General features: G+C 67.9%; 55 protein-coding genes (1 of these 55 only partly in view). 46 read left to right on the top strand and 9 right to left on the bottom strand.

The window, feature by feature from the left end; all coding sequences use genetic code 11:
• Nucleotides 1–341: the start of a helix-turn-helix domain-containing protein gene (locus SGR02S_RS06700; protein ID WP_067107059.1), read on the bottom strand. The gene continues 370 nt to the left of window position 1, outside the view; 341 of the gene's 711 nt are visible here — the first part of the coding sequence; it begins with the start codon at nt 339–341; its stop codon lies off the left edge, out of view.
• A gap of 124 nt (nt 342–465) precedes the next feature.
• Here SGR02S_RS06700 and SGR02S_RS06695 point away from each other — a divergent pair, with 124 nt between their 5' ends.
• From SGR02S_RS06695 to SGR02S_RS06680, 4 genes are read left to right on the top strand one after another with little or no spacing between them, the layout of a single operon-like run.
• Entirely contained in the window at nt 466–1,854 is a 1,389-nt protein-coding gene (locus tag SGR02S_RS06695) for a TIGR03013 family XrtA/PEP-CTERM system glycosyltransferase (protein WP_067107056.1), read from the top strand.
• Between the two features lies 1 nt (nt 1,855).
• Nucleotides 1,856–3,970, top strand: a complete 2,115-nt coding sequence (gene prsK, locus SGR02S_RS06690; RefSeq protein WP_067107054.1) for an XrtA/PEP-CTERM system histidine kinase PrsK — start codon at nt 1,856–1,858, stop codon at nt 3,968–3,970.
• Nucleotides 3,967–5,343: a PEP-CTERM-box response regulator transcription factor gene (prsR, locus tag SGR02S_RS06685; protein ID WP_067107048.1), complete on the top strand. Its 1,377-nt coding sequence runs from the start codon at nt 3,967–3,969 to the stop codon at nt 5,341–5,343. The genes prsK and prsR overlap by 4 nt, the downstream gene beginning before the upstream one ends.
• Nucleotides 5,344–7,188: a tetratricopeptide repeat protein gene (locus SGR02S_RS06680; protein WP_067107043.1), complete on the top strand. Its 1,845-nt coding sequence runs from the start codon at nt 5,344–5,346 to the stop codon at nt 7,186–7,188.
• 30 nt (nt 7,189–7,218) lie between these two features.
• Here the strand turns inward: SGR02S_RS06680 and SGR02S_RS06675 are convergent, their stop codons facing one another.
• Together SGR02S_RS06675 and SGR02S_RS06670 are read right to left on the bottom strand one after the other, a co-directional pair.
• Nucleotides 7,219–7,566, bottom strand: coding sequence for a GntR family transcriptional regulator (locus SGR02S_RS06675; RefSeq protein WP_067107040.1), 348 nt, complete (start codon nt 7,564–7,566; stop codon nt 7,219–7,221).
• Between the two features lie 71 nt (nt 7,567–7,637).
• Complete coding sequence (locus SGR02S_RS06670) at nt 7,638–8,219, bottom strand: nitroreductase family protein (protein ID WP_067107037.1); 582 nt, start codon at nt 8,217–8,219, stop codon at nt 7,638–7,640.
• A gap of 167 nt (nt 8,220–8,386) precedes the next feature.
• Between SGR02S_RS06670 and SGR02S_RS06665 the strand changes: the two genes are divergently transcribed.
• Genes SGR02S_RS06665 through SGR02S_RS06645 form a run of 5 tightly spaced genes read left to right on the top strand, consistent with a single transcriptional unit; the run spans nt 8,387 to nt 14,060 of the window.
• Nucleotides 8,387–10,036 (top strand): peptide MFS transporter, encoded by a 1,650-nt coding sequence (locus SGR02S_RS06665; protein WP_067107034.1) that lies wholly within the window; start codon nt 8,387–8,389, stop codon nt 10,034–10,036.
• A 1-nt stretch (nt 10,037) separates the two neighbouring features.
• Nucleotides 10,038–11,450 carry an amidohydrolase gene (locus SGR02S_RS06660; RefSeq protein ID WP_082796998.1) on the top strand — a complete coding sequence of 471 codons (1,413 nt, stop codon included), beginning with the start codon at nt 10,038–10,040 and terminating at the stop codon, nt 11,448–11,450.
• Entirely contained in the window at nt 11,447–12,748 is a 1,302-nt protein-coding gene (locus SGR02S_RS06655) for an amidohydrolase family protein (protein ID WP_067107031.1), read from the top strand. Before SGR02S_RS06660 ends, SGR02S_RS06655 begins: the two co-directional genes overlap by 4 nt.
• Before the next feature lie 39 nt (nt 12,749–12,787).
• The gene (locus SGR02S_RS06650) at nt 12,788–13,489 is read left to right on the top strand and encodes an NnrU family protein (RefSeq protein WP_082796997.1); all 702 of its coding nucleotides are present in this window, start codon (nt 12,788–12,790) and stop codon (nt 13,487–13,489) included.
• Nucleotides 13,490–13,514: 25 nt separating this feature from the next.
• Nucleotides 13,515–14,060 (top strand): DUF1003 domain-containing protein, encoded by a 546-nt coding sequence (locus SGR02S_RS06645; protein ID WP_067107028.1) that lies wholly within the window; start codon nt 13,515–13,517, stop codon nt 14,058–14,060.
• Between the two features lie 432 nt (nt 14,061–14,492).
• Here the strand turns inward: SGR02S_RS06645 and SGR02S_RS06640 are convergent, their stop codons facing one another.
• The gene (locus SGR02S_RS06640) at nt 14,493–15,488 is read right to left on the bottom strand and encodes an aldo/keto reductase (protein ID WP_067107024.1); all 996 of its coding nucleotides are present in this window, start codon (nt 15,486–15,488) and stop codon (nt 14,493–14,495) included.
• Nucleotides 15,485–16,735 (bottom strand): dicarboxylate/amino acid:cation symporter, encoded by a 1,251-nt coding sequence (locus SGR02S_RS06635; protein WP_067107073.1) that lies wholly within the window; start codon nt 16,733–16,735, stop codon nt 15,485–15,487. Before SGR02S_RS06635 ends, SGR02S_RS06640 begins: the two co-directional genes overlap by 4 nt.
• Nucleotides 16,736–16,844: 109 nt before the next feature.
• Between SGR02S_RS06635 and glmM the strand changes: the two genes are divergently transcribed.
• The 8 genes from glmM (at nt 16,845) to folP (ending at nt 24,947) form a co-directional block, all read left to right on the top strand.
• Entirely contained in the window at nt 16,845–18,182 is a 1,338-nt protein-coding gene (gene glmM / locus SGR02S_RS06630) for a phosphoglucosamine mutase (RefSeq protein ID WP_067107020.1), read from the top strand.
• Between the two features lie 123 nt (nt 18,183–18,305).
• Nucleotides 18,306–18,536: a DUF1272 domain-containing protein gene (locus SGR02S_RS06625; protein ID WP_067107017.1), complete on the top strand. Its 231-nt coding sequence runs from the start codon at nt 18,306–18,308 to the stop codon at nt 18,534–18,536.
• A 22-nt stretch (nt 18,537–18,558) separates the two neighbouring features.
• Complete coding sequence (gene thiD, locus SGR02S_RS06620) at nt 18,559–19,704, top strand: bifunctional hydroxymethylpyrimidine kinase/phosphomethylpyrimidine kinase (protein ID WP_067107014.1); 1,146 nt, start codon at nt 18,559–18,561, stop codon at nt 19,702–19,704.
• Nucleotides 19,705–19,840: 136 nt separating this feature from the next.
• Nucleotides 19,841–20,398 carry a ribonuclease HII gene (gene rnhB / locus SGR02S_RS06615; protein WP_067107011.1) on the top strand — a complete coding sequence of 186 codons (558 nt, stop codon included), beginning with the start codon at nt 19,841–19,843 and terminating at the stop codon, nt 20,396–20,398.
• A 15-nt stretch (nt 20,399–20,413) separates the two neighbouring features.
• A complete protein-coding gene (locus SGR02S_RS06610) occupies nt 20,414–21,310 on the top strand; it encodes an oxidoreductase (protein WP_067107008.1) in 897 nt (298 codons plus the stop codon).
• A gap of 1 nt (nt 21,311) precedes the next feature.
• Nucleotides 21,312–22,337, top strand: coding sequence for a DUF2804 domain-containing protein (locus tag SGR02S_RS06605; protein WP_255211406.1), 1,026 nt, complete (start codon nt 21,312–21,314; stop codon nt 22,335–22,337).
• A gap of 220 nt (nt 22,338–22,557) precedes the next feature.
• The gene (locus SGR02S_RS06600) at nt 22,558–23,697 is read left to right on the top strand and encodes a site-specific DNA-methyltransferase (RefSeq protein WP_067107005.1); all 1,140 of its coding nucleotides are present in this window, start codon (nt 22,558–22,560) and stop codon (nt 23,695–23,697) included.
• Nucleotides 23,698–23,816: 119 nt separating this feature from the next.
• Nucleotides 23,817–24,947 carry a dihydropteroate synthase gene (folP, locus tag SGR02S_RS06595; protein ID WP_067107002.1) on the top strand — a complete coding sequence of 377 codons (1,131 nt, stop codon included), beginning with the start codon at nt 23,817–23,819 and terminating at the stop codon, nt 24,945–24,947.
• Here folP and SGR02S_RS06590 read toward each other — a convergent pair.
• Complete coding sequence (locus tag SGR02S_RS06590; RefSeq protein WP_067107000.1) at nt 24,922–25,449, bottom strand: hypothetical protein; 528 nt, start codon at nt 25,447–25,449, stop codon at nt 24,922–24,924. The two genes, folP and SGR02S_RS06590, sit on opposite strands and share 26 nt — an antisense overlap.
• A gap of 10 nt (nt 25,450–25,459) precedes the next feature.
• A complete protein-coding gene (locus tag SGR02S_RS06585; protein WP_067106997.1) occupies nt 25,460–26,890 on the bottom strand; it encodes a sigma-54-dependent transcriptional regulator in 1,431 nt (476 codons plus the stop codon).
• 365 nt (nt 26,891–27,255) lie between these two features.
• Here SGR02S_RS06585 and SGR02S_RS06575 point away from each other — a divergent pair, with 365 nt between their 5' ends.
• From SGR02S_RS06575 to SGR02S_RS06510, 14 genes are all read left to right on the top strand, one after another.
• Nucleotides 27,256–28,377 carry an NAD(P) transhydrogenase subunit alpha gene (locus tag SGR02S_RS06575; RefSeq protein WP_067106992.1) on the top strand — a complete coding sequence of 374 codons (1,122 nt, stop codon included), beginning with the start codon at nt 27,256–27,258 and terminating at the stop codon, nt 28,375–28,377.
• A gap of 24 nt (nt 28,378–28,401) precedes the next feature.
• Complete coding sequence (locus SGR02S_RS06570) at nt 28,402–28,683, top strand: proton-translocating transhydrogenase family protein (protein WP_067106989.1); 282 nt, start codon at nt 28,402–28,404, stop codon at nt 28,681–28,683.
• Nucleotides 28,684–28,745: 62 nt separating this feature from the next.
• Nucleotides 28,746–30,170 carry an NAD(P)(+) transhydrogenase (Re/Si-specific) subunit beta gene (locus SGR02S_RS06565; RefSeq protein WP_067106986.1) on the top strand — a complete coding sequence of 475 codons (1,425 nt, stop codon included), beginning with the start codon at nt 28,746–28,748 and terminating at the stop codon, nt 30,168–30,170.
• A 98-nt stretch (nt 30,171–30,268) separates the two neighbouring features.
• Nucleotides 30,269–30,967: an aspartate/glutamate racemase family protein gene (locus tag SGR02S_RS06560; RefSeq protein ID WP_067106984.1), complete on the top strand. Its 699-nt coding sequence runs from the start codon at nt 30,269–30,271 to the stop codon at nt 30,965–30,967.
• A gap of 190 nt (nt 30,968–31,157) precedes the next feature.
• Entirely contained in the window at nt 31,158–31,856 is a 699-nt protein-coding gene (locus tag SGR02S_RS06555; protein ID WP_067106981.1) for a GDSL-type esterase/lipase family protein, read from the top strand.
• Nucleotides 31,853–32,896, top strand: coding sequence for an acyltransferase family protein (locus tag SGR02S_RS06550; protein WP_067106978.1), 1,044 nt, complete (start codon nt 31,853–31,855; stop codon nt 32,894–32,896). The genes SGR02S_RS06555 and SGR02S_RS06550 overlap by 4 nt, the downstream gene beginning before the upstream one ends.
• 70 nt (nt 32,897–32,966) lie before the next feature.
• Nucleotides 32,967–34,187: a parallel beta-helix domain-containing protein gene (locus tag SGR02S_RS06545; protein ID WP_067106975.1), complete on the top strand. Its 1,221-nt coding sequence runs from the start codon at nt 32,967–32,969 to the stop codon at nt 34,185–34,187.
• Complete coding sequence (locus tag SGR02S_RS06540) at nt 34,184–35,206, top strand: SO2930 family diheme c-type cytochrome (RefSeq protein ID WP_067106973.1); 1,023 nt, start codon at nt 34,184–34,186, stop codon at nt 35,204–35,206. The genes SGR02S_RS06545 and SGR02S_RS06540 overlap by 4 nt, the downstream gene beginning before the upstream one ends.
• 72 nt (nt 35,207–35,278) lie before the next feature.
• Nucleotides 35,279–35,911: a maleylacetoacetate isomerase gene (gene maiA / locus SGR02S_RS06535; RefSeq protein WP_067106970.1), complete on the top strand. Its 633-nt coding sequence runs from the start codon at nt 35,279–35,281 to the stop codon at nt 35,909–35,911.
• Nucleotides 35,908–37,956, top strand: coding sequence for a TonB-dependent receptor (locus SGR02S_RS06530; RefSeq protein WP_067106966.1), 2,049 nt, complete (start codon nt 35,908–35,910; stop codon nt 37,954–37,956). Before maiA ends, SGR02S_RS06530 begins: the two co-directional genes overlap by 4 nt.
• 54 nt (nt 37,957–38,010) lie before the next feature.
• A complete protein-coding gene (locus SGR02S_RS06525; protein WP_067106963.1) occupies nt 38,011–38,457 on the top strand; it encodes a MarR family winged helix-turn-helix transcriptional regulator in 447 nt (148 codons plus the stop codon).
• Nucleotides 38,450–38,731, top strand: coding sequence for an HPr-rel-A system PqqD family peptide chaperone (locus SGR02S_RS06520; protein ID WP_067106960.1), 282 nt, complete (start codon nt 38,450–38,452; stop codon nt 38,729–38,731). Before SGR02S_RS06525 ends, SGR02S_RS06520 begins: the two co-directional genes overlap by 8 nt.
• Entirely contained in the window at nt 38,728–39,594 is an 867-nt protein-coding gene (locus tag SGR02S_RS06515) for an HprK-related kinase A (protein WP_067106957.1), read from the top strand. Before SGR02S_RS06520 ends, SGR02S_RS06515 begins: the two co-directional genes overlap by 4 nt.
• Complete coding sequence (locus tag SGR02S_RS06510; RefSeq protein WP_082796999.1) at nt 39,591–40,607, top strand: nucleotidyltransferase domain-containing protein; 1,017 nt, start codon at nt 39,591–39,593, stop codon at nt 40,605–40,607. The genes SGR02S_RS06515 and SGR02S_RS06510 overlap by 4 nt, the downstream gene beginning before the upstream one ends.
• Before the next feature lie 13 nt (nt 40,608–40,620).
• On the opposite strand, the gene SGR02S_RS06505 is transcribed toward SGR02S_RS06510, so the two are convergent.
• Entirely contained in the window at nt 40,621–41,292 is a 672-nt protein-coding gene (locus SGR02S_RS06505; RefSeq protein WP_067107065.1) for an HAD hydrolase-like protein, read from the bottom strand.
• Between the two features lie 48 nt (nt 41,293–41,340).
• On the opposite strand from SGR02S_RS06505, the gene glmU reads away from it, so the two are divergent.
• The 8 genes from glmU (at nt 41,341) to SGR02S_RS06465 (ending at nt 47,993) form a co-directional block, all read left to right on the top strand.
• Complete coding sequence (glmU, locus tag SGR02S_RS06500) at nt 41,341–42,720, top strand: bifunctional UDP-N-acetylglucosamine diphosphorylase/glucosamine-1-phosphate N-acetyltransferase GlmU (protein WP_067106954.1); 1,380 nt, start codon at nt 41,341–41,343, stop codon at nt 42,718–42,720.
• Nucleotides 42,717–43,040: a hypothetical protein gene (locus SGR02S_RS06495; RefSeq protein ID WP_067106951.1), complete on the top strand. Its 324-nt coding sequence runs from the start codon at nt 42,717–42,719 to the stop codon at nt 43,038–43,040. The genes glmU and SGR02S_RS06495 overlap by 4 nt, the downstream gene beginning before the upstream one ends.
• Nucleotides 43,041–43,070: 30 nt before the next feature.
• Entirely contained in the window at nt 43,071–43,499 is a 429-nt protein-coding gene (locus SGR02S_RS06490; protein ID WP_082796995.1) for a ribbon-helix-helix domain-containing protein, read from the top strand.
• Nucleotides 43,496–43,873: a type II toxin-antitoxin system VapC family toxin gene (locus SGR02S_RS06485; protein ID WP_067106948.1), complete on the top strand. Its 378-nt coding sequence runs from the start codon at nt 43,496–43,498 to the stop codon at nt 43,871–43,873. The genes SGR02S_RS06490 and SGR02S_RS06485 overlap by 4 nt, the downstream gene beginning before the upstream one ends.
• A 14-nt stretch (nt 43,874–43,887) precedes the next feature.
• The gene (glmS, locus tag SGR02S_RS06480) at nt 43,888–45,711 is read left to right on the top strand and encodes a glutamine--fructose-6-phosphate transaminase (isomerizing) (protein WP_067106945.1); all 1,824 of its coding nucleotides are present in this window, start codon (nt 43,888–43,890) and stop codon (nt 45,709–45,711) included.
• Nucleotides 45,708–46,256, top strand: a complete 549-nt coding sequence (locus tag SGR02S_RS06475; RefSeq protein ID WP_067106942.1) for an STM3941 family protein — start codon at nt 45,708–45,710, stop codon at nt 46,254–46,256. Before glmS ends, SGR02S_RS06475 begins: the two co-directional genes overlap by 4 nt.
• Nucleotides 46,249–46,905, top strand: coding sequence for an HAD family hydrolase (locus tag SGR02S_RS06470; protein ID WP_067106939.1), 657 nt, complete (start codon nt 46,249–46,251; stop codon nt 46,903–46,905). The genes SGR02S_RS06475 and SGR02S_RS06470 overlap by 8 nt, the downstream gene beginning before the upstream one ends.
• Before the next feature lie 218 nt (nt 46,906–47,123).
• A complete protein-coding gene (locus SGR02S_RS06465; protein WP_067106936.1) occupies nt 47,124–47,993 on the top strand; it encodes a dienelactone hydrolase family protein in 870 nt (289 codons plus the stop codon).
• Nucleotides 47,994–48,104: 111 nt separating this feature from the next.
• Here the strand turns inward: SGR02S_RS06465 and SGR02S_RS06460 are convergent, their stop codons facing one another.
• Nucleotides 48,105–49,121: an aldo/keto reductase gene (locus tag SGR02S_RS06460; protein ID WP_067106933.1), complete on the bottom strand. Its 1,017-nt coding sequence runs from the start codon at nt 49,119–49,121 to the stop codon at nt 48,105–48,107.
• A 243-nt stretch (nt 49,122–49,364) separates the two neighbouring features.
• Here SGR02S_RS06460 and SGR02S_RS06455 point away from each other — a divergent pair, with 243 nt between their 5' ends.
• The 7 genes from SGR02S_RS06455 to queE all read left to right on the top strand — a co-directional run bounded on the left by SGR02S_RS06455 (nt 49,365) and on the right by queE (nt 55,534).
• Entirely contained in the window at nt 49,365–50,351 is a 987-nt protein-coding gene (locus SGR02S_RS06455; protein ID WP_067106930.1) for an LLM class flavin-dependent oxidoreductase, read from the top strand.
• Between the two features lie 110 nt (nt 50,352–50,461).
• On the top strand, nt 50,462–51,649 hold the full coding sequence (locus SGR02S_RS06450) for an aspartate aminotransferase family protein (RefSeq protein ID WP_067106927.1): 1,188 nt from the start codon (nt 50,462–50,464) through the stop codon (nt 51,647–51,649).
• A complete protein-coding gene (argF, locus tag SGR02S_RS06445; protein ID WP_067106924.1) occupies nt 51,646–52,572 on the top strand; it encodes an ornithine carbamoyltransferase in 927 nt (308 codons plus the stop codon). The genes SGR02S_RS06450 and argF overlap by 4 nt, the downstream gene beginning before the upstream one ends.
• Nucleotides 52,569–53,483 carry an Hsp33 family molecular chaperone HslO gene (gene hslO, locus SGR02S_RS06440; protein WP_067106921.1) on the top strand — a complete coding sequence of 305 codons (915 nt, stop codon included), beginning with the start codon at nt 52,569–52,571 and terminating at the stop codon, nt 53,481–53,483. Before argF ends, hslO begins: the two co-directional genes overlap by 4 nt.
• 139 nt (nt 53,484–53,622) lie before the next feature.
• Nucleotides 53,623–54,030, top strand: coding sequence for a DUF3617 domain-containing protein (locus tag SGR02S_RS06435; protein ID WP_067106919.1), 408 nt, complete (start codon nt 53,623–53,625; stop codon nt 54,028–54,030).
• 176 nt (nt 54,031–54,206) lie between these two features.
• Nucleotides 54,207–54,905 (top strand): 7-cyano-7-deazaguanine synthase QueC, encoded by a 699-nt coding sequence (gene queC, locus SGR02S_RS06430; protein ID WP_067106917.1) that lies wholly within the window; start codon nt 54,207–54,209, stop codon nt 54,903–54,905.
• Nucleotides 54,902–55,534 carry a 7-carboxy-7-deazaguanine synthase gene (gene queE / locus SGR02S_RS06425; RefSeq protein ID WP_067106914.1) on the top strand — a complete coding sequence of 211 codons (633 nt, stop codon included), beginning with the start codon at nt 54,902–54,904 and terminating at the stop codon, nt 55,532–55,534. The genes queC and queE overlap by 4 nt, the downstream gene beginning before the upstream one ends.
• The last annotated feature ends 230 nt before the right edge of the window (nt 55,535–55,764 follow it).

Here is a 55,764-nt window from a genome sequence, read left to right as displayed (position 1 = left end):
GCTGCCGCCGCGGCGTCGCGGCTCGCGAAACGAACCAGCGCGTCGGGATCGCGCACCCGGCCGCGGACGTGCGGCGCGCCAGCGAGCGTGGGCGGCAGGTCGAGGATCAGCACGCGCGCGCCGCGCGCCTCGACCCGGTCCAGATGCGATTCGAAGTCATGGTGGATCAGCGCGTCGCCCGGCCCCACGTCGAAACGACCCTCGTCGCCGGCTTCCTGATAGCCGCCTTCGAGGACGATCGCGACATAGGCCGTGTCGTGACAATGGCGGCCGCGCAGTTCGTTCGGTACGTGGGCGAGCAGGCCCAATGGTGCGGCGGCGAAGGATGGGCGCGCGATCATCGCTGCGGTCTATCGTTTGACGCATCGGCGGTCATCCCCGAATAGCCCGGCGACAAGTGTAAAATTAACCGACAGTTGACGCCTCTCCGCTAGAATCGCGCGACGAAAGGGTTCGCCGCACTCCATGTTCCGTCTGTTCAAGCATTATGTGCCGCATGCGGTCGTCTGGCTGGCGCTGATCGAGTTCCTGGCGCTGCTGGGATCGGCGGAGGCGGCGTGGCATCTCTATGCCCATTTCGCCGATTTTGACGCCGGGAGGCTGGCCGGACGGTGGCTGCCGCTGACGACCTTCGCGCTCGCCAACGCGCTCGCGCTGATGGCGACCGGGATGTACGGGTCGGAGGCGCTGCGATCGATGCGGTTCGCGACCGCGCGGCTGCTCGCGGCGATCTCGCTGGGGGTCATCTTCCTCTCGGTCGTCGGCTTCCTGCTGCCGACCGCGACGCTGTGGCGGGTGAACAGCCTGTATGCGATGGCGCTGGCGATCGCGGCGCTGTTCCTGATCCGCCTGGGCATGACGCGGGTGGCGGGCGCGGAGACCTTCAAGCGGCGCATCCTGGTGCTCGGCGCCGGCACTCGCGCGGCGCGGCTGCAGGCGCTGGCCGATGCGCCCGGCAGCGGCATCGCGATCGTCGGCTTCGTCGCCATGTCGGACATCGAGCGCAAGGTGAAGGACGCGGTGCCGCGCGAGGCGATCGACAATCTGTCGGAGCATGTCGTCGCGCTCGGCGCCGGAGAGGTCGTGCTGGCGATGGAGGAACGGCGCGGCGCGCTGCCGCTTGCCGACCTGCTGCGCGTCAAGACCGCGGGGGTCCATGTCAACGACATCGCGAGCTTCATCGAGCGCGAGACGGGGCGCGTCGATCTGGCGACGACCAACCCCAGCGCGCTGATCTTTTCCGACGGTTTTTCGGCGGGGCAGCGAATCTCGCGCGTCGGCAAGCGGATATTCGATATCATCGCTAGCATCGCGGTGCTGGTGGTCGGCCTGCCGCTGATCCTGATCGCGGCGATCGCGGTGAAGATCGACAGCCGCGGACCCGCCTTCTATGGCCAGTCGCGCGTCGGCCTGTTCGGCGAGCCGTACCGGATCTGGAAGATCCGGTCGATGCGCACCGATGCCGAGGCGGCGGGGCAGGCGGTCTGGGCGAGCGAGAACGACCCGCGCGTCACCCGCGTCGGGCATGTCATCCGCAAGCTGCGCATCGACGAACTGCCGCAGCTCTGGTGCGTGCTCAAGGGCGAGATGAGCATCGTCGGCCCGCGCCCCGAACGGCCGGGCTTCGTCGCCGAACTCGAACGCGAGCTGTCCTATTATGCCGAGCGGCACATGGTGAAGCCGGGGCTCACCGGCTGGGCGCAGATCAATTATCCCTATGGCGCGTCGGTCGAGGATGCGCGGGTGAAGCTCGAATACGACCTTTACTATGCCAAGAATTATTCGCCCTTCCTCGACCTGCTGATCCTGCTCCAGACGGTGCGCGTCGTGCTGTGGCCGGAGGGGGCCCGCTGACATGGGGGCGCTGTCGGCCCTGTCGGACCTGCTGGCGGGTCTGGCGCTGCTCGGCTTCGTCGGCGCGCTGATCTGGCTGCTGACGCGTCCGCGCGCGCGCATGGCGGTGCTGATGCCGGCGCCGGGGCGGCTGACGATCGCGGCGGCGGCGATGGCGCTCTGGTGCGCCGCGCTATATCTGTCGGGCGCGGGGTCGCCGCCGACGCTCGCGGCACAGGCGCTGCGCGACCTGGCGATCCTTGGCTGGCTCGCCGGGACGTTTCGGACCGCGGCGGCGCCGACCTCGCAAGCGCTGCGGCTGATCCAGCGGCTGCTTGCGGCGCTCTGTCTCGCGATGCTGGCGGGCGGCGCGGCCGCATGGCTCCACGACGGCCGCACCGCGGCGGCGTGGCTGAAGCCGACGCTGACGATCGTCGCGATGGTCGTGGCGTCGGGCGGGCTGCTGCTGATCGACGGCGGCGCCCGCCACGCCGGCGGCCGGATGCGGATGCCGACCCTTGCCGTCGCGGGGGGCTTCGCGATGCTGTGGGCCTATGAGCTCAATATCCAGTTGATCGGCACGCTGACTGGGCAACGTGCCTCGACGCTGATCGCGCTCGTCCCGGCGGTCGCCTTGCTGATCCTGCCCACCTTCGTCATCGCCGCGATGGATATCGGGCGCGAGCGGATGCGGCTGTCGCGGCCCGCCGCGATGCGCGCCGTCCTGCTCGTCGGCGGCGCCGCCTATCTGATCCTGATCGCGCTGGCGGGCGCGGTGGCGCGGCTGGTCGGCGGGGATTATGGCGAGCTTGCGCAAAGCCTTTTCCTGCTCGTCGCGCTCGGCGCGGGCGGGCTGCTGTTCGCATCGGCGCGCGCGCGCGCGTGGCTGTCGGTCACGATCAGCAAGCATTTCTTCGAGCATCGCTACGACTATCGGTCCGAGTGGATGCGCTTCACCGCGACGCTGGCGCAGGTCGAGGAGGGGGGCACCAGCCTGCATCGGCGCGTGGCCAAGGCGCTGGCCGAACTGACGGGAAGCCCCGCGGCGCTGCTGATGCTGCCCGACGCGCAGGGCGGCTTTCACGTCGCCGAGCATTGGGGCTGGCCCGTCGCGATCGACGAGGATGCACGGCTGCCGCTGCGCACCGCCTTCATGTTGCAGGAAACGCAGCATATCGTCGACCTCGAAGCGGTGCGCCACGGGCGCGCCGACGATGCCGAGGCGCTGGCGATGCCCGACTGGCTGATCGCCGATGCGCGTGCCTGGGTCGTCGTCCCGCTGCTGCATTTCCAGCGCATGATCGCGGTCGCCGTGCTGCACCGCCCGCCCGCGCTGCGCGCGCTCGACTGGGAGGATTTCGACGTGCTGCGGATCGCGGGGCAGCAGGCGGCGAGCTATCTGGCCGAATCGCAGAGCCAGCAGGCGCTTTCCGAAGCGCGCCGCTTCGACGAGTTCAACCGCCGTTTCGCCTTCATCATGCACGACATCAAGAATCTGGCGAGCCAGCTTTCGCTGCTCGCGCGCAATGCCGAGCGCCACGCCGACAAGCCCGCGTTCCGCGCCGACATGGTCGAGACGCTGACAATCTCCGCGGGGCGGCTCAGCGATCTTCTGACCCGGCTGGCGCCGCGCGAGCGCGCGCGGGCGGCGAGCGTCGAGCGCGTGCTGGTCGAGCCGATCCTGACCGATGTGGCGGCCGGGCTGCGGCCGCGCGGCGACCTGTTCGTGGGCTGCGATGCCGGGCTCGCCGCGCGCGGCGACGGCGCGGCGATCGCCCAGATCGTCGAGCAGCTCGCCGCCAATGCGCTCGACGCCTCGCCCCAGGGCGCCACCGTGCAGCTTGTCGCGGCGAGCGAGCAGGGGCGGGTGCGGATCGACGTGATCGACCGCGGCGCGGGGATGAGCCGTGCCTTCATCCGCGACGAACTGTTCAAGCCCTTCGTATCGACCAAGAAGGGCGGCTTCGGCCTCGGCGCGTTCGAGGCATTGCAGATCGCGCAGGCGATGGGGGGCATGATCGACGTTTCGAGCGAGCCGGGAGAGGGAAGCCGGTTCACGCTGTGGCTGCCGCTTGCCGGCGGCGCGGCGGCGGATGAAGCGACCGGAACGATGATGACGAAGGTGGCGACGCGATGAGCGACAGGGGGGGGGAGCCGCGTGCGCTGCTGGTGGTCGAGGACGATCCCGGCCTGCAGGCGCAGCTCAAATGGGCCTATGACGATTATCGCGTGCTGATCGCGGGCGATCATGACGCCGCGATCGACCTGCTGCGCGCCGAGGAGCCGGCGGTGGTCACGCTCGACCTGGGCCTGCCGCCCGACGCCGACGGCACGCGCGAGGGGTTTCGCCTGCTGAAGGCGATCCTCGAAATGAAACCCGATACGAAGGTGATCGTCGTGTCGGGGCACGGCGAACGCGCGAGCGCGCTGGCGGCGATTGCGAGCGGCGCCTGGGATTTCTATCAGAAGCCGATCGCCATAGAGGAACTGGGCCTTATCGTTCGCCGCGCCTTTCATGTCCACGATCTGGAGGCCGAGAATGCCCGGCTCGCGGGCGAGGGCGCGAACGACAACCGCGTCCTCGGCGGCATGATCACCGGCGCGCCCGAAATGCTGAAGGTCGCGCGCACGATCGAGCGCGTCGCCGGGCTCGACGTTTCGGTCATGCTGCTCGGCGCGAGCGGCACCGGCAAGGAGTTGCTGGCGCGCGGCCTGCACGAGGCGAGTCCGCGCCGCGACGGCGCCTTCGTCGCCATCAACTGCGCCGCGATCCCCGAGAATCTGCTCGAAAGCGAGCTGTTCGGGCATGAGAAGGGGGCCTTCACCGGCGCCGTCAAGACGACCGAGGGCAAGATCGAACTGGCGCACGGCGGCACCCTGTTCCTCGACGAGGTCGGCGACATCCCGCTGCCGTTGCAGGTCAAGCTGCTGCGCTTTCTGCAGGAGCGGACGATCGAGCGCATCGGCGGGCGCAAGCCGATCGCGGTCGACACGCGTATCGTCTGCGCGACGCACCGCGACCTCGACGCGATGATCGCCGCAGGCAGCTTTCGCGACGATCTCTATTACCGGCTGGCCGAGATGGTGGTGCGAATTCCCGCGCTCGCCGAACGTCCGGGCGACGCGGTGCTGCTCGCGCGGCATTTCCTCCACCAATATGCGCCGGCGATGAACTCGGGCGCCCGCGGCTTCGCGCCCGACGCGCTGCAGGCGATCGACGAGGGGCGGTGGCCGGGCAATGTCCGCGAGCTCGAAAACCGGATCAAGCGCGCCGTCATCATGGCCGACGGCAAGCTTGTCACCCGCGACGACCTCGACATGGCGGCGGCGGGCGACGAGGGCGAGGAGGCCTATCTGAACCTGCGCAGCGCGCGCGAGGCGGCGGACCGGGTCGCGATCCGCCGCGCGATGACGCAGAGCGAAGGCAATATTTCGCTGGCGGCGAAGCTGCTCGGGATCAGCCGTCCGACGCTCTACGACCTCCTCAAGCAATATCAGATGCAGGGGTGAATGCGCGTCCGGGGGGCCTGGATCGGCGCGCTGAGCGGGGCGGCGCTGCTCGCGGGGTGCGGGGGTCCGCGTCCGCAGGACCCGCGCGCGACGCTCGAGGAACGCCGCGCCGAGCTGCGCGATGCCATCGCCGATGATCCCGCCGCGCTCGACGCGCGGACCGAACTGGCGCGCGTCGCGATCGCGCTGCACGACGGCGTCGCCGCCGAAGCCGCGGTCAAGGCCGCGCTCGCGGCGGGAGGCAATGCCGAGGTGCTGCGCCCGCTGCTCGCGCGCGCCTATGCGATGCAGGGCGACGGGCGGCGGGCGCTGCAGACGCTCGACGCCGGCCCGATCGCGCCCGAGGCGATCGGTGAGGCGGCGTGGGTGGCGGGCGACGTCCATCTCGACAATGGCGACCTGGGCGCGGCGCGCGATGCCTTCGACCGCGCGGTGCGCGAACTGCCGCGCGAATCGGCGCTGTGGGTCGACGTCGCGCGCTTTCGCGACGCCAATGCCGACACGCTCGGCGCGCGCGACGCGGTCGACTATGCGATCGAACTCGATCCGCAGAACAGCGGGGCGCTGGCGCTGAAGGCCAATCTGGTGCGCACGCAGCAGGGCCTGGTCGCCGCGCTGTCCTGGTACGACAAGGCGCTGGCGATCGACCCCGACAATGCCGGGGCGCTGATCGACCAGGCCGCGACCTTCGGCGATCTCGGGCGCTACCGCGACATGCTCGCGGCGCTGCGCCGCGCCGCGGCGGTGACGCCGGGCGATCCGCGCCTCTATTATCTGCAGGCGGTGCTGGCGGCGCGCGCCGACGATTATCAGCTGGCGCGCAGCCTGTTGCAGCGCACGCGCGGCGAGATGGACGATCAGCCCGGCTTCATGCTGCTGAGCGCGGTCGTCGAGTTGCAGCTCGGCGGCGAGGCGGTGGCGGCGAGCTGGGCCGAGCGCCTGCTGATGGTGCAGCCCGACAACGGGACGGCGCGGCGTATCCTGGCGGCGGCCAACTGGGCCGATGGCGATGCTGACGGCGCCGGCGAGGCGCTGGCGCCGCTGGTGGCGCGCGCCGATGCCGACAGCTGGTCGCTGCTGCTCGCGGCGCGCGTCGCCGCAGAGCAGGGCGCGCGCGCGGCATCGGCGGGCTATATGGCGCGCGCGGCCGCGCTGACGCGCGGTGATGCGGCGCCCTTTGCGGTCGACGACGACTATGGGCTCGTCGCGATGCGCGCCGACGCCGCGCCGCTCGACCCGGCGAAGGTGATCCCCGCCATCGCCGCGGACATCGAACGCGGGCGCGGCGGCGCGGCGATCAATCGCGCGCGGGCGCTCCGCGATGCGAATCGGGGGGTCGCCGATGCGCATATCCTGCTGGGCGATGCCGCGATGGCGGGCGGGCAATATGAGCTGGCGATCGAAGCCTATCGCAAGGCGCGCGACCTCGACGCGAGCGAGCGGACGACGCTGCGCCTCGCCAATGCGCTGTACCGCGCGAACGATCCCGCGGGGTCGGGCGCCGCGATCCTCGCGCTGCGCGACAGCCAGCCGTCGAGCATCGCCGCCGACCGGCTGGCCGGGCACCTTGCGATGGACCTCGAGCATTGGGACCAGGCGATCGCGCATTTCGAACGCGTCCGCCGGCGCATCGGCAACCGCGACGTCGTGATCCTGCGCGAACTCGCGCGCGCCTGGGCCGCGAAGGATCGCGACGACCGCGCGCTGCCGCTGATCGCGCTCGCCTACCGGCTCCAGCCGCTGAACGGCGACATCATGCTGATCTATGCCGACCTGCTCGAACGGCAGGGCGACCGGCAGGCGGCGGAGGACCTGCGCGACAAGGCCGACCAGATCGGACGTTGAGCATCGCGCCGCGAACGGCGAGCCGGCGAATCAGGCGTCGGTCAGGTCGAGCAGCGCGCGCGCGTTGAGGCCGATGCGGCGAATCTGCTGCGCGACCGGCGGCCAGATGTTGGTCAGGAAATCCTCGCGCATCAGGGTGCGCAGCCGGTCGGTCGCCCCCTCGGCAACGAACATGCCGACGCCGCGCTTCACCGTGACCAGCCCCTCGTCCTGAAATGTCTGATAGGCCTTGGCGACGGTCAGCGGGTTGGCGCCTTCCTCCGCCGCGAGCGAGCGGACCGACGGCAGCATGTCGCCGTCGCGATAGGTGCCGTCGAGGATCGCGTTGGCGATGACATCGCGCAGCCGCTGGTAGACCGGTTTCGATTGATCGAGCATGCCGACTTAATGCCATAAGACAGCATCACAGTCAAATTGCGATCCTTGCGCGATGCTTTTCGATAGCGAAACTATATGTCCCACTCGCGGACGATATCGCCATATTCCGGTCGCGGCCGTTCATCGAGCGGCTTGGCCGGCGTACCCAGGAAGAAATAGCCGACGATCGTATCGCCCTCGCGCGCGCCGAACGCCGCCGCGACCGGCGGGGAATAGGCGGCCCAGCCGGTCAGCCAGCTTCCGACGAAGCCATGGGCATGCGCCGCGTGGAGCAGGTTCATGCCGACCGCGCCCGCCGACATCTGTTGCTCCCAGCGCGGAATCTTGCTGTCGGCGACCGGGGTCGAGAGCAGCACCAGCAACGTCGGCGCCTGATGCGCGAACTGGTCGAGCGCGGACAGGTCCATCCCCTCGGCGCCCGGACGCTCGTCGATCCACGCCCGCTTCAGCAGCGCCGCAAAGGCGTCGCGCTGGCTGTCCGCCACGGTGACGATGCGCCACGGGGCGAGCTTGCCATGATCGGGCGTGCGCAGGGCGAGCGACAGGATCGCGCGCAGTTGCGCGGCGTCGGGACCGGGCGCGACCATATCGCGCGCCTTGCCCGAACGGCGTGTCGAAAGATGGGCGAGCAGCGAGGAGGTGTCGTTGAACATGCCCGCGCATGTGGGCTTTTTGCGAAGCTTTCGCAAGAGCGCGCCGCGGCCCGGACTGGTTACGCGCGCAATTAGATTCTTTCCATACGCAATTTTCGCGCTAGGTTGTCGCATTCGCGCGGCGGAGGGGCCGCGATATACGAAACAGGGAAAAGGGACGCGCGCGCATGAAAGACATGGCTTTGTGGGACGAGGGGGACTGGATCGCGGTCATAGCGCTGGTCATCCTCGGCGTCTTCCTGAGCATCGGCGCGCTCATCGCGGGCAGCAGAAAGCCCGAGTTCGCCGGGCACCCGAAGGGCCTCTACATGCTCTTCTTCGCCGAGATGTGGGAGCGTTTCTCCTACTATGGCATGCGCGCGCTGCTGATCTTCTACCTGACGCAGCACTGGTTGTTCTCCGACGGCAAGTCGAACCTGATCTATGGCGCCTATACCGCGCTCGTCTATATCACCCCGGTGCTCGGCGGCTATCTCGCCGACCGCTATCTGGGGCAGCGCAAGGCGGTGCTGTTCGGCGGCGTTCTGCTCGCGCTCGGCCATCTCTTCATGGCGTTCGAGGGCGATCACGGCATCACCGACGCCGCGACGAAGCAGGCCGATTCCGCGATCAACATCTTCTGGCTCGCGCTCGCGCTGATCATCGTCGGCTCGGGTTTCCTGAAGGCCAATATCTCGGTGATGGTCGGCCAGCTCTATCGCCTGACCGACCTGCGCCGCGACGCGGCCTACACCATCTTCTACATGGGGATTAACGTCGGCGCCGCGCTCGGCACGATCCTCGTCGGCTATCTGGGGCAGAAGGTCGGCTGGTCCTACGGCTTCGGCCTCGCGGGCATCGGCATGATCGCCGGCCTGATCGTCTTCGTGCTCGGCAAGAAGGTGCTGCTCGGCGCCGGCGAGGCGTCCGCGCCGCTGTCGCGCCAGACCGAATGGACCGTCTATGGCGTCGGCCTCGCCGCGGTCGCGGTGATGTGGGCGCTCGTCCAGTATCAGGACGTCATTCAGACGCTGCTCGTCGTATCGGGCTTCTCGCTGCTCGGCTGGGTGCTGTTCCAGGCGTTCAAGCTCGACAAGGAACCGCGCGAACGCATCTTCGCCATCCTCTTCCTGATCGCGCTCAACCCGCTGTTCTGGGGCCTGTTCGAACAGGCGGGCGGCAGCTTCAACCTCTACACCGACCGCTATGTCGATACGGGCGGGGTGCCCGCGTCGGTGTTCCAGTCGATCAACCCGATCTACATTATCCTGTTCGCGCCGGTCTTTGCCGGGCTGTGGCAATGGCTCGGAAAGCGCGGGCTGGAGCCCTCGGCGCCCGCGAAGTTCGCGCTGGCGCTGGCGCAGGTCGGCGCGGGCTTCCTCGTCTTCGTCTGGGGCGCGAACAGCGTTGCGCCGGAAGTCGCGACCCCGGTGATCTTCGTCTTCCTGCTCTATCTTCTCCACACCACGGGCGAGCTTTGCCTGTCGCCGGTGGGGCTGAGCGCGATGAACCGGCTCGCGCCGTCGTTCATGGCGTCGCTGATCATGGGGGCGTGGTTCTACATGACCGCGGTGGGCAATTTTGTCGCGGGCAAGATCGGCGAGGCGACCGGCGGCGAAAGCGGCGACATGACCAAGGAAGCGACGCTCGGCATCTATTGGGAGATCGGCCTGATCACCATCGGCGCGAGCGTCGTCGTCCTCGCGCTGTCGCCGATCGTGAAGAAATGGATGCACCTCGACACGCTGCGCGATCGCGAAGGCGAACTGGCCGGCGCCGAGGAACTGGCCGAGCCGCAGGGCGCCGGCGTCCATCCTGTTACCAATCCGGGAGCATAATATGACAAGGGGCGTAAGGGGCAGCCTGCTGGCTGCGGTGTCGCTGGCGTTCGCGGGATGCGCGGCGTCGAACGGCACGGTGGAGTCGGCGAACGACAAGCCGGCGGCGACGGCGGACAAATCCGCCAAGTTCGACAAGGACCCCTATCCCTCGACCTACAAGCCCTATCCGGGGCAGGCGACCGCGGTGCGCAACGTCACGATCTTCGACGGCGAGGGCGGGCGGATCGACAACGGCACGGTGTTGCTGACCAACGGCAAGGTCGAGGCGGTCGGCGGCGCCGACCTGCCGATTCCGGCCGACATCGCGGTCTATGACGGAACGGGCAAATATCTGACCCCCGGCATCATCGACATCCACAGCCACCTTGGCGACTATCCCTCGCCCAGCGTTCCCGCGCATTCGGACGGAAACGAGGCGACCAGCCCGACGACGCCCGAGGTATGGGCCGAGCACAGCGTCTGGCCGCAGGACCCGGGGTTCGGCCGTGCGCTTACCAACGGCGGCGTCACGACGCTCCAGATCCTGCCGGGCAGCGCCAACCTGATCGGCGGACGCTCGGTCGTGCTCAAGAACGTGCCCGCGCGGACCGTGCAGGGCATGAAATTTCCCGGCGCACCCTATGGGCTGAAAATGGCGTGCGGCGAGAATCCGAAGCGCGTCTATGGGTCCAAGGGGCGGATGCCGTCGACCCGCATGGGCAATATGGCGGTCGATCGCCAGACCTGGGCCAAGGCGGCGGCGTACAAGAAGAAGCTCGACGACGGCAAGACGGTCGACCGCGACCTGGCGATGGAGACGCTCGCGGGCGTGCTGTCGGGCGAGATCCGGGTGCAGAACCACTGCTATCGTGCCGACGAGATGGCGCAGGTCATCGATATGAGCCACGAGTTCGGCTACAAGGTCGCGGCCTTCCACCACGCGGTCGAGGCCTACAAGATCGCCGACCTGCTGCAGCGCGAGGGAATCTGCGCCGCGCTGTGGGCCGACTGGTGGGGCTTCAAGATGGAAGCCTATGACAGCGTGCCGGAGAATATTCCGCTCGTCTACAAGGCCGGGACCTGCACGATCGTCCATTCGGACGACGCGAACCAGATTCAGCGGCTCAACCAGGAAGCGGCGAAGGGCCTTGCCGCCGGGCGCCGCATGGGAATCGAGATCAGCGACGAGCAGGCGTGGACCTGGCTGTCCTACAACCCGGCGAAGGCGCTGGGCATCGAGGCGAAGACGGGCAGCCTGAAACCCGGCAAGATGGCCGATGTCGTGCTGTGGAACGGCAATCCGTTCAGCGTCTATACCCGCCCCGAAAAAGTGTGGGTCGACGGGGCGCTGCTGTACGACGCGATGGACCCCAAGCGGCGGCCGGTGAGCGATTTCGAGCTGGGCCAGCCGGGCGAGGGAGATGTGAAATGATGCGCGCGCTTCTGCTTTCCGTCGCCATCGTGGCGGCTTCGCCCGTCGCGGCGCAGGATGTCGCGATCACCAACGCGAAGCTCGTCGTCGGCGACGGCAGCGCGCCGATCGAGGGCGGCACCGTCGTCGTGCGCGCCGGCAAGGTCGTCGCGGCCGGCGCGGGTGTCGCCGTTCCCGCAGGGGTAGAGGCGGTCGACGCCGGCGGCCGCTATGTGACGCCGGGGATCGTCGCGGCGTTCAGCCGCGTCGGGCTGGTCGAGGTCGATGCCGTGCCGGGCACCAACGACCGCGCCGCGGCGCGCACGCGCTTTTCGGCCGGGCTCGACATCGCGCCCGCGCTCAACCCGATGGGCTCGCCGGTCGCGGTGAACCGCGCCGCGGGCGTCACCCGCGCGATCGTCGCGCCGAGCGGCAGCAGCAACCTGTTCGCGGGGCAGGGCGCCGTCGTCGACCTGGGCGACGACATGGCCATGGTGACGCGGCCCCGCGCCTTGCAGTTCGTCGCCTTCGGCGAGGACGGATCGGCAAAGGCGGGTGGCAGCCGCGCCGCGACCTTCCTGCTGTTCCGCGAACAATTGCTCGCGGCGCGCAGCTATGCGCGCAATCCCGCGGCGCTCGCCGAATGGGGCAATGACGCGATGATCCAGCGCGCCGACGCCGATGCGCTGGTACGGGTGATCGACGGCACGACGCCGCTGTTCGTGCGCGTCGACCGCGCCGCCGACATATTGAACGTGCTGGGGCTCAAGAGCGATTTCCCGGCGCTGAAGCTCGTCCTCGTCGGCGCGACCGAGGGATGGCTGGTGGCGCCGCAGATCGCCGCCGCGAAGGTGCCGGTGATCCTGTCGCCGCTCAGCGACCTGCCCGACAGCTTCGAGCGGCTGGGCGCGACGCAGTCGAACGCAGGACGGCTGAAGGCGGCGGGGATCGACGTGTCGGTCGGCGTGTTCGACGACGACGATGCGCACAAAATGGGGTATACGACGCAATATGCTGGCAATCTGGTGGCGCTCACCCGCCAGCCGGGAGCCAGCGGGCTGAGCTGGGACCAGGCCTTTGCCGCGATCAGCAGCGCCCCGGCGCGCGCGATCGGCATGGACGGCGCCATCGGGTCGCTGAAACCCGGCCGGGTCGGCGACGTGGTGATCTGGGACCGCGACCCGCTCGAACTCGGCAGCCGCCCGACGGCGATCTGGATCGATGGCAAGCGCCAGTCGTTGACGACGCGGCAGGACCGGTTGCGCGATCGCTATGCCACGCCGCAGGAAGGGGCGCTGCCCAAGGCCTACGATCGATGACGTAGCGCCGGCAGGGCGCGCAGGAGGGAGACCGACCCCGTGGAACCGATGTCGCTGTTGATCACGACCTGCGTGCTCTTCGTCGGTTCGCACCTCCTGCTCTCGCATCCGCTGCGCGACCCGCTGGCCGGGCGGCTCGGCTCGCGCGGTTTCCAGATCGTCTATTCGGTCGTCGCCTTCGCGACGCTGGCGATGGTCGTGCAAGCGTGGCGCGGCATGCCGCCCGAACCGCCGCTGTGGGCCGTCGACGATCCGTTATGGGCGCTGGCGTCGCTGCTGGTGCTGGTCGCGAGCATCCTGTTCATGGGATCGCTGATCGGCAATCCGGCGCTGCCCGCGCCCGGCGCCGCCTTTGCCGCGCAGAAGGCGCCGCGCGGCGTCTTCGCGATCACGCGGCACCCGATGATGTGGGGCTTTGCACTGTGGGCGCTCGCCCATGCGCTCGTCATGCCGACGCCGGGGCAACTCGTGCTGTCGGCGGCGATCGCCTTTCTCGCGCTCGTCGGTTCGGCGGGGCAGGATGGGAAGAAGGCGCGGCTGATGGGCGATGCGTGGCGGCACTGGGCGGCGCGCACCAGCTTCGTTCCCTTCGCGCGGCAGGTCGCGGGCGTCACCCCCTGGGGCGACGCGATCCCGCGCGCGCATGCGCTGGCCGGCGGCTTCGTGCTGTGGCTCGCCGCGACCTGGGCGCACGGCGCGCTCGGCTTCATGGCGGCGGGCATCTGGCGCTGGATCGGGTGAGGGCGCGGTGAACAGCGACGAAAGAATGTCCGACCTGTCGCTGCGCCTGCTCGGCTGCGCCTATGACGAACTCGACCGGGCCGAGCAACGGGTGATCCGATCGATCGCCGAGCGCTCGCCGACGAGCCAGTCGATCGGCGAGGCCGATGACGGCGCGACGCGGCCGGGCTTCGGCGAGCGGCTGGCCGACCGGGTCGCGGCGGTGGGCGGGTCGTGGCGCTTCATCATCGCCTTTTCATGCGTGCTGTTCGTATGGATGCTGATCAATTCGAAGGCGCTCGACCGGCTGGGGCTCGCCTTCGACCCCTATCCGTTCATCTTTCTCAACCTGATGCTGTCGATGCTCGCGGCGGTGCAGGCGCCGGTCATCATGATGAGCCAGAACCGGCAGGCGGCAAAGGACCGGCTCACCGAAAAGCTCGATTACGAGATCAACCTGCGCGCCGAACTGGAGATCATGCGGCTGCACGAGAAGATCGACCAGATGCGCATCGCCGAGCTGATGGACAAGGTCGACGCGCTGACCGAACGGCTCGACACGCACCTGAAGGGGTTGGGGACCCCTCGGTGACATTGGATCGACCCGCTTGCGTAGCGACGAAGCGATCTCCAGCCATCGTCCCGCGATACCGATAGCGGGAGATTGCTCTCCCCGGCTTTTGCCAGGGTCGCAATGACGAGTCCGTCCTAGGGCCTGTGGGGATTTGGGTGCTTGCGGACGCATAGGGGCGTGTCCCCGCGCAGGCGGGGACCCAGTGCGGTGGGACGCAAACCCTGATTTCATCCGCTCTGGGCTCCCGCCTTCGCGGGAGCACGTGGCTTTGTTTTGCGGAAAAACTGAATCCCCACAGACCATAGACCATGATGACATCAGACGGCCTCGTCATTGCGAGCGGCGAAGCCGCGCGGCAATCCAGAGTAGCGTAAACCGCCCCGGATTGCTTCCCCCGGATCAGGTCCGGGGTCGCAATGACGGAGTGGGGCAATCCAAAGTCATCAGAGTCTAAAGCCGCACCATCCGCATGCCCTGTTCGCCGTAGCGCGGGCCGCTGGTGCCGCCGCGCGGCGCTGCTGCGGCGATGGCGGCGAGGTCGGCGGCGGTCAGCGTCAGGTCGGCCGCGCCGACGCTGTCCTCCATCGTCACGCGGCGCTTGGTGCCGGGGATCGGCACGATGTCGTCGCCCTGCGCGAGCAGCCAGGCGAGCGCGACCTGCGCGTTCGAGACGCCATGCCGCGCCGCGACCGCCGCGATCGCATCGACGATCCGCAGGTTCGCGGGCAGATTCTCGTCCGAATAGCGCGGGTCGTTGCGGCGCCAGTCCTGCTCGGGCAGGTCGTCGCGACTGCGTACGCTGCCGGTCAGGAAGCCGCGGCCGAGCGGCGAATAAGGGATGAAGCCGATGCCATGCTCGCGGCAGACGGGCAGGATTTCCTCCTCCACGTCGCGCTCCCAGATCGAATATTCGCTCTGGAGGGCGGTGATCGGCGCGGCCTTTGCGGCGCGGCGCAGCGTTCCGGGGCCGGCCTCGGACAAGGCGATGTGGCGGACCTTGCCTTCCGCCACCAGCTCCATCATGCCGCCGACGGTTTCCTCGATCGGCACGGCCGGGTCGACGCGGTGCTGGTAGAAGAGGTCGATCGTGTCGATGCCGAGCCGCCGCAGCGATCCTTCGCAGGCGCGGCGGGCGTTGGCGGGGCTGCCGTCGACCCCGGTGATCCGCTGACCTTCGAAGCGGAAGCCGAACTTGGTCGCGATGACGAGTCCCGCGCGCTTGCCCCGGATCGCTTCGCCGAGCAGTTCCTCGTTGCTGAAGGGACCATAGATTTCGGCGGTGTCGAAGAAGGTCACGCCCAGGTCGATCGCGCGATGGATCGTCCGCGTCGATTCGTCGATGTCGGCGTTCTCGCCGTAGAGGATGTTGCCGCCCTTGATCATCGGCATGCAGCCGATGCCGATGGCGGAGACGGTCAGGCCGTTGCCGAGCGTGCGGTATTTCATGGCGAAACTCCTTCTGCGGGTGCGTCGTCGACCCGGTCGGCGGCGAATTTGGTGGCGGCGACGTCGCCGACGACGTTGCCGATAGTGCGGAAGATGTCGGGGAAGGTCTCGACCGCGACGAGCAGCCCCAGCGGCGCGACGGGCACGCCCATCGACACCGCGATCGGGGCGATCGAGGTCACATAGCTGATCGACCCGGGCAGGCTGACCGACGACAGCGCCGCCGCCATCGCAACCGCGAGGCCGACCGCCATCGTCCACGGCGTCAGCCCGATCCCGAACAGCCAGGCGATATAGACGACGACCGCCAGGTTCATCGCAGTGCTGGTGAAGCGGAACAGCGCGACCGCGAGCGGCAGCACGATGTCGGCCTTTTTCGGCGGCACGCCCAGTTCGGCCGACGCCTGGAGCATCGCGGGCAGGCAGGCGAGCGAGCTTTGCGTGCTGATCGCCACCGCCAGCGTCGGCACCATCGCGCGGACGAAGCGCGGCAGCGGCACTCCGACGGCGAGCCAGGCGAGCAGCAGCCCCAGCACGACGCAGCATACCCCGATGCCCGACACGATCAGCACATAATGGACCAGCCCGCCGAACGCGGCGACCCCCGCCTTGACCGCGAGCGCATAGCCGAGCGCGAAGACGCCGAAGGGCGCGAGCGCTAGCACCCAGCCGATGACGACGAGCATCGCGTCGCCCAGCGCCTTGAACAGGTTCGACAGCAGGGCGCGCTGCGCTTCGCCGATGCGGGTGATCGCGAAGGCGAAGATGGTGGTGAAGACGATCAGCGGCAGCACCGCCGTCTCGGCCGCCGCCGCGATCGGGTTGGTCGGGATCAGCGACAGCAGGAAATCGCCGAAGGTCGGCGAGGGTGCGGTCTGCGCCGTGCCGCCGAGCCCGTGGCGCAGCGCCGCGGCGGCCTCTGCCGACAGCGGGAACAGCTCGATCAGCAACGGGGTCATGATCAGCGACATCAGCCCCGACAGGAAGATGGCGCCGAGGAAGGTCATCACCGCGCGCGCGGCGAGCGCCCCGGCGCGCGCGGCGTCGGCGGTCGCGGTGATGCCGGTGATCAGCAGCGCGACGATCAGCGGAATGATCGTCATCTTGAGCGCGTTGAGCCACAGCGTTCCGAACGGTTCGACGAACGGCAACGACGCCTGCGCCGCCGACGGCGAAACGCCTTCGATGCCGATCCCCAGCAGCATCCCGGCGACCAGCGCCGAAAGGATGATCCATGCCGATTTCACGTTCAAACCCCCTGGCCCGCTTGCCAAGCAAAAATGGGTGACTTAGGGCCGTCCCGGTTGTGCGGGATGGGCTCGCGTCTGATCCCGACGATTAGGAAGCGGAGGTGCCATGCGCAAGTTTTTCGGGACCGACGGCATTCGCGGGCTGACCAACCAGGTTCCGATGACCGTCGAGGTCGCGATGCGCGTCGGCATGGCGGCGGGGGCGCATTTCCTGCGCGGGACGCACAAGCACCGCGTGGTGATCGGCAAGGACACGCGCCTGTCGGGTTATATGCTGGAAAATGCGCTGGTTGCGGGATTCACCAGCGTCGGGATGGACGTGGTGCAGGTCGGGCCGATGCCGACGCCCGCGGTCGCGATGCTGACCCCGTCGATGCGCGCCGACCTGGGCGTGATGATCTCCGCCAGCCACAATCCGTTCCACGACAATGGCATCAAGCTGTTCGGCCCCGACGGCTACAAGCTGTCCGACGCCGACGAGGCGGCGATCGAGCGGCTGCTCGCCAGCGAGCCGCCGCTCGCCGCGCCGGCGCACATCGGGCGCGCCAAGCGCATCGAGGACGCGCGGGGGCGCTATATCCACGCGGTGAAGAACAGTCTGCCGCCCGCGGTGCGCCTCGACGGGCTGAAGATCGTGCTCGATTGCGCCAATGGCGCGGCGTACAACAGCGCGCCGACGGTGTTCTGGGAACTCGGCGCCGACGTGATCGCGGTCGGCGTCACCCCCAACGGCACGAATATCAACGACAAATGCGGTTCGACCGCGCCGGGCCTGTTGCAGGAAACGGTGGTGGCGAGCGGTGCCGACATCGGCATCGCGCTCGACGGGGACGCCGACCGGCTGATCGTCGTCGACGAAGCGGGCGCGATCGTCGACGGCGACCAGATCATGGCGCTGATCGGCGCGAGTTGGGCGCGGCAGGGGCGGCTGAAGGGCGGCGGCATCGTCGCGACGGTGATGTCCAACCTCGGCCTCGAGCGCTTCCTCGAAGGCGAGGGGCTGCGGCTCGACCGCACCAAGGTCGGCGACCGCTATGTCCTCGAACGGATGCGCGAGGGCGGGTTCAACGTCGGCGGCGAGCAGTCGGGGCATATGATCCTGTCGGACCATGCGACGACCGGCGACGGCACGCTCGCCGCGCTTCAGGTGCTGGCGGAACTGGTCACGAGCGGCAAGCCGGCGAGCGCACTGCTCCACCAGTTCGACCCGGTGCCGCAATTGCTGAAGAATGTGCGCTTCGCGGGTGGCAAACCGCTCGAGGATGCGCAGGTCGCGGCGGCGATCGCCGAGGGCGAGGCGATGCTGGCGGACAGGGGCCGACTGGTGATCCGCGCCTCGGGCACCGAGCCCGTCATCCGGGTGATGGCCGAGGGCGACGACGCCGGACAGGTGGAGCGGGTCGTCGACATGATCTGCGACGCGGTGCGCGTCGCGGCGGAATAGAAGCTTTTTTGTTTCCGTTCGTGCCGAGCTTGTCGAAGCACCGTTCTTCTCTCTAAGAGCGGGGAAGGAAAAATGGCCCCCTTCGATCAAGCTCGGGGCAAACGGAAGTTAAGGAACAATCATATGCTGGAAATGCGCCCCGATTGCGAACGCTGCGGCCGCGACCTGCCCGCCGATATCCACGGCGCGTTCATCTGCTCGTTCGAATGCACATTCTGCGCGACCTGTGCCGATAAACTCGACGAGCGCTGTCCCAATTGCGGCGGCGACCTGCTCGACCGGCCGTTGCGCGAAGGGGCGGCACTGGCGAAGTTCCCGGCCTCGACCGAGCGGCGGCATCCGGGCGCACGATGATTTCGATATTCGGGTTCGTCCGATGACCGCGCGCGTCCTGATCATCGCCGGTTCCGACAGCGGCGGCGGCGCCGGGATTCAGGCCGATATCAAGACGGTGACGATGCTCGGCGGCCATGCGATGACCGCGATCGCCGCGATCACCGCGCAGAACACGATGGGCGTGCAGGGCGTCCATGCGGTTCCCGCCGAGATGGTGCTGATGCAGATCGACAGCGTCACGGCCGACATCGGCGTCGATGCGGTCAAGATCGGCATGATCGGCAGCGCACAGACCGCGGCGGCGGTTGCCGACCGGCTTGCGCGGCCCGACCTCGCCGGTGCGGCGGTGGTCTTCGATCCGGTGATGGTCGCGACCAGCGGATCGGCGCTCGCCGATGCGGCGACGATTCGCGCCTTCGAGGCGCTGCTCGATCGCGCGACGGTCGCGACGCCGAACCGCGATGAACTGGCGGCGCTCGGCGGTGAGGCGGCGGTGCTCGCGCACGGTTGCGCCTTGCTCGCCAAGGGCGGTCATGGCGACGGCGACACGGTGACCGATCGCCTGATCGAACCCGACGCGGGCGAGGTCGCGCGCTGGGAGGCGCCGCGGATCGACACGCCGCACACCCATGGCACCGGCTGCACGCTGGCGAGCGCGATCGCGACGGGGCTGGCGCAGGGCATGCCGCTGGAGCCCGCGATCGCGCGCGCGCGCGATTTCGTGCGCCTGTCGCTGCTCGCCGCGCCGGGGCTGGGCGAAGGTCATGGCCCGATGGGGCAGCAGGCGGTACGCAACGACGGGCTGTTCACCGGCCCCGCTCTCAATCAGTTCACGCTGCCGACGCGGGATTATGCGGCCTCGCTCGCCTTCTACAAGTTGATGGGTCTGACGCAGATCGTTGACAGTCCCGCGAACGGCTATGCACGCTTCGAGGCGGTGAACGGCGTCACCCTGTCGATCCATGTCGGGGAGACCGCGGCAGCGGGCGGCGCGACGACCTATCTCGAAAGCGGCGCGCTCGACGCCTGGGTTGCCTATCTCGCGCGGCGCGGGGTGCGCTTCGACCACATGCCGCGCGACGAGGAATGGGGCTGGCGCGAGGCGCGGCTGACCGATCCCGCCGGTAATAGCCTGTGCCTCTATCAGGCGGGCGAGTATCGGAGGTATCCGCCGTGGCGGCTATGAGCCTCCTTTCCGCAAGCGGGCGGGGCCAGGCGTGGGTGCGAGCGAAGCGAGTTTTCGCCACCGAGATGGCCCACCCCGCTGCGACTAGCGAGCAAGCTCGCAAGTCTCGCTGCCCCTCCCGCAAGCGGGAGGGGGCATGCTGATCGTTGGTGTCGACGAGGCCGGACGCGGGCCGCTCGCGGGGCCGGTGGTCGCGGCGGCGGTGATCCTGTGCGACGGCGGCATCGCCGGGCTCGACGATTCGAAAAAGCTCAGCGCGAAGCGGCGTGGAGAACTGGAGGTCCAGATCAAGGCGCGCTGCCGCTGGGGCGTCGGCGAGGCGAGCGTCACCGAGATCGACGCGATCAACATCCTTCAGGCGACCCTCCTTGCGATGACGCGCGCGGTCGAATCGCTCGGCTGCGACCCGCACGAGGTGCTGGTCGACGGCAACCGGCTGCCGCGATGGCGCTATCGCGCGCGCGCGGTGATCGGCGGCGATGCGCTGCATCCATGCATCTCCGCCGCGAGCATCATCGCCAAGGAGCATCGCGACCGCATCATGGTCGCGGCGGCGCGCGACTTTCCCGGCTTTGGCTGGGAACGCAACATGGGTTATGGTACCGCGGAGCATCTCGCGGCGCTGCGCCGGCTGGGCGCGACGCCGCATCACCGCTCCAGTTTCGCGCCGGTCGCGCAACTGGCGCTGATCTGACGGCGGGAGAGGGCGATGGGCAGCGGATTCACGGCCGACAATGTGTCGGCCCAGACCGGGCGTGTCTTCCTCGTTACCGGGGCCAATGCCGGAATCGGTTTCGAAACCGCAAAGCTGCTGGCCGCGCGCGGGGCGCATGTGATCCTCGCCTGCCGCGATGCCGCGCGCGCCGATGCGGCGATGGCGCACATCCGTGCCGAGGTGCCGCAGGCCGACCTGACGTTCCAGCCGCTCGACCTCGCCGACCTCGACCGGGTGCGCGAGGCGGCGGCGGCGGTGCTGGACGGCCCGCGCCTGCACGGGCTGATCAACAACGCCGGGGTGATGATCCCGCCACGGACGCTGACGAAGCAGGGCTTCGAACTGCAATTCGGGGTGAACCATCTCGGCACCTTCGCCTTCACCGGCCTGCTCCATCGGCATGTCGACCGCCGCATCGTCATCACCGCGAGCCTCGCGCACAAGGAAGGTCAGATCGATTTCAGCGACCTGTCGGCGACGCGCGGCTATTCTCGCTGGCCGCGCTACCAGATGAGCAAGCTTGCCAATCTGCTGACGATGTTCGAGCTCGACCGGCGGCTGCGCGCGGCGGGGCGGGAGACTGAGGCCGTCGGCTGCCATCCGGGCGTCGCGCTCACCGAATTGACGCGGCACCTGCCGTGGCCGCTGCGCTCGATGACGCCGCTGGCGACCCCTTTCTTCAACAGTGCCGCACGCGGTGCCTGGCCGACGCTGCAGGCGGCGACGGGCCCCAAGGTGCGCGGCGGCGACTATGTCGGGCCGCAGGGGCTGGGCGAGATTTCGGGGCCGTCGGGCGCGGCGCGCGCGACCGGCCGCGCGCGCGATCCCCGGCTCGCCCGTGAATTGTGGGAACGCTCGGTCGAACTGACCGGCGTCGATCCGGGGCTTTAGGATGACGATGCAACACAGGATGGGCGAGGGCCCGCTCCACGATGCCGCGGGGCGGCTGATCGACCCCGGCTATGCGACGCGCGAGGTCCGCCGCTACGACCGCGCGGCGATCGGCGCGGAGCCGGTGCGGATCAAGGAATGGGACTATTATTGCGTGCTCGATGACGGTTTCGGGCTCGCGCTGACCGTCGCCGACAATGGCTATGCGGGTTTTCTGGGCGTGTCGTGGATGGATTTGCGCGGGCGGCGCTTCGTCAACCACGGCGCCCTGATCGCCGAGCCGATGGGTAGCATGGCGCTTCCCGCCAGCGCCGACCGCGGTGACATCGTCCAGGCGCAGGACGGCCTCGAACTCGCCTTTCGCCGCGAACCGGGCGGGCGGCGGCTGACGGTCCATGCGCCGGGCGTCGATGATGGGCGCGGTCTGTCGGGCGAGGTCTGGCTCGACCAGCCGCCCATGGACCGGATGGTGATCGCGACGCCCTTCGCCGACGATCCGCAGGCCTTCTATTATAATCAGAAGATCAACTGCATGCCGGCGCGAGGCCGAGTGAGGGTCGGAACGGAAAGCCATGATTTCGTTCCCGAAAGCGCCTTCGCAGTGCTCGACTGGGGGCGCGGCGTCTGGACCTATGACAATGTCTGGTACTGGGGATCGGCGTCGGGACTGGTCGACGGCCGGCCGTTCGGCTTCAACATCGGCTATGGCTTCGGCGACACCTCGGCGGCGAGCGAGAATATGCTGTTCGTCGACGGCCGCGCGCACAAGCTCGACCGGGTGACGTTCCACATGCCCGACGGCGCGCCCGACAGCGCGCCGTGGTGCTTCACCAGCAACGACGGGCGCTTCGAGATGGATTTCGCGCCGGCGGTCAACCGGTGGGCAAAGGTCGATGCGGGGATGGTCAAGACCGAGCAGGACCAGGTGTTCGGCTGGTTCTCGGGCCGCGTGATCCTCGACGACGGCACGCCGATGACGGTGCGCGACCTGCCCGGCTTCGCGGAGAAGGTCTGGAACCGCTGGTAGCGCCGCGCCATTCGAAAAATTTTTCGCAGGTGAGTCCGCGCGGCCACACCACCAGTGGTTGAGTCTGCGAGTCGCGGCGGACTCCATATGTCGTGGCAGACTCCTTTCGTTCTCGTCACGCCGTGCGAAGCAGTCGGCGGATTCCTCGGAATCCCGGGCTTGACGGCGGACTCCGCGGGACTCATCAAGGCCTTCTTTCGAACGGAAGCAGGGGCAGATCATGGGTGTGATGGAACGGGTCGAGGGTCCGGTCGCGAAGCAGCGTGCGGCAGCGAAGGCCGTCGCGGACCTGCCGCTCGACAGCATCCTGCAGGGCGACTGCATCGCGATGATGCGTTCGCTGCCCGCTGCGTCGATCGACATGATCTTCGCCGACCCGCCCTACAACCTCCAACTCGGCGGCGACCTCCATCGCCCCGACGGCAGCCAGGTCGATGCGGTCGACGACGATTGGGACAAGTTCGACAGCCTCGGCACCTATGACCGCTTCACCCGCGCCTGGCTCGCGGAGGCGCGCCGCATCCTGAAGCCGAATGGCAGCATCTGGGTGATCGGCAGCTACCACAACATCTTTCGCGTCGGCACCGCGCTGCAGGATCAGGGCTATTGGATCCTCAACGATATCGTCTGGCGCAAGGCGAACCCGATGCCCAATTTCAAGGGCACGCGCTTCACCAACGCGCACGAGACGCTGATCTGGGCGTCGATGGGCGAAAAGGCGCGCTATACTTTCAACTATCGCGCGATGAAGACGCTCAACGACGAATTGCAGATGCGGTCGGACTGGCTGATCCCGATCTGCGGCGGCCAGGAGCGGCTCAAGAAGGGCGGGCACAAGGTGCACCCGACGCAGAAGCCGGAAGCGCTGCTCTATCGCATCCTGCTCGCCTGCTCGAACCCCGGCGACGTCGTTCTCGACCCCTTCTTCGGCACCGGGACGACGGGCGCGGTCGCGAAACGCCTCGGCCGCCATTTCATCGGCATCGAGCGCGAGGATGGCTATATCGCCGCAGCGAAGGAGCGCATCGAAATGGCGCTGCCGCTCGACGAAAGCACGGTGCGGACGATGATGGCGCCCAAGGCGGCGACGCGCGTCGCCTTCGGCACGCTCGTCGAATGCGGGATGATCGCGCCGGGTTCGCGGCTCACCGACGCCAGGCGGCGCTGGAAGGCGACCGTCCGCGTCGACGGCAGCCTCGATTGCGACGGCCAGCCCGCGGGCTCGATCCACAAGGTCGGCGCGGCGGTGCAGGGCGCGCCGAGCTGCAACGGCTGGACCTTCTGGCACCTCGACGACGGCCGGGAACTGCGCGTGATCGACGCGGTGCGGCAGGACTGGCTGCTCGCGAACGAGGCGTAAGTCTACTTTGTCATTGCGAGGAGCCGAAGGCGACGAAGCAATCCCCAGCCATCGGCAAGACAGGATGATGGCTGGAGATTGCTTCGCTCCGCTCGCAATGACGAAAGGGAGGTAGGGATATGTTCGCTCCGTTGACCAGGCCCGACCTCGGCAAGACGGGGGAAGGCGCGCGCATCTATCTGCGTCCCGCCTGCTTCATCGACCGGCCGCACGAACTGGGCGACGACTGTCTGCGCATCGCCGACACGATGCTGTGGTTCGCCGCGTGGCATGTCAGCCTGCGCGACGGCGATGCCGTCCGGTCGGCGATCGTTCCGGTCCCCGAGCTGAGCGACTGGATCGCCGCGATGCCCGACCGCCTGGCCGAGGCGGCGACCGCACAGCGCGCCGCCGTCTCGCGGCCCCGCGCCGCGCTGGCGCTCGGCGAACGCACGGTGCGGCTGAACGAGCCGCAGATCGTCGGCATCCTCAACGTCACCCCCGACAGCTTTTCCGACGGCGGCAAGCACGTCGATGCCGCCGCCGCGACTGATGCCGGTTTCGCCATGGCGTCGGCGGGCGCCGCGATCGTCGACGTCGGCGGCGAATCGACGCGCCCCGGCGCGCCGCTCGTCTGGGAAGGCGACGAGATCGTGCGCATCGAGGGCGTCGTCGCCGCGCTGGCGAAGGGCGGCGTCGCGGTATCGATCGACACGCGCAAGGCTGCGGTGATGGAGGCGGCGCTCGCCGCCGGCGCCGGCATCGTCAACGACATTTCGGCGCTGCGCTACGACGACCGCGCGATGGAGGTCGTCGCAAGCGCCGGCTGCCCGGTGGTGCTGATGCACGCGCCCTCGGCGAAGAGCGACCCGCACGAGGGCGCCCGCTATGACCATGTCCTGCTCGACGTCTACGACATGCTCGCCGACCGCGTCGAGGCGTGCCGTGCGGCGGGGATCGACCCCGCGAGGATCATCGTCGATCCGGGCATCGGCTTCGGCAAGGGGGTCGCCGACAATCTGGCGCTGGTGGGCGGGCTGGCGCTGTTCCACACGCTCGGCTGTCCGATCCTGTTCGGCGCCAGCCGCAAGCGGATGATCGGCGCGCTCGATAATGAAGCCGCCGCCGATCAGCGGCTCGGCGGCAGCGTGGCGCTCCATTATCAGGCGGCGGCGTACGGCGCGCAGTTGCTGCGCGTCCATGACGTCGCGGAAACCCGGCAGGCGCTGCGCGTCTGGCGCGGCCTCAGGGATGCGGCGCTGACGGGGTGATCGGATTATCTTTGACCATATTCCAGTTGATCCGCAATTTCCCCTTTTTCTTGGATAGGGATTTCCGGTCGATCATTTTTGCGTGAATTTCAAACTCTTTGTCGATTTTGACAATCAGAATCTTGCTGAAATTACGGTCAAGATTTATGTAGACAATATCCTTTGCCTTAAAGGGTGTGATAGTTTTTATTTCAACTAGATCGTTTCCCAATCGACCGTCGGAACCTTTGGCATAGTTTTTGTTTAGTTTAATGCCATAAGCGATCTCGCCGAATATCTCTCCGATATCGCCATAGATTTGGAGGTGGCGCCCAGTTTGTTCGTGATATTCGGATGCAGTACAAATTAAATCTTCAAAGATTTGAAGTAGTTCCAAATTCCCATGAGGGTATCGCGCGCGCAACTCCTGCTCTTCGTAGTGAGCATCGAAATCGCCCCAACTCATCCACTCGCCATCGCCCAGATATAAGGCGTCGTTGCTCGGCGGATTGTCATATCTCATCTCTGGTTTCTCACGCCGCCGTGTCGATCCCCAGATCGCTCAGCTTGCGATAGAGCGTCGAGCGCCCGATCCCGAGCCGACGGGCGACTTCGCTCATCCGGCCGCGGTAGTGGCCGATGGCGAGGCGGATGACGTCGGCCTCGATTTCTTCGAGCGGGCGCAGGTTGCCGTCGGGCAGATAGAGGGTGATGCCGATCGCCTCGCCGTTGATCGCGACGTCGCTGCCGCTTGACGCGCTGCCGCCGAGCGCCGCCTCGATCGCCTTGAAATCGGCGCTCGTCAGCACGTCGGTCTCGCTGGCGACCGCGGCACGGAACAGCACGTCCTGCAACTGGCGGACGTTGCCCGGCCACGCATAGGCGGCGAGCAGGCGCAGCGCGTCGTCGGTGACGCCGATCGGCCCCATGCCGGGCAGACCGCCGATGCGCGCGAGCAGGTGGCGGGCCAGCGGCCCGACGTCGCCGCGCCGCTCGGACAGCGCGGGCAGGGTGAATTGCGCCGCCGACAGCGCATAGAACAGGTCCTCGCGGAAATGCCCCGCCTCGATCAGCTTGTCGAGCGGGCTCGCGCTGGTCGAGATGATGCGCACATCGACGCTCTGGCGGATCGAGCCGCCGATCATCTGCACTTCGCCGCTGTTCAGGAACTCGACGAGCTTCGCCTGTGTCTCGAGCGGGATGCATTCGACATGATCGATGATCAGGCTGCCGCCGTCGGCCTGGACCAGCCGGCCGACCTGACGATCGAACGCGCCGGGAAAGGCGCCGCGCTCGTGCCCGAACAGGCCCGATCCGATCAGCCCCGGCGATACCGCCGAGCAGTCGACCATGACGAGCGGGCCGCGGGCGCGCGGCGAGGCGCCGTGGATCGCGCGGGCGAACACTTCTTTGCCGGTGCCGGTGCGGCCGTTGATCATCACCGGCACGCGCGCGCGCGCCGCCTTGGCGGCGATGGCGAGCGCGCTGCGGAAATTGGGCGCCGAGCCGATGATCTCCTCGAAGGCGAGCGGCGCGCGCAGCTTTTCGGTGAGCGGACGAAGCTCACCCTGCGGACCGCCGGGCGAGGCGATGCGGTCGAGCGCGCCGAGCAGGCGGTCGGGGGCGATCGGCTTCTGCACGAAATCGCTCGCGCCCGCGCGCATCGCGGTGACCGCCGCTTCGACTCCGTTGCGCATCGTGATGACGATCAGCGGCAGCGCGGGCCGCCAGCGGCGCAGTTCGCCGACGAACTCGCCGAGCGGCAGGCCGGGCACGCCCTGATCGACGAGCACGGCGTCGAGCGCCATCCCGTCCTGCGTGCCGAGCCGGGCGAGCGCGGTGTCGGTATCGGCGGCGATGACGCTGCGCCAGCCGCCGCGCGACGCCAGCGCCGACAGAAAGCGCTGTTGCGCCGGCTCGCTGTCGACGATCATCACCGTTCGCGTGTCGCGCGTGCTTGCCATCGCCCTCGAATCCGTCCTTTGCCGCCGGTCCCCGCGGAAGTGTTCCGCTTTGATGCAGGCTTGTAGCGGACAGGAGTAAAGGGGCGATTAAGGGCTTTCGGGCGTGCTGCAAGGTGCCATGAGGGCAAAGCGGGCCTTGAGCATCGCGAAAGGCGTGGCTAAGACCGGCGCGAGACCCGATTCTGGGCCGCATTTCCGCGCGCCTTCGACGGGGAAGAGGCAAGGGGAAAAGCCATGGCGGAACAGCAAATGCAGGCGGCGAACGAAACCTATTCGGGCTTCCTCAGCCTGTTCAAGGTCGGCGCGATCGCCACCGGCATCGTGGCCATCGTCGTCGTCCTGCTGATCTCCTGACGCACGACCGCATGCGCATTGCTGTCCTGAGGGAGCTCGCCCCCGGCGAGACCCGTGTCGCCGCGACCCCGGAAACCGTGAAGAAATTCATCGGCCTGGGCGCTGAAGTTGCCGTCGAGACCGGGGCAGGGGAACGGGCTTCAATCGCCGACGCCGACTATGCCGCCGCCGGTGCGAGCGTCGCGTCGCGCGCCGACGTGTTGAAGGGCGCGGGGATCATCCTCGCCATCCAGGGCCCCGACCCGCAAGGTCTGTCGGGTTTCGCCGATGGCGCGTGGCTCGCCGCCGGGCTGAACCCGTTCGGCGAGCGGGCGCGGGTCGACGAATATGCCAGGCTCGGACTCGAGGCGCTGGCGATGGAATTCATGCCGCGCATCACCCGCGCGCAGTCGATGGACATCCTTTCCAGCCAGGCGAACCTTGCCGGTTACAAGGCGGTGCTGATGGCGGCGAACGCCTATGGCCGCGCCTTTCCGATGATGATGACCGCCGCTGGCACGGTCAGCGCCGCCAAGGCCTTCATCATGGGCGTCGGCGTCGCGGGGCTTCAGGCGATCGCGACCGCGCGCCGCCTGGGCGCGCAGGTCAGCGCGACCGACGTGCGCTCGGCGACGAAGGAACAGATCCTCTCGCTCGGCGCCAAACCGATCTTCGTCGAAAGCGTGGCGGGGATCGAGGGCGAAGGCGCGGGCGGCTATGCCACCGAAATGTCCGACGAATATAAGGCGGCACAGGCCGAACTGGTGTCGTCGCATATCGCCAAGCAGGACATCGTCATCACCACCGCGCTGATCCCGGGACGCCCGGCGCCGCGCCTGATCAGCGACGCGCAGCTCGCCACGATGCGCGCGGGCAGCGTGATCGTCGACATGGCGGCCGAAAGCGGCGGCAACGTCGAAGGGTCGGTGTCGGGCGAGACGAAGCGGATTCACGGGGTCACGGTGATCGGCGCGCAGAATATCGCCGCGCTGATGCCCGCCGATACCAGCGCGCTGTTCAGCCGCAACCTGTTCAACTTCCTTTCCGCCTTCTGGGACAAGGAACAGGGCCGGCCAGTGCTCGACGAAGAGATCGGCAATGCCGTCCGCCTGACGCAGGGCGGCAAGATCGTCAACGAGCGGTTGCTCGGATAGTCAAGGAAGATCGGGAGATATAACATGGATTTCATTGCGATTTTCTCGATTTTCATTCTGGCCTGCTTCGTCGGTTATTTCGTGGTCTGGTCGGTGACGCCGGCGCTGCACACGCCGCTGATGAGCGTCACCAACGCGATTTCCTCGGTCATCATCGTCGGCGCGCTGATCGCCAGCGCCGCGGCGGGATCGCCGCTGTCGAAATGGCTGGGCCTCGCCGCGGTGGTGATGGCGAGCATCAATATCTTCGGCGGCTTCGCGGTCACCGGGCGCATGCTTGCGATGTACAAGAAGAAGGAGCGCTAAGGCGCTGCAATCCATGGATTTGATGACGAGGCGGGGACGGCCGGCTCGGCAGGGGAATTAGCATGCACGAACTCGCACCGATCAATCCCTGGGTGGCGCTGGCCTATCTGGTTTCCGGGGTCTTCTTCATCCTTGCGCTGCGCGGCCTGTCGTCGCCGGCTTCGGCACGGCGCGGCAATCGTTTCGGGATGGCGGGCATGGCGATCGCGGTCGTCACCACGCTGGTGACGCACGAACTCGCCAACCCGGTCGAGGTGCTCGGCGCGATCGCGATCGGCGCCGTCATCGGCATCGTCATGGCGCGCAAGATCGCGATGACCGCGATGCCGCAGCTCGTCGCGGCGTTCCACAGCCTCGTCGGCCTCGCCGCGGTGGCGGTGGCTGCCGCCGCCTATCTGAACCCGGGCGCGTTCGGCATCGCCGACGAACTGGGCCAAATCTTCACCGTCAGCCGGGTCGAGATGGGGCTGGGCGTCGCGATCGGCGCGATCACCTTTTCGGGATCGGTGATCGCCTTCCTGAAGCTCAACGGCAATATGTCGGGCGCGCCGATCATGCTGCCGCTGCGCCATCTGATCAACCTCGGCACGCTCGCCGCGATCCTCGGCCTGATCGGCTATTTCCTGACCGATCAGTCGGGCTGGGTGTTCTGGACGATCACGGGCCTGAGCTTCCTGATCGGCTTCCTGCTCATCATCCCGATCGGCGGCGCCGACATGCCGGTCGTCGTCTCGATGCTCAACAGCTATTCGGGCTGGGCGGCGGCGGCGATGGGCTTCACGCTAAGCAACACCGCGATGATCATCACCGGCGCGCTCGTCGGCTCGTCGGGCGCGATCCTGTCCTACATCATGTGCCGCGCGATGAACCGCAGCTTCATCAGCGTGATCGCCGGCGGCTTCGGCGCCGACACCTCCTCGGCGGGCGGCGCCGCGAAGGAACAGCGGCCGTGGAAGCCGGGCAGCGCCGACGACGCGGCCTTCCTGATGAGCCAGGCCGACAATGTCATCATCGTCCCCGGGTACGGCATGGCGGTCGCGCAGGCGCAGCACGCGCTGCGCGAGATGGCCGACCTGCTCAAGAAGGAAGGCGTCAACGTCAAATATGCGATCCACCCGGTCGCGGGGCGCATGCCGGGCCACATGAACGTCCTGCTGGCAGAGGCGAACGTCCCCTATGACGAGGTGTTCGAGCTCGAGGACATCAACAACGAGTTCGCCCAGTGCGACGTCGCCTTTGTCATCGGCGCCAACGACGTGACCAACCCGGCGGCGAAGACCGACAAGACGTCGCCGATCTACGGCATGCCGGTGCTCGACGTCGAGAAGGCGAAGACGGTTCTGTTCGTCAAGCGCTCGATGGGCGGCGTCGGCTATGCCGGGGTCGACAACGACGTCTTCTACATGGACCAGACGATGATGCTGCTCGGCGATGCGAAGAAGATGGCCGACGATATCGTCAAGGCGCTCAGCGGCAGCGGCCATTGACCTCGACCGTCGCGGCGGCGAAAGCGGGATCGTTATCGGTTTGAAACCGTTATCGATCCCGGCGTCGCCAGGATGACGAAAGAGGGACAATATTCACGATGCGCAAGATCGGCCTGATCGGTGGAATGAGCTGGGCCTCCACCGAGCTCTATTATCGCCACCTCAACAAGGGACTGCAGAAACGCATCGGATCGAGCTGTTCGGCGCCGATCCTGTTGGAGAGCCTCAACTATTGCGACCTGTCGCGGCTGACGACGCCCGAACAGTGGGCGCACGCGCAGGAGGTGCTGATCGCCTCGGCGCGGCGGCTGGAAAAGGCGGGGGCGACGGCGCTGATGATCGCCGCCAATTCGATGCACAAGGTCGCCGAAGAGGTCGCGGCGGCGATCGCGATCCCGCTGATCCACATCGTCGACGAAACGGGCGCGAAGATGCGCGCCGACGGCATCCGGACCGCGGCGGTGATCGGCACGCGCAACGTGATGACCGAGCCGTGGTTCCGCCAGCGGCTGGTGCGGCACGGGCTGACGCTCGCGCCCTATGACGCGGACAGCGCCGACGCGGTCGATCGCATCATCTATGACGAACTGATGCAGGGCCGCGTGACCGAGGATTCGCGGCGGACGATGCGCACCATCATCACCGACATTGCGAAGCAGGACGTGCAGGCGCTGGTGCTCGCCTGCACCGAACTGGTCATGCTCGTCGATCCCGACGCCAATGTGCTGCCGATCTACGACACGACGCGCATCCACGTCGCCGCCGGCATCGACTGGATTCTGGGCGACGAACCGTAGGCCGCCGCCGCGCGACAGTATCGGATTCTTAAGGCCGGACCGCTAGAGTGTTTTCAAGTCAGGCGGAACCGCCTGACGGCTCGGAAAACGCGGCAAGACAAGAATCTGGAGTGCCGATTTTGATTCCATCAAAACCGAACGCACTCCAGGGCCGATCGGGACCGGTTGTGGGTGGGGGTGTTTCGAACGCGTGCGGGTTGCTCTGGCTCTTGTCTACATCGCGGTCCTGCACGGGATCGTGGCGCTCGCGCTGCTGCGCCCCGACCTGATCGACGCGCAGCGCTGGCGCGCGCCGTGGCTCCAGCCCGAACCGAGCGCCTATGGCGCGCAAAGCCACCGCCTGTTCCGCGCCATCGACGCCGACGCGGCGCCGGGCCGGTTGCTGCTGGTCGGCGACAGCCAGTTGCAGCGGCTCGACACCGCGGCGCTCGACCTCCCCGCCTATAATTTTGCCGTGGGCGGCGACACGATGCGCGACGTCGCGCGGCGCATCGCCGACTATCGCCAGCCGGGCGAGGCGAAGGCGGTGGTGCTGTGGGCCGGCGTCAACGACCTGTTGCGCGGCCGCGACCCCGAAGCGGTGCGCGCGGCGTTCGAGCAGGCGGCCGCGGCGATCCCGGCCCCGACTCCGATCCGGCTCGTATCGATCGCACCCGTCGGAGCGAAGCCGCCTCGGTCCGACCTGCAGCGCGCCATTGCGCGGACCAATGCGCTGCTGGCGCAGGCGTGCCGCGCGCGCTGCCGCTTCGTCGACGTGACCGCCGGGCTTGCCGGCGCCGACGGCGCACTGCGGCCGGCCTACGACAGCGGTGACGGCCTGCACCTGAACCGTGCCGGCGGACTGGTGGTGGCGGATGCGATCAACGGCGCGCCGGTGGCGGCGCAATGACCGGCGCGGCGCCGAAAATCCGGCTTCAGAGCCTCGACATCATGCGCGGCCTCGCCGCGCTCGCGGTGCTGCTGTTCCACTACAGCGTCATCCTGCCGCGCTTCGCCCCGGCGGCGCGGCCGATTCCGATCGCCTTCGAAGCGGGCGGCTATGGCGTCCACCTGTTCTTCGTCGTGTCGGGTTTCGTCATCCTGATGTCGCTCGAACGCAGCACCGCGTCGCAATTCCTGATCTCGCGCTTCACGCGGCTCTATCCCGTCTATTGGCTCGCCTGCCTGCTGACCTTTGCGGTGCTGACCTCATCGCACTGGATTGCCTACAGCGTCAGCGCGGGCGAATTCCTGATCAACCTGACGATGATGCAGTCTTTCGTTCGGGTGGGGGCGGTCGACGGCGTCTACTGGAGCCTTGCCTATGAGCTGGGTTTCTATGCCTTTCTCTTCACCGCCCTGCGGCTCGGCGGCGCGCGGATCGTTTCGATCCTGCCGCATTACATGGTCGCGGGCGCGGCGCTGTTTTCGGTCGCCGCGCCCTATATTCCGCATCCGCTGCACCTGCTGCTGATGCTCAACCAATATGCCGACCTGTTCGGCTGCGGTCTGGCACTCTACCTGCTGCGCACGCGCGGCTTTTCGCTCGCGCAGGCGGCGATCCTGCCCGCGACGCCGCTGGTCGAGGCGCTTTACGATGGCTGGCACGGGCTGATCGTCGTCGGCCTGATCGTGCTGGCGATGAGCTTCGCCTGCCTGACCCGCTGGCAGCCCGGACGCCTTGCGAGGCCGCTGATCTGGCTCGGCGGCATTTCCTATGCGCTCTATCTGACGCATCAGATGCTCGGCTATGCGCTGATCGCGCACCTGCAGGAGCTGGGGGTCGGACCCTGGGTGTCGTTCGCGGTCGCGCTGGGCTGTGCGCTGCTGCTCGCGCATCTGCTGACCCATTATTGGGAGCGCCCGGTGTCGGCGTGGATGAAGCGCCGGCTGACGGCGTGGGCCGCGCGCGTCCGCACCCCGCTTGCCGCGCGGGCGCCGTCCGGCTGATCCGCCGCCACCGGGCTTGGCAGCGCCGCGCGATTGTCCCATGATCGGCGCGAGAGGATGGGAGAAAGAGATGCGAGTCCACCAGCTGCCGCACGCCCTTGGCCTTGGGATCGCCGCCGTGGCGATGCTTGCGGCCTTCCCCGTGGAGGCAAAGACCATATCCGTCGCGCCCGGCGGCCCCGACGCCAATGAGGCGTTGCAGGAAGCGCTGATCCTGGCCGAGCCCGGTGACATCGTCGAACTGGGCGCCGGTGTGTGGAAGCTGACCGACGGGCTCTCGCTCGATGTCGACAAGGTCACGCTGCGCGGCGCGGGGACGAAGGACGGCACCGGCTCGATCCTCGATTTCTCCGACCAGCAGGGGGCGGGCGAGGGACTGCTCGTCACTTCCGACGACGTGTATCTGACGAATTTCGCGGTGCTCAACACCAAGGGCGACGGAATCAAGTCGAAGGGCGCCGATCGCATCGTCTATCACCGGCTGCGCGTCGAATGGACCGCGGGGCCGAAGGAGACCAACGGCGCCTATGGCGTCTATCCGGTCGAGAGCCGCGACGTGCTCATCGACAGCGTCTATGTCCGTGGCGCGTCGGACGCGGGCATCTATGTCGGCCAGTCGCGCAATATCGTCGTGCGCGATTCGATCGCGACGGAAAATGTCGCGGGGATCGAGATCGAGAACAGCTTCGACGCCGACGTCCACGACAATGTCGCGACGAAGAACACCGGCGGCATCCTTGTCTTCGACCTGCCCAGTCTGCCGCAGCAGGGTGGGCACAATGTCCGCGTCTTCGACAATGTCGTCAACGACAACAGCACCCCCAATTTCGCACCGAAGGGCAATATCGTCGCGAGCGTCCCCACCGGCACCGGCGTGCTGGTGATGGCGAACAGCCGGGTCGAGATATTCGACAATCTGTTCGAGAACAACGGCACCGCCAATGTGATGATCGTCGGCTATCGCTATCCCTATCAGGACGACAAATATCAGCCGCTGCCCCGCGACATCGCCGCGTGGAACAACGAGCATGGCAAGGCCGGGTTCGCACCGGCGTTTCCGGGCGGGGCGGAGATCGCGGCGGCGATGGGCGGCGCGATCCCCCCGGTGCTGTGGGACGGTGCGGGGAGCGCGATCGTCAACGACGACGTCGCCGTGCTGTCGCTGAACCTGCCCGACGTATCGACGCCGCAGAGCGAGGCGAAGCCGTCGCCCGCCGACCTGAAAGGCGAGGCGCCGACGCCGCTTCCCGGCATCACGCTGCCCGCGGCGATGGAGGCGAAGGTCCGGTGAGGCGCGTCGCCGCCGCGCTGGCCGCCGCGCTGCTGTGTGCGAGCGGCGCGGTCGCGGTGTCCGAACCGGGGCCGCAGCAGGCGGTGATCGACGGCGATACGATGCCGCGCAAACTGTCCGAATTCGGCCTGTTTCGCGTCGGCACCAGCGAGCCGGTCGGCGGTCTGCTGCCCTATACGCTGCACACCCCGCTGTTCAGCGACTATGCCGAGAAGCACCGGCTGATCTGGATCCCGCCGGGCCAGCATGCCGAGGTGGCCGACGATGGCGCGATCGCCTTTCCGCTCGGCACCGTGATCGTCAAGAGTTTCGGCTGGCCCGACCGGGCGGGCGGCGCTCCGCTCGAGACGCGGCTGCTGATCCACCGTGCGGACGGCTGGGCGGCGCTGCCCTATATCTGGGACGCCGATGGGAAGGACGCGACGCTGGCGCTGGCCGGGCGGCGGGTTCCGGTGACGTTCCGGAGCCCCGACGGCGAGGCGCACAGCATCCGGTACGCGGTGCCCAACAAGAATCAGTGCAAGGAATGCCACAGCAAGGCGGGCGCGATCGTCCCGATCGGGCCGAAGGCGGCGAACATCGATTTCGGCGCGGCGGCGGCGCGCGGCGATGTCGCGCGGTTCCTGACCGGCCCGGCGCGGCCGGTCGCGCCGATGCCGCGCTGGGACGATCCGGCGAGCGGATCGCTCCATGACCGCGCGCGCGCCTATCTCGACGCCAATTGCAGCTATTGCCACAACCCCGAGGGTAGCGCGTCGAACAGCGGGCTGTTCCTGCGCTGGACCGACCCGGTGGGCGTCAATTACGGCATCGGCAAGCGCCCGACCGCCGCGGGGCGCGGCAGCGGCGGGATGGAGTTCGCGATAAAGCCCGGCGATCCCGACCACAGCTTCCTCATCTACCGCCTCGAAAGCCTCGACCCCGGCATCGCGATGCCCGAGATCGGGCGCTCGACCGTGCACAGGGAAGGCGTGGCGCTGCTGCGGCAATGGATAGCGGAGATGCCGAAAGGCGCGTGATGGACGGGCATAGCGTCCGCCGCTTTTCGCCGGATGCTTGCCAAGAGCGCCAAACTGACCCTAGGTCGGGCCATGACCTCGCTCGTCCTCCACGATTATTTCCGCTCCTCGGCCAGCTATCGCGTCCGCATCGCGCTGAATCTGAAGGGACTCGCCTATGAGCGCGTCGAGATCAGCCTGATCGCGGGCGAGCAGAAGAGCGACTCCTATCTCGCGCAGAATGCTCAGGGTTTCGTGCCGCTGCTCGTCGCCGACGGGCAGACGATCATCCAGAGCCTCGCGATCATCGACTGGCTCGACCGCGCCTTTCCCGAACCGCGGCTGATCCCCGATGACGCGATGCCGCGCGCGGTCGCGCTCGCGCAGGCGCAGGTCGTCGCCTGCGACATCCACCCGCTCAACAATCTGCGCGTGCTCAAATATCTGAAGCGCGACCTCGGGCTCAACGAGCAGACCAAGGACCGCTGGTATCGCCACTGGATCATCGAGGGCTTCGACGCGCTCGAGGCGATGGCGGGCGAGGGGACCTATCTGGGCGGCGAAACGCCCGGAATCGCCGACTGCTGCCTGGTGCCGCAGATGTACAATGCGCGGCGGTTCGATGTGCCGCTCGATGCCTATCCGCGGCTCGTCGCCATCGACGCGGCGTGCACAGGGCTGGACGCGTTCCAGCGGGCGCATCCCGACGCGGTGAAAGCGGCATGATCCGGCTCCTCGCGGGGGTCGCGGCGCTGGCGCTGCCGGTGACGGCGCTGGCCGAGGAGACCGGCGACCAGGACATCGTCGTCACCGGCGCGGGATTGCTGCGACCGGCGCCGGGCGACGGGGCGCAGGGCGTGGCGGTGCTGCGCGATCTCGACCCCGGTCTCGGCTCGCGTATCGAGAACCGGCTGCGCGACGAGGCGGGGATCGTGCAGTTCCGGCGTTCCGACGGGCGCACCGCGCATCCGACGAGCCAGGGCGTGACGCTGCGCGGGCTCGGCGGCAATGCGTCGAGCCGCGCGCTGGTGACGCTCGACGGCGTGCCGCAGGCCGACCCCTTCGGCGCCTGGGTCGCGTGGAGCGCCTATGACGCGATCCGGCTCGGCGGCATCGTCGTCGCGCGCGGCGGCGGCAGCGGCGCCGACGGGCCCGGCGCGCTCGCCGGCACGATCGGCCTCTATTCCGAAATGGCGGACGGCATCGAGGCGAGCTTCGCCCATGGCAGCCGCGACGGCTGGGACGCGACGCTCAGCGCCGGAGCGCGGCTCGGCGCCGGGCAGGTCGCGATCGACGGGCGCTACAGCCGCGGCGACGGCTTCGTGCCCGTTGCGGCGGGACAGCGCGGCGCGGTCGATCGGGCGGCGCCTTACGAGCAGGGTGGGCTCGGTGTGCGGCTGCGGTTCGACGCGGGCGCCGACAGCCGGGTCGAGGCGAGCCTGCGCGGCTTTTCCGACCGGCGCGACCGCGGCGTCGATTTCACCACCAGCCGGATCGACGGGGTCGATGCCAGCCTGCGCTTCGTCCACGACCCGGCGGGCGCGACGCAATGGCTGGCGCTCGCCTATGTCCAGCAGCGCGATTTCGATAGCGGCTTCGCCAGCGTCGCGGCGGATCGGAACAGCGTCGCGCCGGCGCTGTTCCAGCGCGTGCCCGCGACCGGACTCGGCGGACGTGTCGAGCTGCGCCCGGCGATCGGCGGCGCCAATCCGCTGCGGATCGGCGTCGACTGGCGGCGAACCGTTGGACGCACCGAGGAGGATTATTTCTTCACCGGCCTCGCCCCCGGTCGCCATCGCGTCGCGGGCGGCAGCAGCGACACGCTCGGCAGCTTCGCCGAATGGACGTCGGGCGATCCGCAAGATGGCTTCCTGTGGACCGCCAGCGGACGCCTCGACCGCTGGTGGCTCGCGGCGGGTTATCGGCACGAATATAATTTCGGCGGCCCGCCGATCAGTGATGCGACCTTCGCGGCGCGGCAGGGGTGGGAGGGCAGCGGGCGTATCGGGCTGCGCTGGACCGCGAACGGCTTTTCGCTGCGCGCCGCGGGCTATCGCGGCTGGCGCCTGCCGACGCTTAACGAGCTCTATCGCCCCTTCCGCGTCGGCGCCGACGCGACCGCTGCGAACGAACTGTTGAAGCCCGAGCGATTGTGGGGCGGCGAAGTCGGCGCCGATTGGCAGGGCGGTGGAACGACGCTGTCGGCGACGCTGTTCGCGAACCGGCTGTCGAATGCGATCGCCAACGTCACGCTCGCCACCGGTCCCGGCAATTTCCCCGGCGTCGGCTTCGTCGCGGCGGGGGCGACGTACAGCCAGCGGCAGAATCTCGACGCAATCGACAGCAAGGGGGTCGAGGTCAGCGCCGAACAGGCGATCGGCCCCGCGGTGCTGCGCGCCACCTGGGCCTATACCGACGCGCGCGTCGATGCCTCCGGAGCAGCCGCGGCGCTCGACGGACGGCGCCCGGCGCAGATCGCAAGGCACGGCGCCAGCCTGTCGCTGCGCGACAACGACGGCGGTCCGTTCGGCGGCTTTGCGACACTGCGCTATATCGGCGCGCAGAATGAGGACGATCTCGGCCTCCAGCGGCTGGGCGACGCGCTGACGCTCGACGCCGGGCTGTCGTGGCGGCTTTCCGGCGTGATCGGGATCGAGGCGCGCGGCGAGAATCTGTTCGACGAGCCGGTGCCCGCCGCCATCTCCTCCTCGGGGATCGTCGAGCGCGCGACGCCGCGCACTCTGTGGATCGGCACGCGCATCAACTTCTGATCGTCACGGCAACTTCGGACCTTCACAGCGCCGGGTTTGGCGATAAGAAAGGGCATGCCACCCAAGACCCTCAACCTCGACCAGTTCCTGCCGTATCGGCTGTCGATCGCGTCCAACTCGCTGTCGAGCCGGATCGCGGCCGAATATCAGAGCCGGTTCGGCCTCAAGATTCCCGAATGGCGGCTGATGGCCGTGCTCGGCGAAGGGCGGCCCAAGACGCAGCGCGAGCTGGTCGCGGCGACACGGATGGACAAGGTGACGGTGAACCGGGCGGCGAAGGCGCTTGCCGACCGCAGCCTGATCGCGCGACAGGCGCACGAGGCCGACGGGCGCTCGCACCATCTGGAACTGACCGAGACCGGCCGTTCGCTTTACGATGCGATCGTCCCCGCTGCCCTCGCGACCGAAGCGCGGCTCGAATCGCATATCAGCGCCGCCGAGCGCGCGACGCTGATGACGATTCTCGCCAAGCTGACCGCCGCCGCCGAAGATTATGGCTGATCGGACCTATCGCGCCGCGCCTCCCGACGCGTTGTGCGTCGAACCGCTCGGCGACCTCACCCTGATCTTCGACCGGCGCTCGACGCAGACGCATATCGTGGTCTCGCCGATGCCCGAAATATTGGCGGCGATGGGTGCCGACGGCTGCAACGCCGCCGCGGTCGCCGCGCGGCTGGCGGCGGCATTCGACCTCGGCGACGCGGACGGCGCGCAGGCGCTCGTCGCCGAACGGCTCGTCGAACTGGCGGAACTGGGGCTGGTGGCGCCGGTGTGAGATATGGAACGCGCCTCGCGGTCGGCCCGGTGCAGTTCCGCATCGGCAGCGACTGGGCGGCGCCGATCGCCGCGCTGAACCGTCTCTACGCCGGCTATCCCCGCGACGAAGACCGCCCCGCCGACGCCACCGTGCGGCTGTTCGCGGCGCGGCCGTGGCGGCGCCGGCTGCGCCCATCGGTGCAGATCGGCGGCGACTTCACCGTTCCCGATGCGTTGCCGCTGCCCTTGTCGATGGGGCTGCTCGCGGCGGAGATGGGGATGAACCTGCAGGTCGCGCTCGGCTGGCGCCGCCACCTGCTGCTCCATGCGAGCGCGGTGGCGAAGGACGGGCGCGCGGCGATCCTGTCGGGCGAATCAGGCTCGGGCAAATCGACGCTCGCGGCGCTGCTCGGCGAGGACGGCTGGCGGCTGATGGGCGACGAGTTCACGCTGGTCGATCCCGCGAGCGGCGACGCGCTGGCGTTCCCACGCGCCGTCAGCCTGAAGAACGCGGCGATCGCCGAGGTGGCGGCTCGGGTCGATCCCGCGCGGCTCGGCCCGTTGCTCGCGGGCACGCCGAAGGGCGACATTCGTCACCTGATCCCGCGCGCCGACGCCGTCGCGGCGATGCACGATCCGGTGCGCCCGGCGCTGCTCCTCTTCCCGCGTTTCGGCGGCGAGGCGGCGGTCGAGCCGATGGGCGAGGGGGAGGCCTTCGTGCGCCTGACCGAAGCCTCGACCAACTATGTCGCGCTCGGCGAAACCGGTTTTGCCGCGCTGCTGCGGCTGGTGCGCGAGACGCCGGCCTTTGCCGTCTCCTATCCCGACAGCGCCACCGGCATGGCGCTCGTCGACCGGCTGTGGGCGGAGGCGGCGCGGTGAGCGCGGTGCGCGATCTTGTCGCGCTGCTTGCCGGGCGGCAGGACCCGGCGGCGTTGGCGCCGCGCGCGTGGGACGGGGTGATCTCGGTGGCGCGGGCAGAGGCCTTGCTGGGCACGCTGGCCTGCCGGCTCGCCGAGGCGCCGCTGCCGCCGCCGGTCGCCGCGCTCTTTGCCGACCAGCGCGCGGCCGTCGCGGTCGCGCAGGCCCAGGCATTGTGGGAAGCCGAAATGGCGCGCCGGGCGCTGACGTCCGAACGGCTCGAATTCGTGCTGCTCAAGGGCACCGCCTATGCGGCGGCGGGGCTGTCGTGCAGCGAGGGGCGGCAGATCGGCGATCTCGACATATTGATCCCGTGGCACGAGGTCGGGCGGGTCGAGAATGAACTGCTCGAATCGGGGTGGGAATGGGTGAAGTCGGACCCCTATGACGATGCCTATTATCGCGAGCATATGCACGAACTGCCGCCGATGATCCATCGCAGCCGCGACCGCATGATCGACGTCCACCACACCATCCTGCCGCGCACGCACCGCCGGACGCCCGATCCGCTGGTGCTGGTCAGCGAGGCGGTCGCCACGGCGGACGGTTTCACGGTGCTGTGTCCGGTCGACATGGTGTGTCACTGCGCCGCGCACTTGCTGGCCGACGGCGACCTGCAGGGCGGTCTGCGCAACCTGTGGGATTTCCACTGCCTGACGCGCGATTTCGCGGCCGCCGATCCGGATTTCTGGGACCGGCTCGCGGCGCGCGCGGACAAGCACGAACTGGGGCCCGAGGTCGCCCGCGCGGCGCGGCTGGCGCAGGCGCTTTACGGCGCGACGCTTCCGGCCGGGTGGAGCCAGCCGCGCGCGGCGGACCGCCTCTATGTGCGCCGCCTGCTCGCGCGCGACGATTGGGGACGCCCCACCGACTTTCTGTTGCAGCAGGCCTTCTATATCCGCTCGCACTGGATGCGTATGCCGCCGGTCCTGCTCGCGCGGCACCTGTGGACCAAGTGGCGCCGCAATCAATAGGGCCTGTCCCTGTTCATCGGATGCCGGCGAGCAGCGGCACCAGTTCGGCATAGTCGTCGATCACATGATCGGCGCCCAGTTCCTCGACCGGCTGGTGCAGGAAGCCGAAGCTGACCGCGACGCTGGTCGCGCCCGCGCCGTGCGCCGCCATGACGTCGAAGATGCTGTCGCCGACAAAGGCGGTGCGTCCGCCGCCGCATGCTTCGATCATCGCGCGGATCGGTTCGGGCGACGGCTTGCGCTTTCCGGGCCCCAGCGTGTCGCCGCCGATGATCGTCGCCATGCGATCGGCGAGCCCCAGGTCCCCGAGCAGCTGGCGTGCGAGGTCTTCGGCCTTGTTGGTCATCACCGCGGTCCGGACGCCGAGCGCGTCGAGGCGGTCGAGCGCCGCGAGCAGGCCGGGGAAGGGACGGCTGTGGACCGCGATGTGCGCCCGGTAATAGGCGATCAATTCGTCATAGAGGCGCGGTGAGGCATCGGCGGGAACGCCGCCGGTCGCCGCGAGTCCCTGTTCGAGCATATGCGCCGCGCCCAGCCCGACCATCGGCCGCACCGCCGCGACATCCTGCGGCGGCCGCCCCGCGACGCCCAGCGCGTGGTTGAGCGCGGCGGTCAGGTCGGCCAGCGTGTCGATCAACGTGCCGTCGAGATCGAAGCCGACGATGCGAAAGGGAAAGTCGCTCATGCGCCCCGCCATGGCGCGATGGTCTGGAAACCGCAATGATTTGCTGGCATGGCGGGGCGCATGAGCAACGCCTCCCTTCCGCCCGTCGCCGCCGTCATCCTTGCCGCCGGCAAGGGCACCCGCATGAAGTCCGACCTGCACAAGGTGCTCCACCCGATCGCGGGGCGGCCGATGCTGCTTCACCTGATGGACAGCTTTGCCGCGCTGGCCCCGGCGGCGACCGTGGTCGTCGTCGGCGACAAGCGCGAACAGGTCGAATCCGCGCTGGCCGGCACCGGTGCGGTGACGGTCGTTCAGGATCCCCAATTGGGGACCGCGCACGCGGCGCTTCAGGCGCGTGAGGCGCTTTCCGGGTTCGGCGGCATGATTCTCGTCTGTTTCGGCGATTGTCCGATGCTGGCCGCCGATACCGTGCTGCGGCTATGTGCGGCGCTCGACGCGGGCGCGCGGGTCGCGGTGCTCGGGTTCCGGCCGGCCGACGCCGCGGCCTATGGACGCATCATCGCCGATGCCGACGGGACGGTCCGCAAGATGGTCGAGTATAAGGACGCCACCGTCGAGGAGCGCGCGGTCGATCTGTGCAATTCGGGGGTCATCGTTGCCCGCGCGCCCGATATGTGGCGCCTCCTTGACGCCGTCGGAAACGACAATGCGCAGGGCGAATATTATCTGCCCGACGTGGCGACGGGCGCGATCGCCGAAGGGGGGCGTGTCGTCGCGATCGAGACCGGCGCCGACGAAGTCGCCGGCATCAACAGCCGCGCCGAACTTGCCGCCGCCGAGGCGCAGTGGCAGGCGTTCAAACGCGAGGAGGCGATGGCGGCGGGCGTGTCGCTCAAGGCGCCCGACACCGTCTGGTTCTCGTGGGATACCGAAATCGGTCGCGACGTGACGGTCGAGCCCAATGTCTTCTTCGGCCCCGGCGTGCGGATCGCCGACGGCGCGACGATCCGCGGCTTCAGCCATATCGAGGGCGCGGAGATCGGCGCGGGCTGCGAGGTCGGGCCGTTCGCACGGCTGCGCCCCGGAACCGTGCTCGACGAAAAGGCGAAGATCGGCAATTTCGTCGAGACCAAGAAGACGCATCTGGGCAAGGGCGCCAAGGCGAATCATCTGACCTATCTGGGCGATGCGACGGTCGGCGCGGGGGCCAATATCGGCGCGGGCACGATCACCTGCAACTATGACGGCTATTTCAAATATCGTACCGAGATCGGCGAGCGCGCCTTTATTGGATCGAACAGCGCGCTGGTCGCGCCGGTGCGGATCGGCGCCGATGCGATTGTCGGCGCGGGCAGCACGGTGACGCGTGACGTCGGTGACGGCGAACTGCGGCTGGTGCGCGCCGAACAGTCGGTCAAGCCCGGCTGGGCCGACCGCTTCCACGACGCGATGCGCAAGAAGAAGGCGGCGGAGCAGAAATCATGAGCGACCGGTACGAGAACAAGCCCTTCCTGCGCTTCGTCGACGCCTGGGTGCTGAAGGCGATCGGCCACCTCGACCAGGCGACCGAAGCCTATTGCACCGCGATGGAGCCTCAGCTTCACCAAAGCTTCAATACCACCGGCCGCTGGCCGGAGATCGTCGCGAAGCAGATGAACTTCACCCCCGAGCTTCCGGCGCAGATCCGCAAGATATGGACCGACGGCAAGGCGCGCTTCGAGGCGGGGAACGGCGAGGCGGCCGACCCCGTGCAGTTCGCGATGATTTTCGTCGACCGGACCATGGGCAGTGGAGCGCAGGGTTGACATGATATCATGATATGATATCAGTATATCATGACTCGCATACTCGCCGATTTGCCTGATGAGGATATCAAATGGCTCGACCAGCTTGCTGTCGAGCAGGGGAAGTCCCGCGCGGCGATCCTGCGCGAAGCGGTGGCGGCTTATCGCCCGCAAACGCCGCTGGACTGGATCGAGGCCGGCTTCGGGGCGTGGAAGAATCGGACCGACATCGGCGACGCCGTTGAGTGGCAGCGGCGAGAGCGCGCCGGATCGACACGACCTTGGGACCCGGATTATCCGGAAGTGCGGGCGGAATTTCCTGATCTGTTCGACGAGCAGGACGATCGCGAATATGAAATTCACACAGCCTGGCTGGCCGAACAGGGAATAAAGCCCGGCGAAACTTACCCCGATCCGGCAAAGGCGATGCAGACCCGGCCGGGCACCAAAGCGAAATCGAAGAAGCGCGCGAAGAAGTGAGCGGCTTTGCTTTCGACAGCAATATCGTCATCGACTTGCTGCGCGGGTTTCCCCAGGCGCGCGCCGAGTTGGAACGCGCCGCGCAAAGGGGGCGGGTCTGGATCAGCCGGGCGGTGTGGATCGAGGTCATGTCCAAAGGCGAGGGCGACGGTCTGCGGCGCGCGGAAATCCTGCTGTCCGGTTTCGGGGTTGATGAAATCGACGCCGAAATCGGGGAGCGCGCCGCTGCGCTGCGGCGTGAGCGGTTTCGGCTCAAAGCCATGGATGCGATCATACTGGCGACCGCGCTTACCCGCGGTCGTGTTCTGGTCACGCGAAACATAAAGGATTTTCCGGCGGCGATGCCGGGCATCCGTGTCCCCTACACCCTATAGAAAGACGGTCGCCCATGTGCGGAATCATTGGAATTGTCGGCAAGGCCCCCGTGGCGGACCGCCTTGTCGACGGACTCAGGCGGATGGAATATCGCGGTTATGACTCGGCGGGCGTCTGCACGGTCGAGGGCGGCGAACTGATCCGCCGCCGGGCCGAAGGCAAGCTGGGCGGACTCGTCAAGGAACTGGCCGCGCATCCGGCGCCGGGGACCGTCGGCATCGCCCACACGCGCTGGGCGACGCACGGCGCGCCGACGACGAACAACGCCCACCCGCACGCGACGGGTGAGGTGGCGCTCGTCCACAACGGCATCATAGAGAATTTCCGGCCGCTGCGCGAGGCGCTGACCGCGCGCGGGCGCCGCTTCGAGAGCGATACCGATACCGAGGTCGTCGCGCATCTGGTCTCCGAGCGGATCGAGGCGGGGCAATCGCCCGAAGAGGCGGTGAAGACGGTGCTGCCCGAACTGCGCGGCGCCTTCGCGCTCGCCATCGCATTCCGCAACCATCCCGACCTGCTGATCGGCGCGCGGCTCGGCTCGCCGCTTGTCGTCGGCTATGGCGACGGCGAGACCTATCTCGGTTCCGACGCGCTGGCGCTGGCGCCGCTCACGCAGAAGATCGCCTATCTGGAGGAAGGCGACTGGGTCGTCATCACGCGCGACGGCGCGCGGATTTTCGACCGCGACAACAACCCCGTCGAGCGCGACATCACCACATCGGGCGTCACCGCGACGGCGATCGAGAAGGGCAACTACCGCCACTTCATGCAAAAGGAGATTTTCGAGCAGCCGACCGTCGTCGCGCAGACGCTCGCTTCCTATATCCGCCCGCTCGAACAGACGGTGGCGCTGCCGCAGATGGATTTCGACCTGTCGCGGATCGACCGCATCACCATCGTCGCCTGCGGCACCAGCTTCTACGCCGGCATGGTCGCCAAATACTGGTTCGAGCAGTTCGCGCGCGTGCCCGTCGACATCGATGTCGCGTCGGAGTTTCGCTATCGCGACCCGGTGCTCCAGCCCGGCGGCCTCGCGCTCTTCATCTCGCAGTCGGGCGAGACCGCCGACACGCTCGCGGCGCTGCGCCATTGCAAGGCGCAGGGGCAGACGATCGCGGTCGTCGTCAACGTCCCGACCAGCAGCATGGCGCGCGAGGCCGATCTGCTCCTCCCGACCCATGCGGGGCCGGAGATCGGGGTCGCCTCGACCAAGGCCTTCACCTGCCAGCTCGCGGTGCTTGCCGCGCTCGCGGCGCATCTCGCGCTGCGCAAGGGGAAGCTCGACGCTGCGCAGGAACGCGAGATCGTCCGGCATCTGATCGAGGCGCCCGCCGCGCTCAACGCCGCGCTCGCCCACGACGAGGAGATCGCGGAGATGGCGCCGCTCGTCGCGCCGGCGCGCGACGTGCTCTACCTCGGCCGCGGCCCGGACTATCCGCTCGCGCTCGAGGGCGCGCTCAAGCTCAAGGAAATCAGCTATATTCACGCCGAAGGCTATGCCTCGGGCGAGATGAAGCACGGGCCCATCGCGCTCATCGACGAAGCGGTGCCGGTGATCGTCCTCGCTCCCTCCGGCCCGCTGTTCGAAAAGACCGTCAGCAACATGCAGGAGGTGATGGCGCGCGGCGGCAAGGTCGTGCTGATCAGTGACGCCGAAGGCCTGGCCGAAGCGGGCGAGGGCTGCATGGCGACGATCGAGATGCCCAAGGTCCACCCGCTGATCGCACCGCTCGTCTACGCGGTGCCGGTGCAATTGCTGGCCTATCACGTCGCGGTCGCCAAGGGGACGGACGTGGACCAGCCGCGTAACCTGGCGAAATCGGTCACGGTGGAGTGACGGGAGTTTTCGTCGCCCGCAATTCGCGATGGCGGCTCCTGCTGCTGCTCTTGGGGGGCGTCGCGTTTGTCGTCCTCGGCATCTGGCTGGCGGGGATCGCGAGGCAACCGCTCAAGCCGGGCGTGGAATGGATCGGCTGGCTGTCGGTCCTGTTTTTCGGTGCCTGCTCAATTCTGATATTCACGCGGTTGTTCGACAATCGCGACCAGATCAGAATTTCGTCCAGTGGCCTCTATTATCGCCAATGGTCCGAACAGACGATTCCGTGGGAGGAGATGGTCGAGATTTCCGTCTGGCAGTTCCGGCGTCAGAGGTTCATCGTTCTCAGCCTCGTCCGGCCCGATCAATACCCGTCGACCAAATTCACCGGAAAGATGGCGGGAGCGAACCGAATGCTCACCGGCGGTGACATCACCGTTAATCTGACCGGGCTGGATCGCGGGTTCGACGAGGCTTGGGCCGCGATCGAATATTATCGCGGCGCACGCCGTCGCCCCGCTTCCCCACCATTGGCCTTGGAGAGCTTCGGACGCCGCCGTGTATAGCGCCATCATCTTCGATTTCGACGGCGTCATCGCCGACAGCGAGGTGCGCGCGAACCGGACGCTTGCCGAAAGCCTGACCGCCATCGGGCTGCCAACGACCTATGAAGAATGCCTGCGCGATTATTGCGGGCATAATTGGCAGGAGACCGAGCGGCGGATCGTCGTGCGGCTCGGGCGGCCGTTGCCGCACGATTTCCGCGAGAGGCATCGCGAGCGGGCGCAGAAGCGCTTTGCCGAAGGTTTCGCGCCGGTGCCGGGGGCGCCCGAATTCCTCGAATCGCTGGGCCGCCTGCCGCGCGCTATCGCTTCGTCGAGCAGCCCCGCCTATATCGCCGCGTCGCTCGATCGCTTCGGACTCGCGCGCCATTTCGGACACCACGTCTACAGCGCCGACGGCTGGGCCCGCGGCAAGCCGCATCCCGACATCTATCTCGCCGCCGCGAACGGGCTGGGCATAGATCCCGCGGCCTGCCTCGCAATCGAGGATTCGCCGACCGGTGCGCGGGCGGCGCTCGCGGCGGGGATGACGGTGATCGGCTTCTGCGGCGGCGGCCATATCCTCGACCGCGCGGCGCACGGGGACGTGCTGCGCGGCGTGGGCGTGCATCATGTCGCGCATGGCTATGACGAGGTGCTGTTGCACGCCTGATGCCTGCTCCCTTCGGGGGGAGGGTATTCGCACCAACCCTTTCCTATTATCCGTGGCCGTGCTTAGCTGCCCGTGTAACCATTGGCCTCCGCCATGCGATTTCAGAGCGAAGTTGCGCAGTTTTTCGCGCCTTTCGGAGAATCGCTTTACGCGGCCGCAGCCTTTGGCGCTCCGGCGCGTATCGGCGCCGGGGAAGAGAGAGGGAAGAGGAGAGAGCCATGTGCGACGAATTCACCGAAGCCGATCTCGACCGCGCCGGGCTTCCCGTCCGGCGGCGCGCGTTCGGCGCCCTGATCGGGGCGGGAGCGGTGGCCTCGATGCTGCCGGCGGCCGCCTGTGCCGCGGGGTCCGTGAAGGGGCGCGACGTGACGATTGCGACCGACGACGGCACCGCCGATGCCTATTTTACCGCGCCCGGAGAGGGCCGGCATCCGGGCGTGCTGATCTGGCCCGACATTCGCGGCCTGCGCCCGGCTTTTCGCCAGATGGCCGACCGATTGGCGGGCGAAGGCTATGCGGTGCTGTGCGTGAATCCCTTCTATCGCTGGGCCAAGGCGCCGGTCGTCTATCCCGGCCATGATTTCGACGACCCCGGCGTGCGCGACGCGCTGTTCGGCTATCTGAGACGGTTCGATCGTGCGACGGTGCAAACGGATGCGAAGGCGCATCTCGCCTTTCTCGATGCGCAGGCCGAGGTCGATACGGGGCGGGGCATCGGCACCGCGGGCTATTGCATGGGTGGGCCGATGGTCATCTACACCGCGGCGCTGAACCCGGGGCGCGTCAAGGCAGCAGCCAGCTTCCACGGCGCCTCGGTCGCGACCGACAAGCCCGACAGCCCGCATCTGCTGATTCCCGAAACGCAGGCCGGCTTCCTGTTCGCGATCGCCGACAATGACGACCAGAAGGACCCGCAGGAAAAGGTCCGGCTGAAAGCGGCGCTCGACCCGCGTCCCGAGTGGCACGAAGTCGAGGTCTACAAGGGCGCGATGCACGGCTGGTGCCCGCCCGACGGCCGCGCCTATGACGAAGCGGCGGCGGAGAAGGCGTGGGGACGGATGCTCGAACTGTTCAAGGCCGCGCTATAGTTTTTGATCACGGCATTGCGACCCCGGACCTGATCCGGGGGAAGCAATCCAGGGCGGGTTTACGCCAGCTCTGGATTGCCGCGTCGCCTTCGGCTCCTCGCAATGACGAGGTTACCCCATCGGGTATAGGATGTCCTTGCCGACCTTGTTCAGCGCCTTCATCACATCGTCACCCAGCACAAGGTCGATCGCATCGAGGATCGGGTCGACCTGGTCATAAGCGCTCACGCCTACGATCGTCGAGGCGACGAAATCATGCTGCTTCGACCAGGCGGTCGCCATCGTCACCGGATGCAGCCCCGCCTCTTCGGCGATGGCGAGGTAGCGTTCGGTCGCGGCGAGACTCCGGTCGTTCACGAAACGCCGCCCCATCGCGGCCTGCCGGCCCTCCATCGCCAGATAGCGCGAGAAGCGCGCGCCCTCCGGCCGTGCACCGTCCTGATATTTCCCCGACAGCACGCCGCCGGCGAGCGGCGAATAGGGGATCAGGCTGACGCCTTCCTGTCGGCAGACCTGCGCGAGCTCGTCCTCGAAGCGGCGGTTGTTGAGGCTGAAATTGTTCTGGATCGTATGATAGCGCGCGCCGCCCAGCCGCTCGGACGCCGCGAGCGCCTTCATCAGGCCCCAACTCGTCTCGTTCGAACAGCCGAGGATGCGCACCTTGCCCGCGCGCACCAGTTCGTCGAGCGCGTCCATCATCTCGTCATAGGGCGCGTCATGGTCGGGCCAGTGCGTCTGGTAGAGGTCGACATAGTCGGTCTGGAGCCGCGTCAGGCTGCCCTCGATCGCCGCGCGGATATGGTGACGGTCAAGCGCGGTGGTGCCGCCGCGGCACGGCGATTTGAACCAGACGTGGCTCGGCCCGGACACCTTGGTCGCGAGAATGATCGCGTCGCGCGGCTTCGTTTTCATCCAGCGGCCGACGATCTCCTCGGTGCGGCCGACCCATTTGATGTCGGGCGGCACCGGATATCCCTCTGCCGTGTCGAAGAAATTGATGCCCGCCTCGAAGCAGCGGTCGAGCACCCGGAACGCTGTCGCTTCGTCGGCCTGGCTGCCGAAGGTCATCGTGCCCATGCAGATGTCGGTGACGTGGATGGCGCTCTGGCCGAGGCGGCGGGTCTTCATGGGCTGGAGTCTCCATTATTGTTCGGGGCCGAGGCGACTTGGAACGTCGGACATTAATTTGGTGCCACCCCTCTTCCGTTCGTGTCGAGCGAAGTCGAGACACCTATCGACCTTGCGCTCTGTCGTTGGGTGTCTCGACTTCGCTCGACACGAACGGGAAAGATAATTCGGATATGACGGACGACGCTGTAGGTTGCGAAACGCAACGTTGCAATCGGAGGGGCGGGCACCCAATTAGGGCCGATGCTGAAACTCGCCTTCCTCGACCTCGTCCCCGTCACCGACAATGGGACGGTCGCGCAATCGCTCGCCAACGCCGCCGATCTGGCCGGCCATGCGGAAGAACTCGGCTATTCGCGCTATTGGGTCGCGGAACATCACGGCATGGCGGGGATTGCGAGCGCCGCGACCTCGGTCGTTCTGGCGCACGTCGGTCATGCGACGCGGACGATCCGCATCGGCGCGGGCGGCATCATGCTGCCGAACCATGCGCCGATGGTGATCGCCGAGCAGTTCGGGACGCTCGAAGCGCTGTTTCCCGGCCGTGTCGACCTGGGGCTTGGCCGTGCGCCGGGGTCGGACCAGCGCGTCGCGCAGGCGCTGCGTCGCAACCTTGCGAGCGACGAGCGTCAGTTCCCGCAGGACGTCGTCGAGTTGCAGGCCTTCCTGGCCGGCGACGAGCGGCTCGGTATCCGCGCGGTGCCGGGGGAGGGGACGAACATTCCGCTGTGGATATTGGGGTCGAGCCTGTTCGGCGCGCAGCTCGCGGCGATGCTGGGCCTGCCCTATGCCTTTGCCAGCCATTTCGCGCCCGACGCGCTCGACGAGGCCCTGGCGCTCTATCGCCGTCAGTTCAAGCCGTCGGCGCAGCTTTCCGAACCCTATGCCATGGCGGCGTTCAACGTCTTCGCGGCCGACACGCGCGAGGAGGCGGAATATCTCGCGTCGTCGCAGCAGCAGGCGTTCGTGGCGCTGCGCACCGGCAATCCGGGCCGGATGCCGCCGCCGCGCGCGGGGTACACGGACAGCCTGCCGCCGAATGCGCGCGCGATCCTCGACCATGTGCTGCAATGCTCGGCGGTCGGGACGGTCGAGGATGTCGCGGCGGGGCTGAAGGCGTTCGTGGCGCGCACCGGTGCCGACGAGGTCATCGTCGCATCCTCGATGTACGACCATGACGCGCGCAAGCGCTCGCTGGCGCTGGCGATGGAGGCGGCGAAGAGCCTTTAGCCCGCCGTGTTGACGCGCCTCCCGCCGCGGCGGTATAGGAGCCGCCCGACCAAGGGCGGCCCGGATGCGGTCGCCTTTTTCCTTTTATCTGTCTGGAAAGGTGCTGTGCCATGTCGATCACGCCGCTGATGCCCGTTTACCCCCGGTGCGGTGTGCGTCCGGTGCGCGGCGAAGGCGCCTATCTGATCGGCGAGCGAGGCGAGCGCTATCTGGATTTCGCCAGCGGCATCGCGGTCAACCTGCTCGGCCACGGGCACCCGCACCTGACCAAGGCGATCCAGGATCAGGCGGCGACGCTGATGCATGTGTCGAACCTTTACGGCAGCCCGCAGGGCGAGGCCTTTGCGCAGCGCCTTGTCGACAATACGTTCGCCGACACGGTCTTCTTCACCAATTCGGGCGCCGAGGCGGTCGAATGCGCGATCAAGACCGCGCGCGCCTATCATTCGAGCGCGGGCAACGCCGAAAAGCATGTCCTGATCACCTTCAACAATGCCTTCCACGGACGAACGCTGGCCACGATCTCCGCAACGAACCAGGAAAAACTGCGCAAGGGCTTCGATCCGCTGCTTCCGGGTTTCGCCTATGCGCCGTTCGACGACCTCAACGCCGCGCTCGACCTCGTCGACGACAATACGGCGGGGTTCCTGGTCGAGCCGGTGCAGGGCGAGGGCGGTATCCGCCCCGCGTCACAACCCTTCCTGCAGGGGCTGCGCGACATCTGCAACGAACGCGACCTGATGCTGATCTTCGACGAGGTCCAGTGCGGCGTCGCGCGCACCGGCACCCTCTATGCCTATGAGCAATATGACGTCGCGCCCGACATATTGGCGAGCGCCAAGGGGATCGGCGGCGGTTTCCCGATGGGGGCCTGCCTGGCGACCGAAAAGGCGGCGCGCGGCATGACGTTCGGCACGCACGGTTCGACCTATGGCGGCAACCCGCTGGCGATGGCGGCGGGACAGGCCGTGTTCGACGTGATCCTCGAGGAGGGATTCCTCGATCAGGTCAGGGCGACCGGCGAGCGCCTGCGCGGCGCGCTCGAACAGATGATCCCGAACCACGACGACCTGTTCGAAAGCGTCCGCGGCATGGGGCTGATGCTCGGGGTCAAGCTCAAGGTGGAAAGCCGGGCCTTCGTCGCGCACCTGCGCGACAACCACGGGCTGCTGACCGTGGCGGCGGGCGACAATGTCGTGCGCGTCCTGCCGCCGCTCAACATCGAACAGCATCATATCGACGAATTCATCGAGAAACTGTCGGCGGGGGCGGCGAGCTATACGCCGCCGGAAAGCTGATGCGGCATTTCCTGAACCTGTCCGACGCCGGTGGCGACGCAATCGCGGCGATGCTGGCTGATGCGATCGACCGCAAGGCGGCGCGCGCCGGCTGGCCCAAGGGCAAGCCCGACGCCGATGCACCGCTCGCCGGCCATGTGCTCGCCATGATCTTCGAAAAGAACTCGACCCGCACCCGCGCCTCCTTCGACATCGCGATCCGCCAGCTCGGCGGTTCGGCGATGGTCATGGACGCGGGGTCGATGCAGCTCGGGCGCGGCGAGACGATCGCCGATACCGCGCGGGTGCTGTCGCGCTATGCCGATGCGATCATGATCCGCACCGACGATCATGCCAAGGTCGAGGACATGGCGGCGCATGCATCGGTGCCGGTGATCAACGGGCTGACCGACCTGTCGCATCCCTGCCAGATCGTGGCCGACCTGCTGACGCTCGTCGAACATGGCAAGGCCCTGCCGGGGCTCGAACTCGCATGGCTGGGCGACGGCAACAATGTCCTGTCGTCACTGATCGAGGCGGCGGGGCTGTTCGGTTTCCATATCCGCGCCGGCTGCCCGCAAGGTTATGAGCCCGATCCCGGCTTCGTCGAGGCGGCGCGAGCGTGCGGCGTCCGTATCGACCTCTTTTGCGACGCGCGCGAGGCGGCGGCGGGTGCCGATGTCGTCGTCACCGACACCTGGGTTTCGATGGGGCAGGCGCATGCGCATAACAAGCTCGCCGCGATGGCGCCCTTCCAGGTCGACGAGCGGCTGATGGGGGAAGCGAAGGCGGATGCGCTGTTCCTGCATTGCCTGCCCGCGCATCGCGGCGAGGAAGTCGTCGACGCCGTGATCGACGGCCCGCAATCGCGCGTGTGGGACGAGGCGGAAAACCGCGTTCACGCCCAGAAATCGGTCCTGCTGTGGGCGCTCGGCCACCTATGAGCGAGGCGCCGGAAAGCTGGTTCGACCAGCCGCTGGTCTTCACCATCGCCGACCGCCATGTGCGCGGGCGGCTGGTGCGGCTCGGCCCGGCGCTCAACCGGATCATGGCGGCGCACGACTATCCGCCGGTGGCCGAAAGGCTGCTGGCCGAGGCGCTGGTGCTGACGGTGCTGCTTGGCTCGACGCTCAAGGACGAGCGAAGCCAGCTCACCTTGCAGGCGCAGACGGGGGGGGGGCCGGTTGAGCTGCTGGTTTGCGATTATCGTGGCGGCGAACTGCGCGGATATATGAAGTTCGATGCCGAGCGGCTGGCGGGAATCGGCCCGGATCCGAGCCTGTTCGCGCTGTTCGGCGAAGGCTTCCTCGCGATCACCTTCGACCATGCGCTGACCGGGGAGCGCTATCAGGGCATCGTTCCGCTCGAAGGCGCATCGATCGGGGAGGCCGCGGAGCATTATTTCGAGCAGTCCGAACAGATCCCGAGCCTGATCCGCCTCGCGGCCCGGCGCGATCCCGAGGCGGGATGCGTCGCGGGCGGGCTGCTGCTCCAGCATCTGCCCGAGGGCGAGGCGGGGCGCGACCGGCTGCACCTGCGGCGCGAGCATCCCGAATGGGAGCATGCCCGCACCATCGCGGCGACGCTGAGAGACGAGGAGCTGACCGACCCCGCGACCTCGCTCGAAACGCTGGCATGGCGCCTCTATCACGAGGATGAGGTGCGGGTGGAACCGGGCACGATGGTGTCGCGCGGGTGCCGGTGCAGCATCGAGCATTTTTCCGGGGTGCTGGCGCAGTTTCCCGAAGCCGAGCGGCGCGAGATGGCCGACGAAGGGGGCGTGATCCCGGTCGATTGCGCCTTCTGCTCGCGCATCTTCCCGATCGCGCTCGACGACATCGCGGCGCGCGATTGAGCCGCCGCGGTCCCGAAACGGGGCGACGAAACGACGCTATTCAGCGCCAAGCGGTTGAAACCGCGCCCTCGTCTTGCTAACGGACTGTCCACAGGGTCGCGTTTTGCCCGGGTGCGGGCAGCCTGTGGACAAGGTGGAAATGGCGATCTTCTCTCCCTTCATGCGATGGATTTCGACGATTGCGGCGGTGGCGGCGGGTGCGACCGCGATGCCCGCGCAGGCGCCGTCGCTGGCGATGCTCGACCGGCTCGAAAAGGGAAGCTGGCAGCTTCGCGAGCGCGGCAGCGACAAGGTGATGCAGACGCTGTGCCTCGGCGATGCGCGGCGGATGATCCAGGTCTATCACCCGCGCTCGGGTTGCTCGCGCTATGTCATCGAGGACACGCCCAATTCGGTGACGGTCCATTATACCTGCCCCGGCGCCGGGCACGGCCGCACCACCATTCGCGCCGAGACCAACCGCCTCGTCCAGATCGACACGCAGGGAATCGCCGAAGGACGCCCCTTCTCGCAGGCGATCGAGGGGCGCCGTACCGGCGGTTGCTGAACCGCGTTAAGCGGGCCTTAACCTTCTTCCTCCACAAGGGGGGCAGAGCCGATGTGTGGTTCTTCTTCCTAAAGGCTTTCATGCCAAACTGGGCCGTGCGGCAAAGGCTGCGCGGCCCGTTTCCTTTGTCGGCGCGGGCCTTGCGCGGGCGCCGCCGCGAGCGTAACGGGCGGCGCATGCAGGACCTTGCCGGAAAGCCTTTGGTCGTCCTTTTGTCGGGCGGCCTCGATTCGATGGTCTGCGCGGGCCTCGCGCGCGAGGCCGGGGCGCGGATCGTCGCGCTCACCATCGATTATAACCAGCGCCACCGCGTCGAACTCGAATCGGCGGCGCGGATCGCCGCCGCGGTCGGCGCGGACGAGCATATCGTGCTGCCGCTCGACCTGCGGCGCTTCGGCGGGTCGGCGCTGACCGCCGACATCGCGGTGCCGAAGGACGGGGTGGGAGAGGATATTCCCGTGACCTATGTCCCGGCGCGCAACCTGATCTTCCTGTCGCTGACCCTGGGCCTTGCCGAAGCGCGCCGGGCGGCGGATATCGTGATCGGCGTCAACGCGCTCGACTATTCGGGTTATCCCGACTGCCGCCCCGAGTTCATCGCCGGTTTCGAGGCGCTCGCGCGCCTCGCGACGCGCGACGGCGACCAGGGCGTCGCCTTTCGCATCCATGCGCCGCTGCAATATATGTCGAAGGCCGATATCGCGGCCGAGGCGGCGCGGCTCGGCATCGACGCGGGGATGAGCTGGTCCTGCTATGACCCGACGCCCGACGGCCTGCATTGCGGGCTGTGCGACAGCTGTCGCCTGCGCAGCAAGGGATTTGCCGAGGCGGGGCTGACCGATCCGACGCGCTATGCGGTGAAGCCCCCGGCATGAGCTATGCGGTCAAGGAGATTTTCCTGACCCTGCAGGGCGAAGGCGCGCGGTCGGGGCGCCGCGCGGTGTTCTGCCGCTTTGCCGGATGCAACCTGTGGACCGGTCGCGAGGTCGATCGGGCGAAAGCGGTATGCCGCTTTTGCGATACTGATTTCGTCGGCACCGACGGGACGCTCGGCGGCAAATATGCCGACGCGGCGACGCTGGCGACGGCGATCGCGCGGAGCTGGGGCGAGGCGCGCGATCGTCGCTATGTCGTGCTGACCGGCGGGGAACCGATGCTGCAGGTCGACCGGGCGCTGATCGACGCGCTGCACGGCGAAGGTTTCACCATCGCGATCGAGACCAACGGCACGCTGCCGGTTCCGCGCGCCATCGACTGGATCTGCGTCAGCCCGAAGGCGGGAAGCGAACTGGTCCAGACGAGCGGCGACGAACTGAAACTCGTCTGGCCGCAGCCGGGCAGCGACGTCGAGCGTCTGGCCGGCCTCGATTTCGCACATCGGCTGATCCAGCCGCTCGACGACGCGCTTGCGGCCGGCAATGTGCGTGCCTGCATCGAGCTGGTGATGCGCGATCCGCGCTGGCAGCTCTCGCTCCAGACGCACAAGCATCTGGAGCTGCGCTGACTGGCGGATCATGGGGAAGGCCGCGGGTGTCGACCTGGGTTCCCGGCGCGACGATCTGGATCGACCTGCTTGCGTCATTGCGATCCCGGCGAAAGCCGGGGGAAGCGATCTCCAGCTATGGTTTGTGTAGATCGGCCTTCCCCAAGCTGACCTACTCCTTCGTCATGCTGAACTCGTTTCAGCTTTTACGCTGCCCCATCAGACTTTGATGACATGGGATTCACCCGCTT

Origin of the sequence: Sphingopyxis granuli NBRC 100800, from assembly GCF_001591045.1 — a bacterium.
In the GTDB taxonomy this organism is placed as follows: domain Bacteria; phylum Pseudomonadota; class Alphaproteobacteria; order Sphingomonadales; family Sphingomonadaceae; genus Sphingopyxis; species Sphingopyxis granuli.
The sequence above is the reverse complement of the archived record's forward strand: the minus strand, read 5'-3'. Positions and strand labels throughout refer to the sequence as shown.

Excerpts from the sequence above, each read along its gene's own strand:
- SGR02S_RS06575 (WP_067106992.1), top strand. The coding sequence starts at position 27,256 with ATGCGCATTGCTGTCCTGAGGGAGCTCGCCCCCGGCGAGACCCGTGTC.
- maiA (WP_067106970.1), top strand. The coding sequence starts at position 35,279 with ATGACCTCGCTCGTCCTCCACGATTATTTCCGCTCCTCGGCCAGCTAT.
- queE (WP_067106914.1), top strand. The coding sequence starts at position 54,902 with ATGAGCTATGCGGTCAAGGAGATTTTCCTGACCCTGCAGGGCGAAGGC.
- SGR02S_RS06585 (WP_067106997.1), bottom strand. The coding sequence starts at position 26,890 with ATGGCAAGCACGCGCGACACGCGAACGGTGATGATCGTCGACAGCGAG.
- SGR02S_RS06505 (WP_067107065.1), bottom strand. The coding sequence starts at position 41,292 with ATGAGCGACTTTCCCTTTCGCATCGTCGGCTTCGATCTCGACGGCACG.
- SGR02S_RS06525 (WP_067106963.1), top strand. The coding sequence starts at position 38,011 with ATGCCACCCAAGACCCTCAACCTCGACCAGTTCCTGCCGTATCGGCTG.
- SGR02S_RS06610 (WP_067107008.1), top strand. The coding sequence starts at position 20,414 with ATGGGCAGCGGATTCACGGCCGACAATGTGTCGGCCCAGACCGGGCGT.
- prsR (WP_067107048.1), top strand. The coding sequence starts at position 3,967 with ATGAGCGACAGGGGGGGGGAGCCGCGTGCGCTGCTGGTGGTCGAGGAC.
- SGR02S_RS06625 (WP_067107017.1), top strand. The coding sequence starts at position 18,306 with ATGCTGGAAATGCGCCCCGATTGCGAACGCTGCGGCCGCGACCTGCCC.
- SGR02S_RS06675 (WP_067107040.1), bottom strand. The coding sequence starts at position 7,566 with ATGCTCGATCAATCGAAACCGGTCTACCAGCGGCTGCGCGATGTCATC.
- hslO (WP_067106921.1), top strand. The coding sequence starts at position 52,569 with ATGAGCGAGGCGCCGGAAAGCTGGTTCGACCAGCCGCTGGTCTTCACC.
- thiD (WP_067107014.1), top strand. The coding sequence starts at position 18,559 with ATGACCGCGCGCGTCCTGATCATCGCCGGTTCCGACAGCGGCGGCGGC.
- SGR02S_RS06695 (WP_067107056.1), top strand. The coding sequence starts at position 466 with ATGTTCCGTCTGTTCAAGCATTATGTGCCGCATGCGGTCGTCTGGCTG.
- SGR02S_RS06560 (WP_067106984.1), top strand. The coding sequence starts at position 30,269 with ATGCGCAAGATCGGCCTGATCGGTGGAATGAGCTGGGCCTCCACCGAG.
- SGR02S_RS06680 (WP_067107043.1), top strand. The coding sequence starts at position 5,344 with ATGCGCGTCCGGGGGGCCTGGATCGGCGCGCTGAGCGGGGCGGCGCTG.
- SGR02S_RS06665 (WP_067107034.1), top strand. The coding sequence starts at position 8,387 with ATGAAAGACATGGCTTTGTGGGACGAGGGGGACTGGATCGCGGTCATA.
- SGR02S_RS06450 (WP_067106927.1), top strand. The coding sequence starts at position 50,462 with ATGTCGATCACGCCGCTGATGCCCGTTTACCCCCGGTGCGGTGTGCGT.
- SGR02S_RS06435 (WP_067106919.1), top strand. The coding sequence starts at position 53,623 with ATGGCGATCTTCTCTCCCTTCATGCGATGGATTTCGACGATTGCGGCG.
- SGR02S_RS06640 (WP_067107024.1), bottom strand. The coding sequence starts at position 15,488 with ATGAAATACCGCACGCTCGGCAACGGCCTGACCGTCTCCGCCATCGGC.
- SGR02S_RS06490 (WP_082796995.1), top strand. The coding sequence starts at position 43,071 with ATGACTCGCATACTCGCCGATTTGCCTGATGAGGATATCAAATGGCTC.
- glmU (WP_067106954.1), top strand. The coding sequence starts at position 41,341 with ATGGCGGGGCGCATGAGCAACGCCTCCCTTCCGCCCGTCGCCGCCGTC.
- folP (WP_067107002.1), top strand. The coding sequence starts at position 23,817 with ATGTTCGCTCCGTTGACCAGGCCCGACCTCGGCAAGACGGGGGAAGGC.
- SGR02S_RS06520 (WP_067106960.1), top strand. The coding sequence starts at position 38,450 with ATGGCTGATCGGACCTATCGCGCCGCGCCTCCCGACGCGTTGTGCGTC.
- SGR02S_RS06590 (WP_067107000.1), bottom strand. The coding sequence starts at position 25,449 with ATGAGATATGACAATCCGCCGAGCAACGACGCCTTATATCTGGGCGAT.
- SGR02S_RS06565 (WP_067106986.1), top strand. The coding sequence starts at position 28,746 with ATGCACGAACTCGCACCGATCAATCCCTGGGTGGCGCTGGCCTATCTG.
- SGR02S_RS06605 (WP_255211406.1), top strand. The coding sequence starts at position 21,312 with ATGACGATGCAACACAGGATGGGCGAGGGCCCGCTCCACGATGCCGCG.
- glmM (WP_067107020.1), top strand. The coding sequence starts at position 16,845 with ATGCGCAAGTTTTTCGGGACCGACGGCATTCGCGGGCTGACCAACCAG.
- rnhB (WP_067107011.1), top strand. The coding sequence starts at position 19,841 with ATGCTGATCGTTGGTGTCGACGAGGCCGGACGCGGGCCGCTCGCGGGG.
- SGR02S_RS06495 (WP_067106951.1), top strand. The coding sequence starts at position 42,717 with ATGAGCGACCGGTACGAGAACAAGCCCTTCCTGCGCTTCGTCGACGCC.
- SGR02S_RS06460 (WP_067106933.1), bottom strand. The coding sequence starts at position 49,121 with ATGAAGACCCGCCGCCTCGGCCAGAGCGCCATCCACGTCACCGACATC.
- prsK (WP_067107054.1), top strand. The coding sequence starts at position 1,856 with ATGGGGGCGCTGTCGGCCCTGTCGGACCTGCTGGCGGGTCTGGCGCTG.
- SGR02S_RS06465 (WP_067106936.1), top strand. The coding sequence starts at position 47,124 with ATGTGCGACGAATTCACCGAAGCCGATCTCGACCGCGCCGGGCTTCCC.
- SGR02S_RS06545 (WP_067106975.1), top strand. The coding sequence starts at position 32,967 with ATGCGAGTCCACCAGCTGCCGCACGCCCTTGGCCTTGGGATCGCCGCC.
- SGR02S_RS06645 (WP_067107028.1), top strand. The coding sequence starts at position 13,515 with ATGTCCGACCTGTCGCTGCGCCTGCTCGGCTGCGCCTATGACGAACTC.
- queC (WP_067106917.1), top strand. The coding sequence starts at position 54,207 with ATGCAGGACCTTGCCGGAAAGCCTTTGGTCGTCCTTTTGTCGGGCGGC.
- SGR02S_RS06655 (WP_067107031.1), top strand. The coding sequence starts at position 11,447 with ATGATGCGCGCGCTTCTGCTTTCCGTCGCCATCGTGGCGGCTTCGCCC.
- SGR02S_RS06530 (WP_067106966.1), top strand. The coding sequence starts at position 35,908 with ATGATCCGGCTCCTCGCGGGGGTCGCGGCGCTGGCGCTGCCGGTGACG.
- SGR02S_RS06670 (WP_067107037.1), bottom strand. The coding sequence starts at position 8,219 with ATGTTCAACGACACCTCCTCGCTGCTCGCCCATCTTTCGACACGCCGT.
- SGR02S_RS06600 (WP_067107005.1), top strand. The coding sequence starts at position 22,558 with ATGGGTGTGATGGAACGGGTCGAGGGTCCGGTCGCGAAGCAGCGTGCG.
- SGR02S_RS06570 (WP_067106989.1), top strand. The coding sequence starts at position 28,402 with ATGGATTTCATTGCGATTTTCTCGATTTTCATTCTGGCCTGCTTCGTC.
- SGR02S_RS06660 (WP_082796998.1), top strand. The coding sequence starts at position 10,038 with ATGACAAGGGGCGTAAGGGGCAGCCTGCTGGCTGCGGTGTCGCTGGCG.
- glmS (WP_067106945.1), top strand. The coding sequence starts at position 43,888 with ATGTGCGGAATCATTGGAATTGTCGGCAAGGCCCCCGTGGCGGACCGC.
- SGR02S_RS06455 (WP_067106930.1), top strand. The coding sequence starts at position 49,365 with ATGCTGAAACTCGCCTTCCTCGACCTCGTCCCCGTCACCGACAATGGG.
- SGR02S_RS06550 (WP_067106978.1), top strand. The coding sequence starts at position 31,853 with ATGACCGGCGCGGCGCCGAAAATCCGGCTTCAGAGCCTCGACATCATG.